The sequence below is a fragment of the Brevibacillus migulae genome (assembly GCF_004521915.1).
In the GTDB taxonomy this organism is placed as follows: Bacteria; Bacillota; Bacilli; order Brevibacillales; family Brevibacillaceae; genus Brevibacillus_F; species Brevibacillus_F migulae.
The window spans coordinates 1-55,745 of the sequence record NZ_SDKD01000011.1 but is presented as its reverse complement, the minus strand read 5'-3'; the positions used below and the strand labels follow the sequence as shown (position 1 = coordinate 55,745).

Annotated in this window: 66 protein-coding genes (1 of these 66 running past the window's edge); 60 read left to right on the top strand and 6 right to left on the bottom strand. The window is 49.7% G+C overall.

Annotated elements, in window-relative coordinates; genetic code table 11:
• The 5 genes from tilS to nadA form a co-directional block, all read left to right on the top strand.
• Positions 1–1,227, top strand: the 3' portion of a protein-coding gene (tilS, locus tag EIZ37_RS14020) for a tRNA lysidine(34) synthetase TilS (RefSeq protein ID WP_134685235.1). It extends 204 nt beyond the left edge of the window; 1,227 of the gene's 1,431 nt are visible here — the last part of the coding sequence; the start codon falls outside the window, past its left edge; it ends in the stop codon at positions 1,225–1,227.
• Complete coding sequence (gene hpt, locus EIZ37_RS14015) at positions 1,220–1,759, top strand: hypoxanthine phosphoribosyltransferase (RefSeq protein ID WP_134685234.1); 540 nt, start codon at positions 1,220–1,222, stop codon at positions 1,757–1,759. Before tilS ends, hpt begins: the two co-directional genes overlap by 8 nt.
• A 101-nt stretch (positions 1,760–1,860) precedes the next feature.
• Positions 1,861–3,786, top strand: a complete 1,926-nt coding sequence (ftsH, locus tag EIZ37_RS14010) for an ATP-dependent zinc metalloprotease FtsH (RefSeq protein ID WP_134685233.1) — start codon at positions 1,861–1,863, stop codon at positions 3,784–3,786.
• Positions 3,787–3,878: 92 nt separating this feature from the next.
• A complete protein-coding gene (locus EIZ37_RS14005) occupies positions 3,879–4,751 on the top strand; it encodes an HAD family hydrolase (RefSeq protein WP_134685232.1) in 873 nt (290 codons plus the stop codon).
• Positions 4,752–4,890: 139 nt separating this feature from the next.
• Positions 4,891–5,835, top strand: a complete 945-nt coding sequence (gene nadA, locus EIZ37_RS14000; RefSeq protein ID WP_134685231.1) for a quinolinate synthase NadA — start codon at positions 4,891–4,893, stop codon at positions 5,833–5,835.
• Positions 5,836–5,960: 125 nt separating this feature from the next.
• Here the strand turns inward: nadA and EIZ37_RS13995 are convergent, their stop codons facing one another.
• Positions 5,961–6,581 (bottom strand): TetR/AcrR family transcriptional regulator, encoded by a 621-nt coding sequence (locus EIZ37_RS13995; RefSeq protein WP_134685230.1) that lies wholly within the window; start codon positions 6,579–6,581, stop codon positions 5,961–5,963.
• Positions 6,582–6,713: 132 nt separating this feature from the next.
• Between EIZ37_RS13995 and EIZ37_RS13990 the strand changes: the two genes are divergently transcribed.
• Together EIZ37_RS13990 and EIZ37_RS13985 are read left to right on the top strand one after the other, a co-directional pair.
• Complete coding sequence (locus tag EIZ37_RS13990) at positions 6,714–7,439, top strand: MBL fold metallo-hydrolase (RefSeq protein WP_134685229.1); 726 nt, start codon at positions 6,714–6,716, stop codon at positions 7,437–7,439.
• Positions 7,440–7,478: 39 nt separating this feature from the next.
• Positions 7,479–8,093, top strand: coding sequence for an HD domain-containing protein (locus EIZ37_RS13985; RefSeq protein ID WP_134685228.1), 615 nt, complete (start codon positions 7,479–7,481; stop codon positions 8,091–8,093).
• Between the two features lie 122 nt (positions 8,094–8,215).
• Here the strand turns inward: EIZ37_RS13985 and EIZ37_RS13980 are convergent, their stop codons facing one another.
• Complete coding sequence (locus EIZ37_RS13980; RefSeq protein ID WP_134685227.1) at positions 8,216–8,728, bottom strand: PCYCGC motif-containing (lipo)protein; 513 nt, start codon at positions 8,726–8,728, stop codon at positions 8,216–8,218.
• Between the two features lie 187 nt (positions 8,729–8,915).
• Between EIZ37_RS13980 and EIZ37_RS13975 the strand changes: the two genes are divergently transcribed.
• The 7 genes from EIZ37_RS13975 (at position 8,916) to EIZ37_RS13945 (ending at position 15,520) form a co-directional block, all read left to right on the top strand.
• Positions 8,916–9,941, top strand: a complete 1,026-nt coding sequence (locus tag EIZ37_RS13975) for a metal ABC transporter substrate-binding protein (RefSeq protein ID WP_235828028.1) — start codon at positions 8,916–8,918, stop codon at positions 9,939–9,941.
• A gap of 113 nt (positions 9,942–10,054) precedes the next feature.
• Complete coding sequence (locus EIZ37_RS13970) at positions 10,055–10,813, top strand: metal ABC transporter ATP-binding protein (RefSeq protein ID WP_134685226.1); 759 nt, start codon at positions 10,055–10,057, stop codon at positions 10,811–10,813.
• A gap of 15 nt (positions 10,814–10,828) precedes the next feature.
• Entirely contained in the window at positions 10,829–11,692 is an 864-nt protein-coding gene (locus tag EIZ37_RS13965) for a metal ABC transporter permease (RefSeq protein ID WP_134685225.1), read from the top strand.
• Positions 11,689–12,108 carry a Fur family transcriptional regulator gene (locus EIZ37_RS13960; RefSeq protein WP_134685224.1) on the top strand — a complete coding sequence of 140 codons (420 nt, stop codon included), beginning with the start codon at positions 11,689–11,691 and terminating at the stop codon, positions 12,106–12,108. Before EIZ37_RS13965 ends, EIZ37_RS13960 begins: the two co-directional genes overlap by 4 nt.
• 173 nt (positions 12,109–12,281) lie before the next feature.
• Entirely contained in the window at positions 12,282–13,904 is a 1,623-nt protein-coding gene (gene nadB / locus EIZ37_RS13955) for an L-aspartate oxidase (protein ID WP_134685223.1), read from the top strand.
• Positions 13,894–14,739: a carboxylating nicotinate-nucleotide diphosphorylase gene (gene nadC, locus EIZ37_RS13950; protein ID WP_134685222.1), complete on the top strand. Its 846-nt coding sequence runs from the start codon at positions 13,894–13,896 to the stop codon at positions 14,737–14,739. The genes nadB and nadC overlap by 11 nt, the downstream gene beginning before the upstream one ends.
• Before the next feature lie 13 nt (positions 14,740–14,752).
• Complete coding sequence (locus EIZ37_RS13945; RefSeq protein WP_134685221.1) at positions 14,753–15,520, top strand: type III pantothenate kinase; 768 nt, start codon at positions 14,753–14,755, stop codon at positions 15,518–15,520.
• A gap of 72 nt (positions 15,521–15,592) precedes the next feature.
• Here the strand turns inward: EIZ37_RS13945 and EIZ37_RS13940 are convergent, their stop codons facing one another.
• Positions 15,593–15,919 carry a hypothetical protein gene (locus EIZ37_RS13940; RefSeq protein WP_134685220.1) on the bottom strand — a complete coding sequence of 109 codons (327 nt, stop codon included), beginning with the start codon at positions 15,917–15,919 and terminating at the stop codon, positions 15,593–15,595.
• A 165-nt stretch (positions 15,920–16,084) separates the two neighbouring features.
• Here EIZ37_RS13940 and EIZ37_RS13935 point away from each other — a divergent pair, with 165 nt between their 5' ends.
• Complete coding sequence (locus tag EIZ37_RS13935) at positions 16,085–16,828, top strand: SDR family oxidoreductase (protein WP_134685219.1); 744 nt, start codon at positions 16,085–16,087, stop codon at positions 16,826–16,828.
• A 14-nt stretch (positions 16,829–16,842) separates the two neighbouring features.
• Here EIZ37_RS13935 and EIZ37_RS25980 read toward each other — a convergent pair whose 3' ends face one another.
• Complete coding sequence (locus tag EIZ37_RS25980) at positions 16,843–17,004, bottom strand: hypothetical protein (RefSeq protein WP_167568871.1); 162 nt, start codon at positions 17,002–17,004, stop codon at positions 16,843–16,845.
• Between the two features lie 4 nt (positions 17,005–17,008).
• Positions 17,009–17,203, bottom strand: a complete 195-nt coding sequence (locus tag EIZ37_RS13930; protein ID WP_205683833.1) for an aspartyl-phosphate phosphatase Spo0E family protein — start codon at positions 17,201–17,203, stop codon at positions 17,009–17,011.
• A 158-nt stretch (positions 17,204–17,361) separates the two neighbouring features.
• Between EIZ37_RS13930 and EIZ37_RS13925 the strand changes: the two genes are divergently transcribed.
• From EIZ37_RS13925 to lysS, 45 genes are all read left to right on the top strand, one after another.
• Positions 17,362–17,697 (top strand): helix-turn-helix domain-containing protein, encoded by a 336-nt coding sequence (locus EIZ37_RS13925; RefSeq protein WP_134685218.1) that lies wholly within the window; start codon positions 17,362–17,364, stop codon positions 17,695–17,697.
• A 104-nt stretch (positions 17,698–17,801) separates the two neighbouring features.
• On the top strand, positions 17,802–18,545 hold the full coding sequence (locus EIZ37_RS13920; RefSeq protein WP_134685217.1) for an RcpC/CpaB family pilus assembly protein: 744 nt from the start codon (positions 17,802–17,804) through the stop codon (positions 18,543–18,545).
• Positions 18,542–19,960, top strand: a complete 1,419-nt coding sequence (locus EIZ37_RS13915; RefSeq protein ID WP_134685216.1) for a nucleotide-binding protein — start codon at positions 18,542–18,544, stop codon at positions 19,958–19,960. Before EIZ37_RS13920 ends, EIZ37_RS13915 begins: the two co-directional genes overlap by 4 nt.
• A 13-nt stretch (positions 19,961–19,973) precedes the next feature.
• Complete coding sequence (locus tag EIZ37_RS13910) at positions 19,974–21,479, top strand: CpaF family protein (protein ID WP_205683832.1); 1,506 nt, start codon at positions 19,974–19,976, stop codon at positions 21,477–21,479.
• A gap of 10 nt (positions 21,480–21,489) precedes the next feature.
• Entirely contained in the window at positions 21,490–22,392 is a 903-nt protein-coding gene (locus EIZ37_RS13905) for a type II secretion system F family protein (RefSeq protein WP_134685215.1), read from the top strand.
• Positions 22,393–22,407: 15 nt separating this feature from the next.
• Positions 22,408–23,313 carry a type II secretion system F family protein gene (locus EIZ37_RS13900; protein ID WP_134685214.1) on the top strand — a complete coding sequence of 302 codons (906 nt, stop codon included), beginning with the start codon at positions 22,408–22,410 and terminating at the stop codon, positions 23,311–23,313.
• Positions 23,314–23,388: 75 nt separating this feature from the next.
• Complete coding sequence (locus EIZ37_RS13895) at positions 23,389–23,565, top strand: pilus assembly protein (protein WP_134685213.1); 177 nt, start codon at positions 23,389–23,391, stop codon at positions 23,563–23,565.
• Positions 23,562–24,041 (top strand): prepilin peptidase, encoded by a 480-nt coding sequence (locus EIZ37_RS13890; protein ID WP_134685212.1) that lies wholly within the window; start codon positions 23,562–23,564, stop codon positions 24,039–24,041. Before EIZ37_RS13895 ends, EIZ37_RS13890 begins: the two co-directional genes overlap by 4 nt.
• 6 nt (positions 24,042–24,047) lie before the next feature.
• Positions 24,048–24,455 carry a TadE/TadG family type IV pilus assembly protein gene (locus EIZ37_RS13885; RefSeq protein WP_134685211.1) on the top strand — a complete coding sequence of 136 codons (408 nt, stop codon included), beginning with the start codon at positions 24,048–24,050 and terminating at the stop codon, positions 24,453–24,455.
• A 29-nt stretch (positions 24,456–24,484) separates the two neighbouring features.
• Complete coding sequence (locus EIZ37_RS13880; protein ID WP_235828027.1) at positions 24,485–24,967, top strand: hypothetical protein; 483 nt, start codon at positions 24,485–24,487, stop codon at positions 24,965–24,967.
• 97 nt (positions 24,968–25,064) lie between these two features.
• Complete coding sequence (locus EIZ37_RS25975) at positions 25,065–25,679, top strand: hypothetical protein (protein ID WP_167568869.1); 615 nt, start codon at positions 25,065–25,067, stop codon at positions 25,677–25,679.
• Positions 25,680–25,801: 122 nt separating this feature from the next.
• Positions 25,802–26,080, top strand: coding sequence for a hypothetical protein (locus EIZ37_RS13870; RefSeq protein ID WP_134685208.1), 279 nt, complete (start codon positions 25,802–25,804; stop codon positions 26,078–26,080).
• Positions 26,081–26,243: 163 nt separating this feature from the next.
• Positions 26,244–27,014, top strand: coding sequence for a hypothetical protein (locus EIZ37_RS13865; protein ID WP_235828026.1), 771 nt, complete (start codon positions 26,244–26,246; stop codon positions 27,012–27,014).
• 17 nt (positions 27,015–27,031) lie between these two features.
• The gene (locus EIZ37_RS13860) at positions 27,032–27,910 is read left to right on the top strand and encodes a hypothetical protein (protein WP_134685207.1); all 879 of its coding nucleotides are present in this window, start codon (positions 27,032–27,034) and stop codon (positions 27,908–27,910) included.
• Positions 27,911–27,941: 31 nt separating this feature from the next.
• Positions 27,942–28,736, top strand: a complete 795-nt coding sequence (locus tag EIZ37_RS13855) for an SAF domain-containing protein (protein ID WP_134685206.1) — start codon at positions 27,942–27,944, stop codon at positions 28,734–28,736.
• Positions 28,733–29,857: a hypothetical protein gene (locus EIZ37_RS13850; protein ID WP_134685205.1), complete on the top strand. Its 1,125-nt coding sequence runs from the start codon at positions 28,733–28,735 to the stop codon at positions 29,855–29,857. The genes EIZ37_RS13855 and EIZ37_RS13850 overlap by 4 nt, the downstream gene beginning before the upstream one ends.
• Position 29,858: 1 nt before the next feature.
• Entirely contained in the window at positions 29,859–31,202 is a 1,344-nt protein-coding gene (locus EIZ37_RS13845; protein WP_235828025.1) for an ATPase, T2SS/T4P/T4SS family, read from the top strand.
• A complete protein-coding gene (locus tag EIZ37_RS13840; RefSeq protein ID WP_134685204.1) occupies positions 31,199–32,104 on the top strand; it encodes a type II secretion system F family protein in 906 nt (301 codons plus the stop codon). The genes EIZ37_RS13845 and EIZ37_RS13840 overlap by 4 nt, the downstream gene beginning before the upstream one ends.
• Positions 32,101–32,943 carry a hypothetical protein gene (locus EIZ37_RS13835; protein ID WP_328591363.1) on the top strand — a complete coding sequence of 281 codons (843 nt, stop codon included), beginning with the start codon at positions 32,101–32,103 and terminating at the stop codon, positions 32,941–32,943. Before EIZ37_RS13840 ends, EIZ37_RS13835 begins: the two co-directional genes overlap by 4 nt.
• Positions 32,944–32,961: 18 nt before the next feature.
• Positions 32,962–33,132: a hypothetical protein gene (locus EIZ37_RS25970; RefSeq protein WP_167568867.1), complete on the top strand. Its 171-nt coding sequence runs from the start codon at positions 32,962–32,964 to the stop codon at positions 33,130–33,132.
• Between the two features lie 218 nt (positions 33,133–33,350).
• Positions 33,351–33,497, top strand: a complete 147-nt coding sequence (locus tag EIZ37_RS25965) for a hypothetical protein (RefSeq protein ID WP_167568865.1) — start codon at positions 33,351–33,353, stop codon at positions 33,495–33,497.
• 21 nt (positions 33,498–33,518) lie between these two features.
• Positions 33,519–33,929 (top strand): hypothetical protein, encoded by a 411-nt coding sequence (locus EIZ37_RS13825; RefSeq protein ID WP_134685202.1) that lies wholly within the window; start codon positions 33,519–33,521, stop codon positions 33,927–33,929.
• Between the two features lies 1 nt (position 33,930).
• On the top strand, positions 33,931–34,083 hold the full coding sequence (locus EIZ37_RS25960; RefSeq protein ID WP_167568863.1) for a hypothetical protein: 153 nt from the start codon (positions 33,931–33,933) through the stop codon (positions 34,081–34,083).
• Positions 34,083–34,499, top strand: coding sequence for a hypothetical protein (locus EIZ37_RS13820; RefSeq protein ID WP_134685201.1), 417 nt, complete (start codon positions 34,083–34,085; stop codon positions 34,497–34,499). The genes EIZ37_RS25960 and EIZ37_RS13820 overlap by 1 nt, the downstream gene beginning before the upstream one ends.
• A 14-nt stretch (positions 34,500–34,513) precedes the next feature.
• Positions 34,514–35,113 (top strand): hypothetical protein, encoded by a 600-nt coding sequence (locus tag EIZ37_RS13815; protein ID WP_235828023.1) that lies wholly within the window; start codon positions 34,514–34,516, stop codon positions 35,111–35,113.
• A 69-nt stretch (positions 35,114–35,182) separates the two neighbouring features.
• Positions 35,183–35,719, top strand: a complete 537-nt coding sequence (locus EIZ37_RS13810; RefSeq protein ID WP_235828022.1) for a Gmad2 immunoglobulin-like domain-containing protein — start codon at positions 35,183–35,185, stop codon at positions 35,717–35,719.
• Positions 35,720–36,001: 282 nt separating this feature from the next.
• Positions 36,002–36,946 carry a sigma-70 family RNA polymerase sigma factor gene (locus tag EIZ37_RS13805; protein ID WP_134685200.1) on the top strand — a complete coding sequence of 315 codons (945 nt, stop codon included), beginning with the start codon at positions 36,002–36,004 and terminating at the stop codon, positions 36,944–36,946.
• A gap of 130 nt (positions 36,947–37,076) precedes the next feature.
• The gene (locus EIZ37_RS13800) at positions 37,077–37,541 is read left to right on the top strand and encodes a GyrI-like domain-containing protein (RefSeq protein ID WP_134685199.1); all 465 of its coding nucleotides are present in this window, start codon (positions 37,077–37,079) and stop codon (positions 37,539–37,541) included.
• Positions 37,542–37,713: 172 nt separating this feature from the next.
• On the top strand, positions 37,714–38,586 hold the full coding sequence (hslO, locus tag EIZ37_RS13795) for an Hsp33 family molecular chaperone HslO (protein WP_134685198.1): 873 nt from the start codon (positions 37,714–37,716) through the stop codon (positions 38,584–38,586).
• A gap of 27 nt (positions 38,587–38,613) precedes the next feature.
• Complete coding sequence (locus tag EIZ37_RS13790) at positions 38,614–39,504, top strand: peptidyl-prolyl cis-trans isomerase (protein ID WP_134685197.1); 891 nt, start codon at positions 38,614–38,616, stop codon at positions 39,502–39,504.
• Positions 39,505–39,582: 78 nt separating this feature from the next.
• Positions 39,583–40,515 carry a cysteine synthase A gene (gene cysK / locus EIZ37_RS13785; protein WP_134685196.1) on the top strand — a complete coding sequence of 311 codons (933 nt, stop codon included), beginning with the start codon at positions 39,583–39,585 and terminating at the stop codon, positions 40,513–40,515.
• Positions 40,516–40,710: 195 nt separating this feature from the next.
• On the top strand, positions 40,711–42,222 hold the full coding sequence (locus tag EIZ37_RS13780; protein WP_407921143.1) for an anthranilate synthase component I family protein: 1,512 nt from the start codon (positions 40,711–40,713) through the stop codon (positions 42,220–42,222).
• On the top strand, positions 42,219–42,803 hold the full coding sequence (pabA, locus tag EIZ37_RS13775) for an aminodeoxychorismate/anthranilate synthase component II (RefSeq protein ID WP_134685194.1): 585 nt from the start codon (positions 42,219–42,221) through the stop codon (positions 42,801–42,803). The genes EIZ37_RS13780 and pabA overlap by 4 nt, the downstream gene beginning before the upstream one ends.
• Positions 42,804–43,101: 298 nt before the next feature.
• A complete protein-coding gene (locus EIZ37_RS13770) occupies positions 43,102–46,290 on the top strand; it encodes an EAL domain-containing protein (protein WP_167568861.1) in 3,189 nt (1,062 codons plus the stop codon).
• 207 nt (positions 46,291–46,497) lie between these two features.
• Entirely contained in the window at positions 46,498–48,138 is a 1,641-nt protein-coding gene (locus EIZ37_RS13765) for a PhoX family protein (protein ID WP_134685192.1), read from the top strand.
• Positions 48,139–48,159: 21 nt separating this feature from the next.
• The gene (gene tatA, locus EIZ37_RS13760) at positions 48,160–48,366 is read left to right on the top strand and encodes a twin-arginine translocase TatA/TatE family subunit (protein ID WP_134685191.1); all 207 of its coding nucleotides are present in this window, start codon (positions 48,160–48,162) and stop codon (positions 48,364–48,366) included.
• 99 nt (positions 48,367–48,465) lie between these two features.
• Entirely contained in the window at positions 48,466–49,188 is a 723-nt protein-coding gene (tatC, locus tag EIZ37_RS13755; RefSeq protein ID WP_205683835.1) for a twin-arginine translocase subunit TatC, read from the top strand.
• A 50-nt stretch (positions 49,189–49,238) separates the two neighbouring features.
• Positions 49,239–50,078, top strand: a complete 840-nt coding sequence (gene pabC, locus EIZ37_RS13750) for an aminodeoxychorismate lyase (RefSeq protein WP_134685383.1) — start codon at positions 49,239–49,241, stop codon at positions 50,076–50,078.
• Between the two features lie 57 nt (positions 50,079–50,135).
• Positions 50,136–50,978, top strand: coding sequence for a dihydropteroate synthase (gene folP / locus EIZ37_RS13745; protein ID WP_134685189.1), 843 nt, complete (start codon positions 50,136–50,138; stop codon positions 50,976–50,978).
• Positions 50,978–51,346 (top strand): dihydroneopterin aldolase, encoded by a 369-nt coding sequence (folB, locus tag EIZ37_RS13740; protein WP_134685188.1) that lies wholly within the window; start codon positions 50,978–50,980, stop codon positions 51,344–51,346. The genes folP and folB overlap by 1 nt, the downstream gene beginning before the upstream one ends.
• Positions 51,347–51,871, top strand: coding sequence for a 2-amino-4-hydroxy-6-hydroxymethyldihydropteridine diphosphokinase (gene folK / locus EIZ37_RS13735; RefSeq protein ID WP_134685187.1), 525 nt, complete (start codon positions 51,347–51,349; stop codon positions 51,869–51,871).
• Entirely contained in the window at positions 51,823–52,035 is a 213-nt protein-coding gene (locus EIZ37_RS13730) for a helix-turn-helix domain-containing protein (RefSeq protein WP_134685186.1), read from the top strand. Before folK ends, EIZ37_RS13730 begins: the two co-directional genes overlap by 49 nt.
• A 46-nt stretch (positions 52,036–52,081) precedes the next feature.
• Positions 52,082–53,110 carry a tRNA dihydrouridine synthase DusB gene (gene dusB / locus EIZ37_RS13725; RefSeq protein WP_134685185.1) on the top strand — a complete coding sequence of 343 codons (1,029 nt, stop codon included), beginning with the start codon at positions 52,082–52,084 and terminating at the stop codon, positions 53,108–53,110.
• A 203-nt stretch (positions 53,111–53,313) separates the two neighbouring features.
• Positions 53,314–53,790 (top strand): transcription elongation factor GreA, encoded by a 477-nt coding sequence (gene greA / locus EIZ37_RS13720; protein ID WP_134685184.1) that lies wholly within the window; start codon positions 53,314–53,316, stop codon positions 53,788–53,790.
• A 93-nt stretch (positions 53,791–53,883) separates the two neighbouring features.
• Complete coding sequence (gene lysS, locus EIZ37_RS13715; RefSeq protein WP_134685183.1) at positions 53,884–55,401, top strand: lysine--tRNA ligase; 1,518 nt, start codon at positions 53,884–53,886, stop codon at positions 55,399–55,401.
• A gap of 159 nt (positions 55,402–55,560) precedes the next feature.
• Here the strand turns inward: lysS and EIZ37_RS26230 are convergent.
• Positions 55,561–55,745: hypothetical protein (locus tag EIZ37_RS26230; RefSeq protein ID WP_205683831.1), on the bottom strand; the 185-nt coding region annotated here is incomplete at its 5' end.

Here is a 55,745-nt window from a genome sequence, read left to right as displayed (position 1 = left end):
GCGGAGTATGTGCAGACTGTCTGTACAGAATGGAGCATCCCGTGTCATTCCTTTAAGCGCAACGTTTCCTTATATATGGAGGAAAGTGGTCTGGGAAGCCAGGAAGCCAGCCGGGAGGTTCGCTATCAGCTGTACCAGCAGGTGGCCGAAGAGGTGGGCGCGCGCAAAGTCGTGCTGGCCCATCATGGGGATGATCAGGTGGAGACCGTTTTGTTTCGGATGCTGCGCGGCACCGGCATTCACGGTCTTGCAGGCATTCCCCTCAGAAGATGGCTGGTGGAAGGGAAGATTGAAGTCGTACGTCCCTTGCTGGGTGTATTTCGCCACGAGCTGGAGGAGTACTGCCGGGAGGCCGGGCTGTCGCCTCGGGAGGACAGCAGCAATGCTTCGCGCAAGTATTTGCGCAACCGGATTCGCCTCGATGTGCTTCCGCTTTTCGAAGGGATCAACGTACGATACCGCGAGCACATTCTGCAGTTGGCCAAGTCGGCGGAGATTGACGAAAAGTATTTGCATGATGCCAGCAAAAAGGCACTGCAACAGGTAATTGTCCAGCAAGAATCGAATAAAATAAGTATGGCTGTGCAACCTTTTCAAAGTTGTGACCTTGCTTTACAAAGAAGAATGATTCCTCTAATATTAAGTTATCTGTCTACAAGGGCAGAGTGGTCTTCGCAGCACGTGGAGGCTGTTTTACGTGTCGTTACAGGAGATCACCCGTCAGCGGAGCTTCATCTTCCCGATGGTGTCTTCGTCCAACGGGTTTATGAGCGAATAAGCTTTACCCGTGGTTTACCAGACTCGAAGTCCTTCCCATACTGTTACGACCTTGTTGTACCAGGGACAACGATGGTGTGGGAAAGCGGAACGATGTTTCATGCCAATGTGCTGCAGTCAGCTCCCGAATTCGACAAGCTGCCAGTAAATGCAGCCGTATTCGACCTGGATCAGCTCACCGGTAAACTGATGGTCCGTAACAGGAGAGCAGGGGATCGCCTGACCTTGTTGGGATCAGCGGGAAGCAAAAAACTGAAGGAACTGATGATCGATTGCAAAGTTCCGAAAGTGCATCGGGATCGCATGCCGCTTCTTGTGGCAGGCGAAGAAATTATGTGGGTGCCGGGTGTGCGCAGGGCAGCTGTTGCCGCCGTCAACCAGCACACAACTCGGTTTTTGTATGTAGCAGCAGAGTACGGAGAAGATTGGCAGGAGGTTAAAAATGAATAACGACATCAAGGAGATTTTGCTATCAGCAGAGGAAATCGCAGCAAAAGTGCAGGAATTGGGCACGACGCTAACAGCAGAATACAAGGACAAAAATCCCTTGGTTATCTGCGTGCTGCGCGGAGCGATTCTGTTTATGGCCGATCTGGTTCGGCACATGAACATTCCTTGCGAGATGGACTTTATGGCTGTATCCAGCTATGGCGCAGGTACGGAATCAACTGGAATGGTCAAGATCTTGAAGGACCTTGATACATCCGTGCAAAATCGCCATGTTCTCATTGTAGAGGACATCATGGATAGCGGGCTGACGCTCAGCAGATTGGTGGAGCTGATGCGCCATCGCGAAGCGGCTTCCGTGAAAGTGGTAACTCTTCTGAACAAGCCTGAACGCCGGAAAGTGGATATCACGCCGGATTTCAGCGGCTTTACCATTCCGGATGAGTTTGTCGTCGGTTACGGATTGGACTATGCGGAGAAGTATCGCAATCTCCCGTTCATCGGCGTATTGAAGCCGGAAGTGTACGCGAAATAACGTCGTTTCTGTCGATAAGGCTCGAGTGGGTCATGTTGTGGAGAAGCAAGGCGTTATGATAAAATGTGAAAAGTGTCTTTTTTCGCGAGAGGAGGTAAGAAATGAATCGCTTTTTTCGTAATACCGGGTTCTATCTACTTATCTTTCTCGTCACGGTTGGGATTGTGAATTTTGTCCTCTCCGGGACTGATAAAGTGGACGAAATCTCTTACCAGGAGTTTCGGGTTCAACTGAAAGCCAACAATATATCGGAAGTGATGCTCCGGCCAGCCGGGGGTACATATCGGGTTGAAGGGAAACTGATCACGGTTCCGGCCGGAAAACAGCAATCCTTTACGACCAACATTCCGCTATCGAGTACCGACATCATCGGCACACTTGACCAGAAGATCGATGATAACCAAGTGAAAAAGGTAGAGTACAAGGAAGCAGAGGGCAACAACATCTGGCTGACCTTTATCACCTCGATCATTCCGTTTGTAATCATCTTTATCCTGTTTTTCTTCCTGTTAAACCAGGCACAGGGTGGCGGCAGCCGGGTGATGAACTTCGGGAAGAGCAAAGCCAAGCTTTATAATGATGAGAAAAAGCGTGTAACCTTCGATGATGTGGCAGGTGCCGACGAAGAAAAAGCCGAGCTGGTGGAGGTCGTCGAGTTCCTGAAGGATCCGCGCAAATTCGCAGCGGTCGGTGCACGCATTCCAAAAGGGGTTCTCCTTGTAGGGCCTCCAGGTACCGGTAAAACCTTGCTTGCTCGTGCAGTCGCAGGGGAAGCAGGCGTTCCATTCTTCAGCATTTCCGGTTCTGACTTTGTGGAGATGTTCGTCGGGGTCGGTGCGTCCCGTGTTCGCGATTTGTTCGAAAATGCGAAGAAGAATGCACCGTGCATTATCTTCATTGACGAGATTGATGCTGTAGGTCGTCAACGCGGCGCAGGTTTGGGCGGCGGACATGACGAGCGCGAGCAAACGCTGAACCAGTTGCTCGTAGAAATGGATGGCTTCGGTGCCAACGAAGGAATCATTATCGTGGCAGCAACCAACCGTCCTGACATTCTCGACCCGGCGCTGTTGCGTCCAGGCCGTTTTGACCGTCAGATCACGGTAGACCGTCCGGATGTGAAAGGCCGCGAAGCTGTACTGAAAGTACATGCGCGCAACAAACCGCTGAGCGATGACGTGAAGCTTGATGTAATCGCCCGTGGAACAACCGGATTTACCGGAGCGGATCTTGAGAATCTGTTGAACGAAGCGGCGCTGTTGACCGCTCGTCGTAACAAAAAGCAGATTGGCGCCAATGAAATTGATGAGGCGATTGACCGGGTAATTGCAGGTCCGGCGAAAAAATCGCGCGTCGTGAGTGAAGATGAAAGACGCCTCGTGGCTTTCCACGAAGCTGGCCATACAATTGTCGGGTACCATTTGAAAAATGCCGACATGGTTCATAAAGTAACGATCATCCCTCGCGGCCAAGCAGGCGGCTACACCGTCATGCTGCCGAAAGAGGACCGCTACTTTGCAACGAAGAATGATTTGCTCGACAAAATCACAGGGTTGTTGGGTGGTCGTGTAGCCGAGGAAATCGTGCTTGGGGACATCAGCACTGGTGCCCATAATGACTTCCAACGCGCTACCGCGATTGCGCGCAGCATGATTACCGAATACGGCATGAGCAAACTGGGTCCGATGCAATTCGGACGTTCCCAAGGACAGGTGTTCCTGGGCCGTGATTTTGGTCATGAGCGCAACTACTCGGAGCAGATTGCTTATGAGATCGACCAGGAAATGCAAAATATCATCAATGAGTGCTATGCACGATGCAAAGAACTTTTGACCACACACCGTGATCAATTGGATCTCATCGCGACAACACTCTTGCGTGTGGAAACATTGGATGCGGAGCAGATCAAAGAATTGATCGAGACCGGTAAAATGTCCAATGATCCGGATGCAAATAAAGAAGTCGTGGTGAATATCCAACCGAAAGCGGAAGGGGAAGTACCACCACAAGACGAAACGAAAGAATAAGGAGCGCCACAGGTGCTCCTTTTTTTCGCAAACAAGACTGCCACAGACCTGACGGGACGATCGTTTTTATCAGATAGGGAGGGTGGAGCAAGATGAGTTTGTCGAACATTCGCTTGGCGGCATTTGACATGGATGGCACGCTGTTAAACCATCAATCACAGATGGCAGAGGTGACGAAGGAAGCCTGTAAACAGCTGCAGCAGTCAGGATGTAAATTAGTATTGGCAACAGGACGTACGTTTTCCTCGGCAAAGCTGCCGATTGACGAGTTTCCGTTTGACGGTTATGTATGCAGCAATGGAGCGACCATCCATGAAAGTGACGGAACATTGGTACATATGGTGGCGCTGCCGGCCGAGATGTTAGTGGACGCGATCCCGCTGATCCGTCAGCATCCTGTCTATTATGAGCTGCATGATGCTGCTGGCACTCGCTGGATGGTACAGGAGGATCGCGAGCGCATCGAGGGGCTGATCAACCAGGATCTTCAGGTCGAAGGGGTTTCCTTGCGCCGGATGTCCTTTTATAAAATCTGCCGGCCAGTCGACTATCAGGAGCTGGTACAATCGATCGCGTCAGGGAAAACTACGATGGTAAAGCTATTTATCTGGCACCATGAAGAAGAAGTGCTGAAACAGTTACGTGCAGAGCTCGCGCAATGGGAAGAGACTACGACCATTACCTCATCGAGTGTGACCAACATTGAGATCCTGGCCAAAGGCGTTTCCAAATGGAAAGGACTGCAGTACTTCCTGGCAAAATGGAGCTTTTCCGCAGAGGAAGCAGCTGCGTTTGGCGATGCGGACAATGACTTGGATATCCTGAGTCATGTCGGACATCCGATTGCCATGGAGAATGCACCAGCACATATTAAAGAGATTGCCAAATATACTGCAGGACACCATGACCAGGATGGGGTCGCCCGCTTTATTTTGGATCACATCCTGACCAAGGCCGACACTTGAAAAATTGCGCAGTTTCGCCAAACTGTGTTGATTGACAAGGTAGAGGGTTGCGATTACAATTACCGTACAAAAACGGAAATACATTGAGATTTTTTTCACAAACCGTCTTGGTGGATGCCATTACGTAGGAGGATCGAACATGGAAGCCTTGGCTCTTGAAAAGAAAGCCCAGCGCAACGCTGAATTGCGTGAACGGCTCATGCAATTGAAAAAGGAAAGAAACGCCATTATTCTTGCGCATTTTTATCAACGTCCGGAAATTCAGGAAGTAGCCGATTTCATTGGCGACTCTTTTGGATTGGCACAAAAAGCAAAAACAACGGATGCAGACGTCATTCTTTTCTGCGGCGTTCATTTTATGGGGGAAAGTGCAAAAATTCTCAATCCCAATAAAACGGTGATCATTCCGGATGAACGCGCTGGCTGTCCCATGGCGGACATGGTCAACGTGGCCGGGCTCCGCAAGCTGAAGGCTCAGCATCCGAATGCGAAGGTTGTCGCTTACATTAATACGACGGCAGATGTGAAAGCGGAAACATATATCTGCTGTACATCGTCCAATGCCAAGCAAGTGATCGAATCCATCGACTCGGATGAGATCATTTGGGTGCCGGACAAAAACCTCGGACATTATGTATCGCAGTTTACCGACAAGAAAATGATCATCTGGGAAGGCTACTGCAATACCCATGATCAATTGTCCGTCGAGGATATCATGAACATGAAGCGTGAACATCCGAATGCGCTGGTCGTGGTGCATCCGGAATGCCGTCCGGAAGTCGTGCAGCTGGCCGACTATGTGGGTTCCACCACAGGTATTTTGAAATACTGCCGCGAATCTTCCCACAAGGAATTCATCATCGGTACCGAAGACGGCACACGCTACATGCTGGAGAAAGAAAGCCCAGACAAGACATTCCACTTCGCTTCCAAGTATCTGGTATGCCCAAATATGAAGGTCAACAACCTGAAGAAGTGTGTGGAAGCGCTGGAAACCATGAAGCCGGAGATTTATGTTCCAAAAGACGTGGCGGATGCTGCCCGCGATTCTTTGGAGCGCATGCTGGCTGTGGCACCGGCTTAATAAACACATGACATGAAAAAGCTATGTCCTTTCCAGATGGAAACGGGCATAGCTTTTTTCATTTCTGCGGTACTAAGGTATCGGCGGTATCCTTATAAAACATGCTACAGGTAATACACCGAGAATCATGAAGAGAACGAGGCCTCTCCTGTTTCTGTTTTTTGATAAGCCGAAAGGGCGATCTTAATCTGCTGAATCACGAACCCGACGTGCTTGTTGTCCCGGGTTAATCGGCTTGCCATGACCCCGCCTTCCAACGAAGAAACCACGAATGACGCGAGTGCTTCCGTGTTGATATCTGAAGACAGCTCCCCAGTGGCGACTCCCTTATCCAATATGCTTTGAATAAACGCTGTGAATTGACCATGCGCAGCTACCGCTTTCTCTCTGAGCGGGAGATATCCGTCATCCGCCTCCACCGCCGTGTTGAGCAAGGGGCAACCACCCTCGATTGGTGGATGGTTGACAGGATCTTCGTACACCGAACATACCGCTATGATTTTTTCGATTGCCGTCTCCGCCTTTTCGACTGCCTTCAAAAAATGCTCCATCATGATGCGGGAGGCATAATCGAATGCTTCGAGCGCGATTTCGTCTTTCCCGGAAAACGTCCGATAGACGCCACCTTTGGTCAATCCGGTAACTTGTATGATGTCTTGTATCGAAGAGCCGGCATACCCTTTTCGATTAAACAGTCCGGCTGATTTCTCGATAATATGCTGGCGTGTCTTCTCGCCTTTGCGCATGAAAGCAGACCCCCGTACTCACGATAATATGATTGTATATATTTTAACATTGCTATGGCATATTCGAGAAATGTTTGTTACTCTATAAAAAACCGAACCGTTCGGTATTTTTTAAATAGGGGTGACACGCTTATGAATAAGGTGAAAATTGTCCGCATTCCCATTCTTCCGCTGCACGTGGTGAACGCTCATTTGCTGATTGGACCGGACGGCTGCGTCTTGGTCGATGCCGGGGTACCGGGATCCGAGCAGAAAATAGGAAGGGCACTGGCGAAAGAGAAGTTGACCTTCAAGGATATCAAGCTCATCATCATCACCCATGCGCATGTCGATCATGCCGGCAGTGCGGCAAGATTACGGGAACTTACGGGAGCTCCCATACTCGCCCATGAGGGGGACGCCACGCATTACAGCAGGGAAGAAGAGATGACGTTCTGCCCGACGGGACGGTTTGCCCGGCTTTTCTACAAAACGGGATTCATTCTGCAGCCCTACGAAGGATTTACGCCGGATTTATTGGTTTCCGGAAAACAGGCCATCGATTTGCAGCAATTTGGCGTACCCGGTACAGTTACCCATACGCCTGGGCATACCTCGGGATCTATATCGGTTGAGCTGGAGTCGAAAGATGCTATGGTGGGTGATCTTTTGGCCTCGGGCATTCTGCTTGGCGGCATCATGAGGAAAAACCACGCCATCCGCCCGCCATTCGAAGACGATCCGCACCAGGTAGCCGAAGAGCTTCTGCGTTTACTCTCATCCGGCCACCACACATTTTATTTGGGGCACGGTGGCCCACTAGGTGTGAATGAGGTTCGCCGGCACGTGGAATATTTGAAAGGTTTACCAGCCGTTTAATCGATGCTCTCTTTTCATGTTTCATAAAGGAGGATGAATATGAGTGATCAGCTAATCATTCCTGATTCGGCAATATGTCGAAAAGCAACCAATCTTGTGAAAGAATTATCTCCTGATTTTCTTTTCAATCATTGTGGTCGTACATTTCACTTTGGTGGGTTGTTAGGTCAGCGTGAACGTATGAAGGTGGATTTGGAATTGTTTTACCTTGGAGCGATCATGCATGATTTGGGACTAACACATTCATGTGATAAAGGATGTTCCTTCGAATTGGATGGTGCCGATGCTGCTGAAGCATTTCTGCTTACCAACAACTATCCTAATGAAAAGATAGAGATTATTCGTGAAGCGATCATGTTGCACACTGCTGTTGAAGCTGAATCAAAAAGTCCGGAAATCGCTTTAGTCCATTTTGGAGCAGGATTTGATGTCGGACATTTCAATATTGAGGACTTGCCGTCTGAACGCGTTCAAGAAATTTTAGAAGCATATCCTCGCTTAGGTTTTAAAAAGGCCTTCATCGAAGTGATTGAAAATGATGCCAAAAGAAAGCCGAATACGCTTTCGGACCGATTGTTAAAATGGGGAATTGATAAAATGATCATAAAATCCAGTGAAAACTTTGATAAGCGAAGAAGCTTGCCAAACGGGTAAGATTTCGGGGTTAAAGAGAATCGAGATAAAGGGGAACATCAACTAAAAAACAGCGGCCAGCCTCAGACATTATTTTCAGGTCTCAGGTAGCCGCTGTTTAATTAATGGGGCTTAATGAACAGTTACATCGGCATCGGTGTAGGGGTCGGTGGAGCATACCCTTCTTTGAAGGCATCATCGATGATCGTGCGAATCTCTTTTGCCGATTTTCCTTCTTGGCTCAATTGGGCTGTCACGACGGCGATCTCCATGCATGTCCCGCAGCGAGTGCCGTGATCATCCCAGACGACGCTGCCATCTTCATGCTCTTCTTTGATGAAGCAGTTGTAATTGCTCTTGTGTCCCGCACTGTCTCCGCATCCACAGTAGCAAGGCATCGATTGGAGCAATTCACGATGCTCCGCGGCGATCTGATAAGCTTGCGTGATGCGCGGATCAAGCGAAGACAAAAATTTTGGCAGAGTCTGAATAGAAGCGGTCAACTCTTGCAAATCTCCATTCTCCGCGTGTTGGACAGCTGTATGTTCATGCTGTTGGTGTGTAGGTTCAGCAGCAGGGGAAGCGCTGTTCGAGGAGCATCCGGTGATGAGCGCCATCGAAAACAGACTGGCGACCACTAGCGATTTCGGTTTCATTCGTTACCTCCTTTTTGCACATACGTGTCCATTATACCACATAAGGATGAAAAGGGAGTTTGGCGCAAAAGTGACATACTTGTCTCGTAAATCGGAGTGAATCCTATTTACATTTAGGCAAGTACCGTATATAATGACCAAGGAAGGTAAATCGGAATGATTATGAAATAAGTGAGGGGAAACGAAAATGACACATCGAAAGAAGCTTGTCTGGGCTGTCATGACGCTGGTCACCGTCTTGCTGCTGACCGCATGCTCGGGAGGAGCGGCACCGGCTGCTACGGGGAATCAATCTGCTGAAGATGGAAAGCTTACCATATATACGACGATTTATCCATTGCAATATGTAGCCAGTCGCATCGGAGGACAATGGGCGGACGTGAAGAGCATCGTTCCTGCTGGCATTGAACCGCATGATTTTGAGCCGTCCGCGCAGGAAATGGTCGCTTTGTCCAATGCCGATCTGTTTGTATTTAACGGTGCGGGTCTGGAGAGCTGGGCAGAGAAGGCTGCGGAAGGCTTCGACCCGAATCAGGTGAAGGTGGTCAATGCGACGGAAGGGCTTACGCTGTTGAAGCCGGAGGAAGGCCATGCCGCAGGGGAAACGCATGAAGGAGAGGCACACACCGACGAATCCGCAGCGAGTGAACCAGCCGGGGAAGCGGCTCACGAGCATGAGCACGAACACGGTGATTTTGACCCGCATGTGTGGCTGGACCCAGCGATGCTGAAAGATCAAGCGGCTAAAGTGAAAGACGCGATGGTCGCTGCCGATCAGGCGCATAAAGCCGATTACGAAAAAAATTACGAACAGCTCGCGTCAGACTTGGATGCGTTGGATAAAGACTTCAAAGCGATGGTGGAAAAAGCCGCGCGCAAAGAGTTTGTCGTATCTCATAGCGCCTTTAGCTACCTGGCGCATAAATACGGTCTGGAGCAGATCGGTATCGCGGGGGTAAATCCGTCCGATGAGCCATCCCCGTCCGAGATGAAAGCGTTGATTGAAGAAGTGAAAGAGCATCAAATCCAAGTGATCTTTTTCGAAACGCTGGTATCTCCAAAAGTAGCGGAAGTCATCGCCCGTGAAGCAGGGGTCAAGACCGCGACGCTCAATCCGCTGGAAGGGTTGACGGAGGAAGAAGCCAAGGCAGGCAAGGATTATCTGATCATTATGAGAGAAAACTTGGAAGCGCTGCGTGCCGCTTTGCAATAACTGGAAAGGGTCAGAACCGCCTTGTGCGGTTCTTTCTCCTTGTATCAGGGCATAAAACGTAGTAGGATGAATGTAGTAAATCAGAACGTATCCGATTTAAAAGGAAGATGGCTATGAAAGAATCGGTTGTGCGGCTGTCGTCGCTCTCCTTTCAATATGAAGATGGCAAAAAAATATTGGATCACATCAATTTCAACATGGAGAAAGGTGATTTCGTCGGGCTAGTCGGGCCGAATGGGTCCGGTAAATCGACGCTGATGAAATTGATTCTGGGACTTCTCCCGCCGAAGGAAGGCACGGTCGAGCTTTTTGGAACACCGGTGCAAAAATTCCGTGACTGGACGAAGATCGGTTATGTGGCCCAGCAGGCTGCGCATGGCACCGGGGGCTTTCCGGCAACGGTCAAAGAGGTGGTCGCCTCCGGTCTGGTCGGAAAAGTCGGGTTGTTTCGCCGTCTGAAACGCGAGCATTACGAAAAGGTCGCGGAAGTGGTGAAGCGCGTCGGCTTGGGAGAAAAGCTGAATGATCGGATTGGCAAACTGTCCGGCGGTCAGCTGCAGCGGGTATTCATCGCCCGAGCGCTGGTGGCTGATCCGGAGCTCTTGATCCTGGATGAGCCGACGGTGGGGGTGGACCAGGAATCCATCGAGCAATTTTATGGATTGCTGCGCTCTCTGAAGGAAGAAAACGAATTGACGATGATGATTGTGAGCCACGATGTAGGTGTCATGACCCAGTGGGTGAACAAGGTGGCCTGTCTCCAGCGCGGCCTTCATTTCCACGGCACCGCCGATGAATTTGCGCACAATCAGGATAAAATCTTGCAGTCGATGTATGGGGACGCCATTCGGGTATTGGCGCACCATCATTAAAGAAGGAGTAAAGCGATGCTAGCGGATTGGTGGCAGTATGATTTTTTGCGGTATACCCTGTTTTCCGGGATCTTGATCGGCTTGATTTGCCCGATTCTGGGGACGTTTTTGATCGTGAGGCGCTTGTCCATGATGGCGGATGGTCTGTCCCATGTGACCTTGTCCGGAGTGGCGGCGGGCATGCTTTTGTCCAAAAAGATCGCGTTTTTCGGCGCGGTGAACCCATTGTTTTTCGGCATGCTGTTTTCGGTAGTCGGCTCACTTTTCATTGAACGGCTGCGTAAGGTGTATAAAGCCTATCAGGACTTGGCGATTCCGATTATTTTATCGGCAGGTCTGGGCTTGTTTACGGTCCTGGTGAGCATCGCGGACGGATTCAACACCGACCTGTATTCCTATCTGTTTGGGAAAATCGTGACGGTCAGTCGAGAAGACCTCTATGCATTGATCGGAGTGGGAGCAGTCGTGCTGGGGACGGTGTTCTTCCTCTATAAGGAGCTGTTTGCCGTTTCCTTTGATGAAGAGCATGCGCGAGTCTCCGGGGTCGCGCGCAAGACGATCAATCTCTGGTTTATGGTGCTGGTGGCATTGACGATTGCCGCCTCGATGCGGATCGTCGGGGTATTGTTGATCTCGGCGATGATTACGATTCCGGTAGCGGCCAGCCTGCAGATTGCCGGAAGCTTTCGCCAAGCGATTTTGTATGCGACGATCTTTGCGGAAATCTCCGTATTAAGCGGGTTGTATTTTGCCTATTTGCTTGATTGGGCATCTGGCGGTACCATTGTGTTAATGGCGGTGCTGGTGCTTATGGTGGTGTTGGCATCGAAAAAAACGGGTGCCTGGATCAGGCGCATGAGGGAGGAGAACCGGGCATGACGGTGGAAGAAGCTCTTCAGATGTTGAAGGAAAAGGGTTATAAATATACGGGAAAACGGGAAGAGATTATCCGGATCTGTGCGGAAGAAAAACGCTATCTGTCGGCAAAAGAGATCATGGAGCGAATCAAGGATCAATATCCCAACCTCAGCTTTGACACGGTGTACCGCAACATCTCGACGTTTGTCGATCTCGGCATTTTGGAGCAGACAGAGCTGGAGGGGGAAGGACGTTTTCGCCTGGCCTGCTCGGTCGGCCATCACCATCATCATCTGATTTGTACGGAGTGCGGCAAGACCTCTTCGCTGTCGGCTTGTCCGATGAATCTGCTGTCGGTGATGCCGGACGATTTCCAAGTGACCGGACACAAATTCGAAGTGTACGGAACTTGCAAAGAATGCATTTCCCATGCCTAAGACAAGCTGTATGCAAAGGAATAGAAGACAAGCATGAGACCCCCGGCATCATCGAGATGGATGACGGGGGTTTTTGCGTAGGGGAATCTGTGATCGGAATGGTTTCTCCCCATGTGCGGATTTGCTATAATTGGCTGGAATCGATACATCAGTGGAAGAGAGAAGGGACTTGGATGATCCCCCGTTATACGATTGATTTTGACCTGGAAACGATCGAACGTGAAAAAACGGATGTCGTGGTAGTCGGAGCAGGTATCGCCGGACTGTATACGGCGCTGCAAATCAGTCATTTTGCAAAGGTGACCTTGATCAGCAAAAAGGGACTGGATGAGAGCAACACGCGCTGGGCACAGGGAGGCATTGCTGCCGTGACCTTAAAATCCGACTCGCCGGCGCTGCATCGCCAGGATACGCTGGTGGCGGGCGCGGGACTTTGCTCCACGGAAGCGGTCGAGGTGCTGGTGCATGAGGGACCGGACCGGCTTAAAGAATTAATTGCTTATGGAACCCAATTCGATAGAGATGAAAAAGGACGTTATGAATTAACCCAGGAAGGCGCGCACAGTCAGCGCCGCATTTTGCATGCCCAAGGAGATGCGACCGGAGCGGAGATCGTCCGGGCCTTATCGGAGCGCGTCTTGGAAAATCCCCATATTCGCGTGCTGGAAAACCATTTCGCCATCGATGTCGTCACGCATCAGGATGAATGCGTCGGAGTGCTCGTCCTGGATCCGGAGGAACGCGTATTTTTCCTGCAGTCAAATGCGACGGTGCTGGCGACAGGCGGTGCCGGGCAGCTATATCGCTACACGACCAACCCGGATGTGGCGACGGCAGATGGGATTGCGATGGCGTACCGCGCAGGGGCAGATATCAAGGATGTGGAGTTCATCCAGTTTCACCCGACAGCACTGTACTATCCGGGAGCGCCACGCTTCCTGATCTCAGAGGCCGTGCGTGGAGAGGGTGCGGTGCTGCGCAATATCAATGGCGAGCGCTTCATGGAAAAATACCATCCGCAAAAAGAGCTGGCGCCGCGCGATATCGTGGCCCGGGCGATCGTGTCGGAGATGGAGGCGACCAACTCCACACACGTGTATCTGGATATCACCCACGAGTCGGAGGAGCTGATCAAGCATCGCTTCCCGACCATCTATAAAGAATGCTTGCATTACGGCCTGGACATGGTGACCGATTGGATTCCGGTATCGCCCGCCTGTCACTACATCATGGGCGGGGTGAAGACCGATCTGCACGGGGAGACCTCGACAAGACGGCTGTTTGCCTGCGGCGAAGTGTCCTGCACCGGGGTACACGGGGCTAATCGTCTGGCGAGCAACTCCTTGTCGGAAGCGGTGGTTTTCGGCAATCGGATCTCGCGCAAAATCGCCGAGCTGCGACCCGTCGGAGAGCTGCCGCCGCTGTCTTTCCAAGATGAAACCAGGACGGAGAAAGGCAATGGCACCAAGGCACTGCGCGTGAAGCTGCAGAAGCTGATGCTGCGTCATGTCGGCTTGAAGCGCACGGAAAAGACGCTGCAAAAAGCGCTGGATGAGATGGAAAAGATGACACGAACCTTTACACTGCAGCACCAGACGCGTGAATCGTTTGAGTTTTTAAATCTGCTGACAGCGGCGACATTGACCACGCGTGCCGCTTTGCTGCGGGAAGAAAGCAGGGGCGGCCATTACCGCATCGATTTCCCGAACAAAGATGATTTAATTTGGCGCAAGCACATTATTCAATCGATCAATCGAGGAGTGCGAGAGGAGAGAAACAGCACGGATGTGGAATAATCGAGAGCTTCAACGCAAAATCGAAGAATGGCTGCACGAGGATATCGGCTTCGGCGATGTCACCACCATGAGCACGATTCCGGAGAGCGAGCAAGGCGTCGGGATCTTGTATGCCAAGGAAGCGGGGATCATCGCGGGCTTGCCTGTGGCGGCGCAAGTGTTTGCCACGGTGGATGCAGCACTCGCATTCAAGACGGTGGTAGAAGAAGGGGCTCGCGTCGAAAAGGGGCAGGCCGTGGCGGAAGTATCCGGCTCTGTGCGTTCGATCCTGAGCGGTGAGCGCTTGGCACTGAATCTGCTGCAGCGGATGTCGGGGATCGCGACCCGTACGAGCGAATATGCGCAAGCGGTGGCCGGAACCAAGGCGAGAGTGGTTGATACGCGCAAAACGACGCCTGGTCTGCGCATGCTGGAAAAGTATGCGGTGCGTGTTGGCGGCGGCCACAACCATCGCTATGCGCTCTACGATGCGGTCATGATCAAGGATAATCACATCAAAGGGGCGGGCGGGATCACACAAGCGGTCGCAGCGGCCCGCAAAGCCATTCCCCATACGATGAAGATCGAGGTCGAGGCGGAAACAATGGCCCAGGTAGAAGAAGCCCTGCAGGCAGTTGCCGACATCATCATGCTGGACAACATGCCGAATGAGCTGATGAAGCAAGCCGTTGCTCTGATCGGCGGGCGAGCGGTCGTGGAAGCATCGGGCGGCGTGACGCTTGAGACCATCGGGGCGATCGCGCAGACCGGTGTCGATGTGATTTCCGTAGGTGCTCTGACGCACTCGGTGAAAGCCCTGGATATCAGTCTTGATCTCAACCAAAGGAAACGGTAAGGGAGAGACAAGCATGCTATTGGTCATCGATATCGGGAACAGCAATATTGTGTTTGGATTATACAAGGGAGACGACCTGGCCCATCATTGGCGGGTCGCGACGGATCGCAACAAGACCGAGGACGAATACGGCATGCTGCTCTACAGCTTGTTTTCCAGCGTCGGCCTGAGTTTTTCACGGATTGCCGGCGTGATCATCTCCTCGGTCGTGCCGCCGTTGAATTTACCGTTGGAGCGAATGTGCCTGAAGTATTTTCAGAAAAAACCGCTGGTCATTGGCCCGGGGATCAAGACCGGGCTGAATATCAAAGCGGATTTTCCCCGCGAGATTGGAGCCGACCGGATTGTGAATGCGGTCGCGGCAATCCATTATTACGGCACACCTGCGATTGTGGTGGACTTTGGAACCGCTACGACCATCAGCTATATCGACGAAAAAGGACAGTATTGGGGCGGGGCGATTGCGCCGGGGATCAACGTCTCGGCGGAAGCATTGGTCAGCCGCGCAGCCAAGCTGCCGCGGATCGAGCTGGCCAAGCCATCCAGCGTCATCGGGCGCAATACGATCGCCTCGATGCAGGCAGGGATCTTTTACGGGTATATCGGCATGGTCGATGGCATCGTGAATCGCATGATGCAGGAGCAGCAGGTGAAAGCCAAGGTCGTCGCGACAGGCGGCCTCTCCTCCCTGATTGCCAATGAGACGGAAAGCATCGATGTGGTCGATCCGGAATTGACCTTAAAAGGACTGAAGCTCATCTACGAGCGCAATCATAGCTGAATACAACACAAAAGCCGCAGCGTACACAATAGGGGACGCTGCGGCTTCTTTCATGATGTGTAGCTTGCTGGATCAGGAGCACTCGCGCAGGAACGTAGACAGCCGCTCATCGGCCAAAGTGACATCGCCTTTTAACTGAAACAGCATGTAAAGCGGATTGTTTCGTGGGATGGCCAGACGAGTCGCATGATACAGCTTCGGCTTGGTCGCTTCCAGCTTCACCATGATTTCCGATGTGGGAGGCACCACGACGCGCACGCGCAGCAGCTGGTTCAATCCTGAAAGCAATTGCTTGATGTGGCGTTGATCGTCCGAATCCGGTGTATTTAAAATGGAGGAAATAACCTCCCGACATTCTCTGCGTTTTTCTGCCAGTGGATTGACAGCCATATTGGACATGAAGATTCCCGCCCCTCTCATGATGTTCTAATGATATATAGCCGGAAATGGGATGAGGTAAACCCTCAAAAGGGGCAAAGCAGAAAAATTTGTTATATAATCACTTCCAACAGCATGAGCGGTAACGTCATAGAGAACAGAGCGAAAACAAGGAGGCTGGAGCAAATGGGAACCAAGCTAAGCGGAAAAGTAGCGCTGGTAACGGGTGCGTCGAGAGGAATTGGCCGCAAAATCGCAGAGGAGCTGGCTCAAAATGGTGCGAAGGTAGTCATTAACTACGCCAGCAGCCCCGAAAAAGCCGAAGAAGTCGTAGCGGGAATCAAAAGCAACGGCGGAGAAGCGGTCGCGATCCAGGCCGACATCAGCAAAGTGTCCGAAGTGGAGCGGCTCTTTCGGGAGACGCTGCAAGCCTATGGGAAAATCGATATCCTCGTCAACAATGCAGGGATCATGGTCACGAAAACACTCGAAAACGTCACGGAAGAAGACTTTGACAAGCTGTTTGCGATCAATGTGAAGGGCACCTATTTCGCTTGCCAGCAAGCCGCCAAGCATCTGGAGAGAAACGGACGGATCATTAATTTTTCGACCTCGGTGACCGGTCAGATGTTCCCCGGCTACAGCATCTACGCGGGGACAAAAGGAGCCGTCGAGCAGTTTACCCGTCAGCTGGCAAAAGAGTTGGGGCCAAGAGGCATTACGATCAATGCGATCGCCCCGGGCCCGATCAACACCGAGCTGTTTAAAGAAGGAAAAACACCGGAGCAGATCGCGGCTGTGGGCAGCGCGAATGCATTTGGACGCTTAGGCGAGCCGGAGGATGTCGCGAGTGTCCTGCTGTTTTTAGCCAGTGAGGAATCGCGTTGGATTACCGGGCAGACGCTCCGTGTGAACGGTGGGTTTATTTAAAGAGCGGTTGTGGCTCACTCCAAAACAGCGACAATCAAGCTGATCAGAAAGGCTCCCAATAATGCCGTAATCATGGCTGGCGGGATGTAGCGGGTTGGCTTGTGAACGATGTGATAAATCGTCGCAATCAGCATGAAGATAAACATGGCAGCAAAGAAACCAATAACAAACAGCATCGTATCATCCTTTCCCATATCGATGGACACTAGTGCCTTTCACAGCAAGCTGCCCTTTCGTGTAACGTACGATGAGATCGTCTAATTGTTGCGACAGGGCGAGTACGGCAGGGTCGTTCATGCCCCTTTTCTTGCCCAGCTCATTCAATTCGCGGCGGAGGGACTCAATATCGTCGATGGATACGGTTTTTCGTTTCAATAAGGAATCCACCTTTTACTTTTCAAGGTAATTACTGACAAACAATTCCAAGCAAATTATAGCCGATTGTCACTATAAGGTAAACAGGAAAAAACTTATCCGATAGTACCCTGCATACTTTGACACAGTTTGTCTACACTTCTAGTTGAGGTGTGGATATGGAAAAATCAACCTTGAAGTTGATTGGCGCAAAAATACGCCAGATTCGGAAGGAAAAAGGCATCACGCAGGAGCAGCTCGCGGAGAGGGCGAATACGACCAACTCGTACATCGCCGGGGTGGAACGCGGCACACGCAATGTGACGATCGGCTCGCTGGAGAAGATCGCGGATGCGCTCGGGGTAAATGTGTTCGAGTTTTTCGAGTATGGGCAGTTCGCCCAGACGCAGGATCAAGAGTATGTCTACAAGATTAATGAAATGCTGTTGACGAGAGATGCTTCCGATCAACGCAAAGCGTTTGCGATCTTGAAGGAAGTGTTTCGGGATAAATAAAAGGAAAGACCTTGCTTAGGCTTCGTGCCTGGCGAGGTCTTTTTTTTGTCCCTTTCTCCTCCGCTAAGCTAGGAAGACAAATGCATACCAAAGGAGGAAATGCCATGTCTTTCAAGCTGCCGGCCATCCATCCTCTGCGCATGATCGCAGGATTGCTGTTGGCGATCGCGATCGGGTTTGGCGCGTATCCGATCTTTAAACCAACCACCTTCTCGTATGTGATGCTGCAAGAAGACGTCGTGATTGAAGGCGGGGAGACGCTAAAGGAGGAGCATATCACGGAAGGCGTCATTACGCTTGGCAAGGTATTTGGCGAAGTCTCCTCACCGGTTCCGGGCTTGATTCCTTGGTCGCAGGCGGCTGATTATCTGGGGCTTCCCTTGGCGAGACGGGTGCAGGGCGGACAGCCTCTGCTGGCGACAGATCTCGACCCAGAAGGGGGAGGGAGCTGGGACCTGGCGTTGAAGGACGCTAAAACGGGGATGAGCATACCGGTTGATGACATCCTCGGGGTCACCCCGCATTTAGCCGTAGGTGATCGGGTGCATGTGTATGCATCCTTTGAAGATGAGGACGGCGCGCACACAGGATTGTTATTGAAAGAAATGCCTGTCGTCTTTTTGCAGCGGGAAATGGATCAGGAGACACCCCACTTGAGTGCAGTGACGATCGCCTTAAGCAATCGGGAGGCCGTCTTGCTCACACACGCATTGCATTATGGAAAAATCCGCTTGGGAAAGGTTGCAGTAACCGAGGGGAGTCAACCAGGTGTCGGGGATAGTGCCTTTGCTGCCGCCTTGATGAAAACAAAAAAACGGTGGACAGATGGAGGAGATGAGGGACCATGAACGGTAAACGAAAACGGCTTTTTTTAATTGATGATGATGTGTTGGCCATGAATGAATTGAAACAAAAACTTGATTCCAGTACATATGTCCAAGTCTGCGGTGAGGCCACAAAAATAGATGAAGTGTGGCCACGCATCCAAGCAACTCAGCCTGATATTGTGGTGGTCGGCAGTGTGAAGCAGACGGAGGTTGGCGTGCTTTGCCAGCAGATCCGGTTTCAATTTCCACAAATCATGTTCATTGCGGCGTGCTCCGCACGAGAGCTGCATTGGGAGCCTTTTTTTCGCAACTTGGGAATCTGGGTATTAACCAAGCCTGTCGAGGTATCCCAATTGGAAATTCTCTCTTGTCAGAGCGGGCTGGGGGGAATGCACCCGATGAATGGGATCGCCGCAACGGCAAGCACCGTATTTCCGCCACCGCTTCCCGCGGCGCTCACCATCTCCGAGACACGAAATGAACCTGCTTACCCATCTACTCCTCACGAGGACAAGCATTTGATTACCGTGTACGGACCAAAAGGCGGGGTAGGCAAAACCTTTCTCTCCCGTGAATTGGCCATCTATTTTACCCAGCAGAAAAAAGAGGGGCGTCCATTAAAGGTACTAGCGGTCGATTTCAATCTGGATTTAGGGACGATCGCGACATCACTCAATCTGCCACGCACCCCGAATTTGTTTACTTGGGTCAAGGAGATTGACGATCAGCTCGCTCAAATTGTTCGCAATGAAGGAAAGGAGCCAGAGTCGCTCACCCATCAGGAATGGCAGGAGTATACGATGGCCGCCAGAATCTCCCCGCAGGATATCCAGAAGTATGTAGTGATTCATCCTGATACAAATTTGCACGTGCTGACCTCCCCGCGAGATATCCGGCAAAGCTTCGAAATAAAGGATTACCATCTTTATTTGATATTGGAAACATTGAAGCGAAGTGATTACGATGTGGTGTTTATCGATACCGCCCCCGATACGACGGATGCTACGATCCAGGCATTGTTCTTTGCCCAAAAGGTTGTCATGGTCGGCAATCCGGTGGTCGATGCCATTGAAAACATTCAGCGCATGCTCAAGCTGCTCCGGGAAGCGGAATATCCGGAGGAACGGATACAGATCTGCATCAATCGGGTGCAGCGACGGGAGATGTTTACCGTGGAAGAGATTCGCGCCTATTTCCAATTGCATCCTGGAAAAGTACTGTACACCATCCCTGATGATCAAGAGGTGAAACGTTCGATTAACACAGGTGTGCCGCTGATGCTTTATCCCGGAAAGTCGGCCGCAAAAGACTCAATCGAAGCATTGGGCAATTCGTTGGTGATGACTGACAAGGGCGGTACTGTTGAAGCGCAAGGGAATAACGGAAAGGAAAAGAAAAAACGACAGCCGCTCTTTAGCTGGTTGCGAAAATCGTAGAGGGGGAGTAATCGTGACTTTTGACCGCAAAAGCCTGCTGGGCCTCAACCATCCAAAGCAAACTACAAACTTCTATGAGCAGCGCTCCGCGTTGAAGCAAAATCAAAGAACGGCGCCTATAGTCGGGGAAAGATGGCATGATGCGGAACCCATGGCCCCAGTCCTCAATCAAGCACGAGTCATTCCCGATGAAGTAGAGGCTCATGTGAAAATGTTGGTGATCGAAAAGCACGGAAAACGGTTGTGGGAGGAAAAGGAGAATCCTGCATATTTGATTGAGCTTGCTCAAGATATTCGTCTGTTATTGGAAATGAAGGCGCCGCTCACCAACAGCCAATTGGACGCTGAAGTCGAACGATTGATCCATGCCCTGGTTGGTTGGGGACCGCTCGATGCTTTGCTGGACGATTCAGATGTGACGGAAATCCTATTTCATCGCTATGATTACCTCGTCTTGGAACGGAAGAGCTCCGGTCGCCTGGAACCGGCTCCCGTTCAGGTATTTCAGGAGGAAGATGAGCTGCTGCGTCTGATCGAGCATATCGCAGCTTCCATGGGCAGGGAGTTCAACGAGACAAAGGCGGAGCTCAATACCCAGCTGCCGGATGGCTCCCGGATCGCAGCTACGCATAGGGCCATTTCTCCGGACGGCCACATGCTAACGATTCGCAAACACCGTGAGCTATTGTCGGAGAAAGAATATCTGAAATATGGCTCGATTTGTGAGCCGATGCTGCAATTTCTCAAGTATGCTGTCGGCTTGTCACGTGCCTCAGGGATCGTAAGCGGGGGGACGGGCTCGGGAAAGACCCACATGTTGAATTTGATTTCCCAGTTCATTCCGGATCATTTAAGCGTGATAACGATTGAGGACGTATTGGAAATGAAGCTGCAGCATCCGTTTGTGCGCCGGTTTCTGGCCAAGCCTGCCAATCATGAGGGCAAAGGTGGATTTAGTATTCGGGATTGTGTGCGGCTCTCTCTGCGCAAACGCCCGGATGTGATCATTGTGGGTGAGACAAGGGGCGGGGAAATCATCGATATTTTATGGGCGATGAATACGGACCATCCCGGATCCTGGAGTACCGCGCATGCCAACTCGCCGCGAGGATTAATAGATTCAACGCTGCCGATTCTTTTCGGCAAAGCTGAAGAAAAATACAGCAGTACCGAGCGCAATCTCATGGTCGGTTCCGCCCTTGATCTGATTGTTCAAGTAAAACGCTTCGAGGAGGATGGCAGTCGGAAGGTGGTGGCGATTACGGAGGTGATTGGCACCGGAGAATCCCAGGAGGAACGGATTCGGCGTACATGCAATGTGAAAAATGTAGTTCCGGAGCGAGTTTATTTACAGGATATCTATGTCTATGAGCCAACCGGCACGGTGAATGGCAAAGTGGTAGGACATTTTAAATGGACCGGATACAAGCCAGAGCGCTTGGTTCGCACATGGCAGGCAAAAGGGTTGGATGCGCAGGAGATTGAGCGAATATTCTTTTCTACACCGATCATGATGTAGGAGGGAGGGCATGCAGGAAATTATTATCGGCGTTTTATTGTCTGTCCTTGTTGGATTTAGCTTGGCTGTTTTCTTTTTACCCACAAAGCTGGTGCATCAAGTTCAAGTTGGCGATGGGCACCATTCGTTGGCTCGACAGCTACGTCAGCAGAGGGTCACACTTTTAACTGCTCTGGAGGAACGTCTGGCGAAAGCAAACATAGGGATTACCACTGTTCATTATCTGCTGATTAGTGTGACGAGCGGCTCCATTGCCTTTTTGCTTTGTGCGTTTGTACTCAAGTCATGGTGGCTGGCGACCCCTGCTTTACTGGCGGGTGTGTTGTTGACGGAACGGGTTATCCATCTGCTTGCCATCCGCAAGAAGGAGCGTTTTGAACAAGGAAATGTAAAAGCGATCCGCATTATGGCGAGTGCCCTGCGTACGTCGCCTTCTTATCTGCACGCGTTCGAGGAGGCTGCTGAAAGTTCATTTGTCGATAAAGAAGTTGCCGGAGAGTATCAGCGAGTCGTCAAACTATTGCGTGGGCAGGTTCCGATTGAGCGAGTGCTGAAAGAATTTCATGAACGCTCCCAATCCGACGATATTGCTTATTTGGCGACCATCATACAAGTGCAGCGGGAGCTGGGAGGAGACATGGGCAAAACGATGGAGCTGGCTGCCTTGTCCATATTGCGCAGAAAACAGATGCAACGCAGACAAAAGGCGGTAATGTCACAACTGCTGGCTCAGGTAAATCTGCTGAGTGTCATGCCGTATGTATTTGTGGTTTCTTTATATTTCAATAATCCGCACCATTTTGATCCGCTGACCGCTACGTTATCGGGGCGGCTTACCATTTTGGGTGCGTTGGCTATGATCCTAGTGGGGGGAGAAGTCATCCGTCATATGGCGCTTCAGAAGAAAAAGTAAAGCGAGGTGAGCAGCATGGGGATTTCTGTGATGATTGCAGCTGCTGTATTGCTCTATCTGTATCCATCCTTTCTTAGTGCGAAAAATAATGGACAAGCAGCCTTGTTTGGGAGAATCGAAGTTGAGCAGCAGGGACATTACAAGCATGCTTTTCGAAAGAACGAACGCAACTGGCCGGGGTTAGAAAGATTGCGGCAGGATCCCTCCTTGTCCAATAAGCTGGCTGGCTATGTCGGGTTGAATATGAAAAAAACAGAAGAAATGCTGCAACGATTACGCTGGCAGATCTGTGTGGAGGAATTGCTGTTGGCGAAGCTTGTGGGAGGTATTGTTCTACTTTTGACACTGGGGTTTTCCATCTTTTTCGTTCACAGCGATGGAGGATTGGGCATCAAACAATTGTCTCCGGCAGGGATCGCACTGGTGCTGTTCCTTTTACCGACATGGCTGATCGAATCCGCGGACAAACAGGCGAAAGAAGAAATCCGGCAGCAAGTTCCCATCTTTTTTGGCATCGTTCAAGCATTGGTGGAAGCGGGATTGCCCGTTCATACGGCGGTTCGTTCAGCTGCTCGCAGATTCAGTGGAAGACTGGGGCAGGAGCTTGTGCAGCTGGAAGTGGAGGAAAAGCGGTATGGAAATTGGAGAAAAGCACTGGAGGAAATGGCGTATCGCTGGGAAATCGATTCGCTTGTATCGATTGTCCTGGAGATCAATGGAGCAATCACAAAAGGGGTAAGCATCGCTGCAGCACTGGCGACCCAAGTGGAAGAATTACTAAAGCAACAAGAGGATGAGGCGGCAGATCGGATGAACAGGATGAGCGTTCGTCTCCTGCCGCTTTTAATTGTGTTTATGGGTGTACCGCTGCTATTTTTGGTCCTTGGGCCAGCATTTATTGGAATGAAAGAAGCTTTTTAAGATATCCAAATATATTTGCAACCATGCTCTTTCTTTTTGCAAATTAGGGTTAGAAAGGAAAAAGGAGGATGAAAAATGGAGTTGATCAAACATTATGCAGCACGCTTTTACCGGGAAGAGGATGGCGTCACGATTGTGGAGATGGTCATTATAGTGGCTGTTATCCTGATTTTGATCATTCCGGCACTGGCAGATTTGGGAACAGCGGAAGATGAAAAGCTGAAGGAACTGACTGAGAAGATCAACAAATGATTGAGGCTGTCATCTCACTTTTCCTCGGTTTGGCAGCATGGAGCGATTGGCAGACAAGGAGGATCCCTAATTTGCTGGTATTTCCCTTCTTGTTAGGGGGACTCCTCTACCAGATCATCCAAGGGCAAGGCATGACAGCATTGGGGGGAATGTTCGCGGCCTTCCTGATTACTTTACTCCCTGTTATATGCAAGGGCATGGGGATGGGCGATCAAAAGCTGTTGATGGCGTTCGGGGCATGGACAAGCTATGTGTGCGTATATCAGCTTGTCCTCGGATCGCTTGTCAGTTGTCTTGTTCTATTCATGTTATCTCCCCGCACATGGCGTAAGCTGCTGAAAAACATGAGATTGGTTGTGGCAGGATGGTACGGTCATCGGGAAGTTTGGCTCCCAGCCCCCTCCGAATCGGCCTTGGCCCTTCCATATGGACTTCATCTATTTCTGGCATATCTGGTTCTCTATTTGATGGGGTGAAAAAAGATGATGAAGAACATACGGAAATATTTGCGCGAGGAGCGGGGCAGTCAAATACTCGAGTTTATCCTTGTGATGCCTCTATTGCTCATCCTGGTCACCTTTGTATTTGATCAGTTTACGATTCTGTACAACAAGCAGAGAGCCTTGTCGGCAGCCTATAAAGCAGGCAGAATTGCGGCTGTCCAGCCGAATCAAGGATTGGCTGAATATCACGGCAAGGAGAGGGGCATGGAAGAATTAAAGCAATGTATCGCTCTACAGAAGGCAACAGTCAGTATTTCAAATCCAACCACTTGGTCAAAAGGGAAGCATTTTGAAGCGCGTGCGAAAATACAATTTCGGCTTCTCTGGTCTGATGAGCCTTATGAGCTGCGTGAATCCTATCACATGATGATTGAAAATGGTGAGTAAAAATGAAGCGTTTGATCAAAGAGGCTTGCTTGGAGGAACGCGGTTCAGCAGTCATTCACGCCATCTACTTGATTGGTTGCTTTGGTGGTTTGCTGTCGATTCTGTTGTTTGTTGAACAGGTCAGCTACTTGGACATGAGAGTCCAGCACACTGCTGATTTGACAACAAAAGCGGCACGAGTTGCTGGAGAGTGGCAATATTACGACCAAGATACAGGGAGTATGAAAAAAAGATTATTCGAGACGACAAAAGAAGCAAAAGAGCACCATGCAGAAATCATTCGGGGGGCTAAAGAAGAGGCTGTCATTTTACTAGGTTTGAACGCAGATGGGTTAGAGAAACGGACGGAAGAGATAACAATTATACACCAAAAGGGGAATCAAAAAAGCTTATACAAGCAGGGGATCTATCACGTACGCATCTGGGTCAAAAGCAAGCTGCCATTATTTTTGAAGAATCGCACGGTAACGCTGGAAAGAGTATCCCAATCGGAGGTTAGATCAACAAAATAGATCAGAAATCAGTAGGGCAATCGAACTATTATTTTTGTCCCATATTCACATGGTAATTTAAGGATAAAACCATGCTGTAGTACGGGAGGAATAGGGAATGCCCACAACTATTCTGGAACGGTACCAACGCATCCTAAATGGACAGCAAAAGCGATTTTCCCCCTATGAGTTTGAAGATGTGCAGTACCGAAAACAAAAAATTCAATTAGTGATTCGCTATGCGATTGAGAAAGTAAAAAATTGGACACCAGAGCAGGCTAGAGCAGAGCTTAGTTTGCAGGACGTAAAGGATCTGAGGCTTCACCTGATCAGGGAATTTATCGAACCGCCTATAGAAGCAAAGCCGGACGATGTTTACTATCTGGTGGAGTACGCCTACCCATATTTGCCAAGATACAGTGAAGAAGAAAAAGTGTTATGGGTTTACAAAGAAGTACTGGAAGGAAAGAGAAGACATTTCCCCGCTCATTATTTTCAAACGCTCAAAGGAGAAGAACGAGCAAAGATTTGCTTTGATTATATGTGCAAAGAATTGCTAAAGATCGACAGCATACACGATATTCCTGCCATCTTTGCAAAAACAGAAACGGCTTATGCCATTTTGAGGAAATATAAATTAAAAATTTTGGTCGACACGTTGTTTTTTTCTCCATTTGACCTGGTTACGGAAATATATCCGCAACTCGCAGATCCGCATTACTGGGAAGTCTAACTTTAATCGCTAAAAATATTTGCGAGCTCCTCTGTCTTTTTTTACGGTAGAAGTAGTTTCAAATGCTTATAAGCAATTGAAACGGCCGTTAAGCAAGTTGGTGAGAAAAGGAGGAGTTGCGCATGGCAACAGTTGAGGCTCACCAAGAACCAGCCACTTTTGTGGAGCAGCTTTTGGGAAAGCAGGTCAGATACCAAAAGCACAAGCCGGGCAAGAATCTCTTATTGGAGAGAGTGCCCAAAGGGGTTTTCCAAATTGAAAAGATTCATCAATTTGGAAATCGTATTATTTTGAACGACGGTGATATTGTTATGGAGACTGCTCCCACCGTCATGGAGCGGGGAGGCCGAATGGCTCTGCTGCTGCCAACCGGAGAGGAACTCTACTTCTACACAGAGTAGAACTCTCCTGGCGTCCGTCTTGTACTATTGAGTACAGGGCGGACCTATATCATTAATAATTGTATTTATTTAACTTAATATACAAAAAATGGTTGACGATTGTATAATCATGTAGCATGATGTCGTTAAATGGATAAATATGAGAGAAAAGGGGGTAGTTTGGATGGTGCTGGCACAAAGCTCAAGAGAATTGGTGTCTCGCTGTTACGAACAAATCAATGGTTTTGTTGAAGTGGAAGAGTTGAAGAAAGCGTTTCTCACCTATGTGTTTAAAGACTATCAAGAAGAAGTAGTTCAGCTTTACGGATTGGATGCTTTTCACGAGCATTTAGAAACACTTCAATTAATCAATTGTCGAAAAGATTTTGATGCTGCCGTAGAAGAATGGTATCGATCGGAATGTGGAGATGAACAGGATGGCAAATACTATCACGACATACTGTTTTCATTGGTAAGAGAAACGATCGTTACCTACCAGCCTTCCTCGAGAGAAGAACTTCTTCGTGATCTTACCAAGCTTTTGACAACCCCAAACGGACTTGTATGCAGATGGAAACACGAGCTGCAACGATCGCTACCCTCCTATTATCAATATCTCATGAAGCTTGGAATCCGTTCCTATCATGATATTGAAGCCCTTGTCGATATGTGGCTCATAGAATATCCGAATTCGTTTGATAAGACACAGCAACGTTTATTTGCAAAACCAGTTAGGCGAGGCAGACCTAATAACGCGGAGCTTTCATTACTTTTGGAGAAAGCCTATGAATGGAAACCTAGCTTAACCGCTTTAGAGAAAGAGCGTATCCGCAAGATTTACTATTACCACAGAAAGTCTATGTCGACCCTGGATATGATCGAAAAATTTAAGCATTACGTAATGGCAAAAAATGAGCAGAAGGTAGAGCGTAAATCAAGTAGACTGGCTAATTGAAATCGGGTGGTTTGCCTATGTTTCAACAAGTAAGGCAGTTCATGACGACATTCCGCGATCTAGAAAATCAAGATCAGCCTATGAATCGAGAGGATAGAGAGAGGAGGGAACGTCTAAGACAGATACTATCTGCACCTGTAGAATCCGTTTCAAACATACAACCACCTAACCGCTACGTCGTGGTGGTAGCAAGCTTCTACTCACAGGCGGGAGCGAGCTTTATCGCAGGAAACCTAGCATATCATCAAGCTGGGAAAGGCATATCTGTTATTTTATGTGAATTGCCTACTGGAACTCCTTACTATTACTTTGCGCTAGACTGTGAGGAAAGAGCTGAAGCAAACACCAAGCCAGTGGATCAGTACGATGAAAAGATCATCAAGATGCAAGCCGGTTATCTGCAAATAAAAGCAAATACTCCTTATAGGAAAAGGAATGTGTCTTATCCAGAGGTAACAAATTGGCTGCTTGGAAACAGCAAGAACGCTTCCTTGCTCATTATTGATATCTCGTCAGGCTGGAAAGAAGAGGCGGCCTCCTGGATCATGGATATGTCCGATGAGATCTGGTTTGTTCTGGATTCTGACATTCCGCGGTTTGCTCGCACGATTTTGACAAATGATGTACCGAAGGTATGGAATGCGAGTGGAAAAAAGTTGCGGCTAATCGCAAATAAATGGGATCAAGCACATACAAGGGAACCATTGAAGAAGAGGATGGAAGGAACACTATCCTTTTGGGCCCCTCATCAAAAACAAAGACATATTGATATGCTTGTCCCGCCCTATATAAATCAGAAGGTCATGAATGCTCACAGCAAAGCGAAGTTTTTATTAGAAGAACATCCAGAGGAGGAAGAGGCTTTCGCCAGGCTTGCCGCTCTATTAGAAGAATAGTCGCAACATTGATAATAAAAGGAAGGATCCTATGAAAAAACGGACTCTGATTGCCGTTGGTTTTTTCTCACTATTACTAGCTATCGGAAGCTTTTATCTGGCTACTAACTATATTGATTCGCTTGCCCATGAGAAGTTATTTGCCCCTGTAGTAAAAGTGGCCAGTCAAACGGAAATAGCTCCCTATGAACCGATTACTTCTGAGGATGTTGTTCTAGTGCAAGAAGAAGCGGACGAGATTATGGATGATGCAGCCACCACGCTGGAACAAGTCATCGGAAAGCGGGCGATGCAGCCACTGTATCCCGGTGAGCAGGTTCTCCAACAGAAGCTAAAGGACGGACATTTGCTTCCGGAAAAAGGGTTCGCGCGTTATGAGTTTCCGCTGACCGCCATTATGCCTGTCACAGAATTAAGGAAGGGTGATTATGTGAAGGTATGGATAAAATATCGTCCGCAAACGGAACTAGAAACCTTGCCGACACCAACAACCTTCAAAAAAACCAATTCTTCCGCAGAACTGTTGTTCCAAAGTCAATTAGTCACGGTAAAGGATAACAATGGGATCGAAATCTACACCTTGAAACCAAGACTTATCCCCCAAGGTGATCAAATAAGTGACTCCTTGTTCAATGGTTCGGAAGCTCAAAAATATACAGATGGAGAAAGAAGGTACCGAGACTATCGGGCACAACCATCCTCCCTCGCAGCATATATAGGTTTTAATCTAACAGATCAACAATACATGATGCTTACTGAAGCTATGAATTATGGAACCATTCAAATTGGACATATAACGGTCACCAAGGAAGGTGGAACCCAGTGAGGATTGTCGTTTGTTACCCAATGAGATCATTAGTCGCTTCATTTGTCCCGGAAGGCTTCGAGACATTAGTGGCTGAGAATGAAGAAGAATGTGCACGACAACTATCTATCCATAGGCCAGATGCAGCCATTCTTTTTTCAGAGACGTTTTCCAGACCGATATGGGAGTGGGTACCGGCTATCAGAAGTGTGATGCAAGCCGAGATACCGATGATCATTGTTCCCTTACATAGGGACGAAGCGTTGATAAAGCGAATCGTCGAGGAGCTAAGTCTGCAACGTATCTATATTCTGGCTGGGGCCCTGACTTACAAAGAAATCTCTTTACAGATCAGCCAGATCTTACAGATAAGCAAAGAGCGTGAACATGGTGAGATTTTGAACCCAAGAGGTGGAATGGTATATACCTTGTTGAGTTATGGTGGAGCAGGTATTACGACATTTTGCATCAATTACCCGGTATTGTTGGCGAAGCGCCATCCGGACAAACGAATAGCTGTCATCGATATGAACCAAGAGAAACCGGATCTATCCCGTTTTTTCGGGTTAAGAGAATATCAATTGTCCCTTTATCGTCCAGATTTGCTTAGCTTCGAGCTTGCGGATAAACGAAATTGGCTGCAGGCGTTTAAAAAGAGCGAGAGTCAGAAAAATTTATTTTATTCCTCGGCAACTTCCAATTGGAGGAATTATGAGATCTCGACGCTATTGGCGATATTGAAGAAGAATTTCGATTTTATTTACCTGGACTACGGCTACTGTTTTCCTGAAAACGATGCTATGGAACGTCTCTTGTTGGAATCCGACCGTAACATCTTCTTCATACGAGCAGATCCGTTTAGCATTGAGGGTGCAAAAAATTGGATGAAGAGATGGGAGAAAAAAGATGTGTCTGTGGAATTGATGGTCAGTCATTTTGATCGATCACAGATCAGCACGAGAAGAATACGCGAGGGGGTTCCTCTTTACGGTATCGTACCTAGAATTTCTGATGACCGTGTAATCCAATCACATGAAAGCAGAAGCGTCTTGGTGGAAGAGATATTCCCACCGAAGTCTTACATCAGTTGTTTGAACGCGTTGGCCGAAGCTGAACAAAGCAGGGAGGGGGCAGCAATCTAAAATGGGTGCAGTCGTACCATCTGCAAAATATACGCAAAACTTTGAAGAGCTTAAACAAATTGCCAGAGAGTATTTGAACCATTATGGAGCATCAAAAGAAGAGCGCCTGGAAATGCAATGGATCTTGATGCAAGCAGAACAAGGAAATAGAGAAAGTCATCGACACATTATTTTACGATTAAAGCATTACTTCGAGGAAGTATTGCAAAGGCCAATCACAGAGGAATTTCTTCCGCAAGTAAATGGGTATGAAGCTGTAACATACGCTACTTATGGTTGGGGTATTTTAGATGCAGTTCTTCAGATCTCGCCATGGATAGAAGAGGTACGTATTTCTGCAGGAAAGTCTGTTAGCTATTTGGAACAAGGAGTTAAAAAATTCCTGGATTATCGACCGACGTGGAAAGAAGTAGAGATTCTCCAACAAAAACTAACCAACGCCGCTGGAATGACATTCAACGAAAAGAAGCCAAGACTAAGCGGGTATCTGGAGCAGATCAAAGCGAGACTTACCATGTTTACATTTCCGTACTCTCGGGTGCCTACCGTTATCGTCAGGAGATTCACGACCAGTGCTTTTTCTCTGGACAGACTGCGAACACAAACACTACCCACCTTTGACGAAAAAGTCCAGTTGCTTATCGAGCAACAAGTCTTGGGCAGAAGCAATGTGTTAGTCATCGGACCGATGGCTGCCGGAAAAACAACACTCATGATTAGTATGCTTGGCCTTAAAAATCCGCTCACGGACTATATCACGATTTATGAAAGTGAGCATGAGATGAGGTTAGGGGACTTTTGGCCCGGAGAAGTCATTGAACTGCAAAACGTTGAGGAGATTGGAATCGAGCTGGGGCATTGCTTTAAAGACATGTACAGAACAACAGCAAATACGATTCTCATTGGAGAAATCAGAGAACCTATTGAAGCCTACCATTTCGTTAATGCGGGTATACGGGGGACGGATGCAACGATTGCAGCCTTGCATGAAAGGTTTCCTCAGCAGGCACTAAATGACTTGACAGATCTCGTCTATCAATACGGGGGAAGAAGCATTGAACTGACACAGGAGAGAATCAGTCGAGCTGTTAATTTTATCAACTCTCTTAAATTCCGGAATAATGGTCACCGGTATATTGATGCGATCCAGACCACCAGATGGAATGAGACCATGCAGCGAGTGGAGTCCGTTCCCTTAGTCATTAAAAATATGGCAAGCGGAGAGTATGAGTGGACAGGACAGCAAATATCCTGCGAGGTGGCGGAATATATGTGTCATATGGGACAGGCTGATCTCCATGTTTTGCGTGAGCTGGGTATTACGAACCTAGGGAGACAAATATGAGCTACTATCTGCTGCTACCGATGGCGTTATGCCTGTTCCTAGGTTTTCTGAGCATCGGCATCCTGCTGGAGCGGGTTCGAATTGAGCCCAAAGTATTTTATCCGAAAACACTCGGCATCCTCCGCGAAAAGCTTATGGCTGACAAGAATGGCCGTTACGTATATGGCCGGTTTGCCATATGGTGCAGTGTAGCGGGCAGTAAGCTCTCCCCGGAAGGTTATTTCATCCTTTCATTATTAGGTGCAGTAGCGGGATTTTGGATCGGATTTTTTACAGGAAATATCATTTCTTCGATCTCTTTGTTCGTACTGCTGTTGCTAACACCTACACTTCTGCTATTTGCCCGTTATACGGTTAGAATCAACCGAATGATAAAATCTTTTTGCCACTTTGTCGATTTGTTTACGCGTTACTACAGCAGTCGAAGGAGTGTTGTGCTTGCCTTTCGGGAGATGATGGGCGAGTGCCCGAAAGATATGCTGGGAGAGCTGATACTACTTAACAACCGGATGTCTGACGGTGGCGACCCAGTTGAAGCGATTGAGTCCTTTGCAGAACGCATCAACCACCATTGGGCATATGATTTTGCAACCTACATCACCAGCGGATTACAAGGAGAAACAGAAGACATTCAATCCTCCCTGAATCGGCTAACGAATGAAATGTTTATCCAACAGGATGAAAAGGAGGAACGGAATAGCGAAATCTACTCAATTTGGATTAGTTTGGTCATTGTCATCATTATCTGTCTCGCATTTATCCCCTACAATCAAACACTTTTAAAAGAATCATATCGTCTTTACTTCTTTACTGCAGATGGACAAGCTTTGTTGTCAATCGCACTATCCGTGTGGTGCCTGTCGATCTTACTGGCATTTATATGGGGGAGGAGGCACGGATGATGGATTACGCTTTAATGATGACGCTGATCACAATCGCGTCTATGGGGGTTTTTCTTTCCGGATTTACCCTATCGCTTTATCTATTAAAGCTGCCAAGCAAGAAACGGGTACTTTCTTACTCTGTTTGGCGCTTTTGGGTCAACAGGGTTGTTAAGGAGGATGGGGAAGAGTGGGATTCTCTTCTACGAAAGGCGGGACGGCCTTTTGGCTGGGGGAGAGCAGAGTGGACCTTTTTGCAAATGTCGGTGGGAGTTTCACTTTTAGTCTTGATCATCATTTGGATCTTGTTTCAAAAAGATGAGGGCTTCCCATTTTTCACCTTCTGTATTGTTCCAAGTGTAGGGTTTCTTCTGCCTTACCTATTGTTAAAGGGTTGGGCCAATTATCGGGAAGAATTACTGAGTATCGACATTGCCAGATTCGTTAACAGGTATCTCAATCTGTTGGAAAATCAAGTTCCTCCCTACACTGCACTGGTAAAGGCAGCGCGTCCTACACGCTTGTTGAAACAATACATCCCCAGTCTTTCCGAGTGGAATAAGGATCGGTTTGAGGCTTTGGAGCAGTTTAAAAAGCAATTGGGTGTCGATGACGGCATTATGCTAGTTTCAAACTTGCGAACGATTGAGCAATTATCCGCTCATCAAATAGCATTGACCATGCACCGGCTCGAGTGGGCGGTAGACAACCGTCGTGTTTTTCGCCATCGGAAAAAAATCAAGTCGCTGGGGATCGGATATAGCATCATCGTTTATCCAGCATTTTATATTGGGTTAATTGTTGCGATGTTCCCTTGGTACAAGCTGTTAACAGAAATCCTACATAAATATCTTGTCTAGGGAGGTGGCACCGAAGAAATGACCAAACTATTTTCCGTGTTTCTGTGCATCATCTTTACGCTAGGGATTATCGTTGCCAGCATGAGCAAAATCAACGATGCCATTGTGAAAGATAATGGTCTGAGAGATAAAAGCGTGTCCTGGATTGATCAAGCAATTCCTACTTTACAAGAAAATGAAACGGAGTGAAGCGGAATGTCAAAAATGTTCTTTATCTTCCTGGCGTGTGTCATGGTTTTGGGTATTGGAGTCAGCTCCTACGGTAATGAACTGTCCCCATCGGCCAACCAATCGGCCGATCGCATTCATAATTCAGTAGGCTCTCTGAATTACGATATTTCCAGCGAGAAGGTAAAATTTACAATGCAAAACGGCAACTCTTATTCCAGTTCAGGAGAGTAAAGCGGATGCTGCATCAGATCTCGCTTCTCATGATATTGCTAATGGTTGGATTTCTCTGCTCAAGCTTTTGGGCTACTGACCCGGGAGAATCGCTCAGCCAATCACAAGCATTACGAATCAAGAAAGTAGTGATTTTACCGTTTCATGAATGAACGATTGATGGGAGTATTGCAATGGTTAAGACGAAAGTTTTCCTCCTGTGTCTGACAGTCATAGTCACTCTTTTTTCCATGATTTTATGCATGGAATTGTATGCGCTAGAGCGATCCATAGCACGAGGCATTTACACGGATGTTCTCGATGAAATGCAAGATATCGGCTATCTGCACAGCGGTCTGGCAGAATACTATACAGGTGAGATGATATCTTTGGGGTGGGAAACGGTACAGGAGGACTTCTTCGCAGGCTCTTCGCCAAGGGATGAGGTAGGAAGGGCACGCAAAGAACGAAACGAAATGGTCTCCCTGACCATGACAATACGTCCCTCTCGGCTTTCACAGTGGATTCATTATGTAATCGAGGGAGAGACGGACTTTCATTTTGCAGGAAGCCGTCCTTCCGAATACTTCGACCCGGGGTGGTAGGATGACGAAGCTCATCTCCGTATTGGCACTCATAGTGATGGTTGTGCCGATTTCATACAACTTGTTAATGAATGGCCCTGACAGCATTTATGGAGCATCGGCGCGCTTCTTCAACAAACTGTTTGCAGAAGTCGTGCGATTCGGAACCAATTAATGGGCCAATTGATAGCAACGATCATGAATGTCATGCTTCTGCTCATGGTACCTCTAGGCATCCTTCAGGCCCATACCGTCCTGCAGATGAAAAGCGAACTGATGGAAATTAGCTTTGCTGCGACCAAGTATGTTACCAACCACGGCGGAAGAAGTGACGCGGACATTTTATCTGCAGTACGAAACTTTATCCATGAAGAGGCGGAGGGGAAGGCTTACCAACTGCGGGAGGATCAGATCGGCATTGAAATCATCCGTACCAAGTCTGCCGACCCAACTCTATGGAGTCATGAAGATGAATTTGTATTGCGCATGTCAATGCCCTATCCTAAGCTGACCACTCTTTTTCCGGAATGGGAAAGGAAGATTACCACGGAGCGTACCGGTACGATCAATGTCATGGATTACGACTTGTAAGGACGGGAATAAACATGGGAATTAACGTACTATCCGTATCGACTCTGCTTCTTTTTCTGTTAGTTGGACTGGTAGTGGTGGATACAGATATTGCGATGCAAAAGAAAGCTGAAATGAAAACGTTGATAGAGCTGGCTAACCACCATGCAACTTTCGCAATCGACGAGGCGTTAAAAACAGAAGGCATCATTGACATGGTAGAGGCGGATGCCATGAACCGTTTTGATCAACGCATGGGGCAAAACGGAAACTATACCCGAGAAGGTAACTTCTATCAGCCCTCAGCAGAAAGTGTCACAACCGATCCAGTGGCAATCATCAACCATTACATAGACTTTCAACAATGGCGATACAATACGAAGATGTTCCTTCATTATGATGGGGAAAGTCTCCAAATGGAGAAATTAGAAAGGGAAGCAGATCCAAAACCCACAGTAGGAGGAGAGCTGCGCATCGCGATCACCATGCAGGATAACCAGACCGTCAACCTTCCACCCAAAATGATGATAGGACCCTCCCACGTCGTTGTGGCCTATGTCGATGAGCGCCCATTGGTACCGCTGCTGCCAGCCCACGCCTTTCCGGTCGCCAGCGTAGAAGAGCTGAAGTGGTAAAAGTAAGAAACAAGAAACATCTCTCCGGGTACACACGTCTTAACAGTCAAACAGGATGGAGGGATATCCATGCGTCGTACATTACTCACGCTCACTGTGCTCATCGGTCTCGTCCCCGCACTCTCGGGATGCATGTCTGACCAAAACGCAGCACCTCCGACACCACCGCCAACGACAGAGCCGGCACCTTCCGCACAGCCACAGCAGCCTGAGACACCGGCGCCTTCTGCGGAGCAGCCGGATCAAGTCCAGCAGCCGTCAGAGCAGCCAACCGAACAGCCTCCCCAGCCGCCGACTGATAACGCCAACAAAAATGATATCTTCCAAGATGTCACCGTGACCAAAACAGGCGAGGACACTTATCAGGTAAAAGGAAAGGCGAAAATTTTTGAGGCGGTTGTCGAATATGTCGTCGAGGATGGCCACAATGAATTGGCCTCTGGCACCGCCCACGCTTCCAAGGGCGCGCCTGAGTGGGGCGATTTTACGATCGACCTCCACGTCAAAAAAGATGAACCCAATTCCACGCTGATGCTGATCCTCTTTGAAACGAGCGCTAAAGACGGAAGCCGACAAAATGAGCTTGCTCTGGCTTTGCCCCAGTAACCCGTACCAACACCATTCGACATGGTTCTATCTGACATGTTTCGACACCATTCGCTATCGGTTACGAAGCTTTTCGACACATGTCATCACAGCCAACAAAAGTCTCACATCCATCCAGCCGCGTCATGTAAAGCCTGGATGGATTTTTTTCATCCCAGCATCTGTATGTTTTCCCAGTATTAATTTCAGTTAATATTCTGTAAATGTGCAGGAATCCGGTCCCCCTTGTCGAAATACGCATTAGTACCGAATACCCTATTCCTAAAGAAGTGAGGGTTGCACATGACACTTAGTCACTCCACTTTCCAGACAAGCCCCCGTCGTTGGCGCGAGGTTGAGAAGCAATTGGGGATTGTGATTCCGAAATCGTTGCGTTCGGACACATCCGCTATGATGTTCCTGGAAGATGTCGCTGCAACACCCATGTTGACCAAAGAGGAAGAGATGGAATGCCTGCTCCGCTATCAGCAGCTGGGCGATATGGAGGCCCGCGAGAAGCTGGTCCGTGCCTATCTGCGTTACGTCGTCAGCACCGCATTGCGTCATTTGCGTAAAGGGATGCCTTTTCTTGATCTCATCCAAGAGGGCACGATCGGGCTCTTCACGGCGATCGACAAGTTTGATGTGAACCGTGGCGTTCGCCTCTACCACTATTCTCACTGGTGGATTTCGCAGGCGATCACCCGGGCGATTAGCGACAAAGGCAATTTAATCCGGATTCCGGTGCATATGCATGAACAGATTCGCCTCTACCAAAAGCAAGTCATGCAGCTCGCCCATCTTTTGCATCGCCATCCCGACCGTCAGGAGATCGCGGATTATTTACAGATCTCGACGGATAAGGTCGAAGCGATCGAATACGCCTTGGCGATGAAGCTGGAATCGATCGATGATGAGCTTTTCGGTGAGCTCGGCGACTACCGCATGGATGAGGAGTTTCTCAGCTATGCCGAGATCGTCGAGGACGGGGAAGAGAACCTCGATGATTGGATCGAAAAAATCGACCTGCAGGATCAGGTGAAAGCCGCCTTGGGGCGTCTGAACCCGCGTGCGCAGGAAATCATCGCCATGCGCTACGGGCTCTATGACAACCAGATCTATACGCTGGAAGAAGTCGGCCGTATGTTTGGCCTCACGCGCGAGCGGATTCGCCAGATCGAAGCGACCACGATCGACCGTCTCCGTACCCAAAAAGGGTCGCGTGTCTTAATGGAATATCTCTCGTAGTCACTCACAACCCACCCGAACTTCGATCGTGTGGGTTTTTCTGCGTCATGCTGTCGATTGGATCGAATTGACTTCGCCACCCTCCTTTTCATATAATTTTCCAAATGGTTCGAATTGAAGGAGGAAGAGCATGAAGTTCTCACTCGTTACCCAAGATGCGTTTCACGTCGTGGGCATTCCTTGGACAGGGACGTATGCCCAGGCCGGAGCGGGCGAAATCCGCCACGTTCTGGCGGAAGTGAAACGCCGATACCGCGAAATCCCCCACAATGCGGAGCCTCAGCACATCCTCGGATTGTCCCATGAGCATCATGCCGACGGTTTTTCCTATTTGCTGGGTGCACGCGTCCACGACGTCACGGAGGTGCCTGCGGGTATGGTGAGCCGTTTGATCCCCCGTCAAACCTATGCGACCGCGCACGTGGCCAAGGGATCGAATATTCAAGAAGCATACCGTGCCATGTTTGCGTGGATGGAGGAGAACGGATACAAGGAAAAGCACGACGTTGTCACCCATCTCGAGGTATACGCTGCAGACGGTGACGCCTATGACCCTGAGCCGGAGCTTACGATCATGACTGCCATCCAGGACTGATTCTTTTTCGCATCCAATCCCATAAGCGCGTGATACAAGCTCACCTCGCTGCTTTTGCCTTGCGACTGGTGGGCTTTTCTTGGTGCTGCACTTGGGATTTCATTCCGATCCGACTCTTGTGTTACACTATCTTCTAGTCAAGGATTGCCTGAAAGGATAAAGGAGGAACAACATGAGCGACTATTTGGTGAGAGCGTTAGGATATGGAGGACATGTCCGGGCATTTGCGGCACGGACTACGAATATTGTCGAGGAAATCCGCCGTCGACATGATATGTGGAATACCGCCACAGCGGCAATGGGACGAACCCTTACGGCGACGACCATGATGGGCGCGATGCTAAAAGGAGATGAGCGCATCGCTGTCAAAATTAAAGGGGGAGGCCCCATCGGTCAAATCATTGCCGAGGCGAATGCCGATGGCGAAGCGCGGGCTTATGTGACCAATCCGCATGTTCATTTTGAATTGAATGAAAAAGGCAAGCTGGATGTGCGCCGGGCGGTAGGGACCGAAGGCTATCTGCAGGTGGTCAAGGATCTGGGCATGCGTGAGCCGTACGAAGGAAGCTCCCCGATCGTATCCGGAGAGATCGGCGAGGACTTTACCTACTACTTCGTATCTTCCGAGCAGACCCCTTCCGCAGTAGGGGTGGGCGTACTGGTTCATCCGGATGAACGATATGTGCTGGCAGCGGGCGGCTTTATCCTGCAGCTGATGCCGGCCACACCGGAGCATGTGATCGAGGAAATTGAAAAGCAAATGGCCAATCTGCCGCAGGTCTCCCGCATGATCGGCGAAGGACTGACTCCGGAAGAGATTATCGGGAAAGTGTTAAAGGACCCGCAAATCCTGTCCCGCACTGAAATCCATTTCGTCTGCACGTGTTCCGAGGAAAAAGTCGGCGACGCTCTGGTCAGCCTAGGCAAAGAGGAGCTTTCCAGCATGATCGAAGAGCAGGGGGAAGCCGAGATTCATTGCCATTTTTGCAACGAGCGGTACCATTTTGACAAAGAAAGCTTGGTCAAAATGAGAGAAGAGATGTAATCCCGCACACAAGGGGGAGGGGAAGTCTTGAAGAATACCAAAATGTTGTGGAGCCTCATCGGCGCTTTGACGCTTCTGCTCGCAGTCGTGACATGGTCCTGGTACAAGCAGGATGCCGAGCTGCAAGCGGCAGCGGTGGTGGGCTCCACGACCATCACGCAGGCGGACTATATTCAGCAGCTCAAGCAGAAATACGGCAAGGAAGTATTGGATGACATGATTGATCGGGCCACCGTCTTCCAGGAAGCGGAGCGGCTGGGGCTGACCATCGATCCGAAGCGTATTGATGCCGAAGTGGACAAGATCAAGGAGAGCTACGGACCGGATCAAGACTTCCAGACCGCCCTCAAGCAGCAGGCGGGCACCAGTGTGGAGGCGCTTCGCCAGGAAATCACCTACCAGCTGCTGCTGCAGGAGCTGGCCACCCGGGATGTGGTGATCAGCGAAGAGGACATGCTCGCCCAGTACAACAACCACAAGGACCGCTATGCCAAGCCGATGCAGGCGCATGTCCTGCAAATCGTCGTCAGCTCGCGGGCAGAGGCCAATCAGGTGCTTCGTGAGCTGCAAGCAGGGGCGAATTTTTCCACGCTTGCCAAAGAGCGCTCGATCGACAATGTAACCGCGGCAAACGGCGGGGATCTGGGCTGGATCAGTTCTGTGGATCGGGATCTGCCGGATAATGTCAAAGAGACGATCGCCTCCGTAAAGATCGGAGAAAGCAGCAACCCGATCCCGGTAGACGGACAGTATGTGATCATCCGCGTACTGGAGCGAAAGGATGCCGTGCAGCTGTCGTATGAGGAGGTCAAAGACCAGATCCGCCGGGAGTTGGCGATGGCGCAGGTGGAATCATTGGATGAGGTATTGGATCGCTTGAAGAAAACCGTCGGTGTCACAATTGTTGGAAAACAATAAATTGCGGATTTTCACTGGCTCTGTTATAATACCCTTAAAAACCGAGTATTTTACTCGGTTATACAGGAGGCGGAATAGATGGCACGTGTAGCGAATTCCATTGCAGAATTGATCGGTTCGACGCCATTGGTGAAATTGAACCGCGTAACAGACGAAAACAGTGCGGACATTTATCTGAAGCTGGAGTTCTTTAACCCCGGCAGCAGCGTGAAAGACCGGATTGCACTGTCCATGATCGAAGCCGCAGAAAAAGAAGGCAAGCTGAAGGCAGGCGATACGATCATCGAGCCAACCAGCGGTAACACAGGGATTGGTCTGGCAATGGTGGCGGCAGCAAAAGGCTATCGTGCCATTTTGGTAATGCCGGAGACGATGAGTATCGAGCGCCGCAATCTGCTTCGCGCTTATGGAGCAGAGCTGGTATTGACTCCGGGTACGGAAGGCATGAAAGGTGCGATTCGCCGTGCGGAAGAGCTCGCGAGCGAACACGGCTACTTCCTGCCGCAGCAATTCCAAAACCCGGCCAACCCGCAAATTCACCGGGAAACAACCGGAAAAGAGCTGCTCGAGCAAGCAAAAGAACTGGGCGGCATCGATGCGTTCATCGCAGGTGTCGGTACAGGCGGTACCATCACAGGAGCGGGTCAGGTATTGAAAGAAGCCTATCCAAACATCTCCATTGTAGCGGTTGAACCTGCCTCCTCGCCTGTATTGTCCGGCGGAAAACCGGGTCCAAACCGTATCCAAGGAATTGGCGCGGGCTTTGTTCCGGATATTTTGGATACGCAAATTTATGACAAAATCATTCAGGTGGAAGTGGAAGACGCGTTTGCGGTAGCTCGTCGCGTCGCCCGTGAAGAAGGCATCCTCGGCGGCATTTCTTCCGGAGCCGCAGTTCACGCGGCATTGCAGGTGGCGAAAGAGCTTGGCAAAGGCAAGAAGGTCGTTGCGGTCATTCCAAGTAATGGCGAACGCTACCTGTCCACACCGCTTTACCAATTCGAAGACTAATGGAAAAAGAGACAGGGCCATGAAGCCGTACAAGACGGGCTTCATGGCCTTTTCTTGGTGAACAGGAATGTATAAAATTCTTATCCGCATAAGTGCGACTAATGCTCGGCAAAAAGCTTGGCGAAGCAAAGTTTTCTAATGGTATACTGGAGCAGCATATGAATTTGCGAAGTAACGACGGAGTGTGAGAACTTGATCCTATATTCTTATGAACAATTGCTGTCCTTTTCGTCGGGATATCCGTATGTGCCAGCAGCGATCCGTTTCCCTTGGGGGGAGGGGATCGACCCGTTTGTGGTATTGCAGGAGCTTCACCCGTCTTTGGAGGGGGCTGTCATCCTGGAGAGCGGACGGGCTGGCCGTTTTACATTTATCGGACTCACGCCTTTGGCTTGGATCAAAAGCAAACAAGGCGTGACCCAAATTCGCCGTACCCATCAGGACGAGGTGACGTTCCAGGGAGAAAACCCTCTGCACGTGCTGCGAAGCTTTATGGCGGCCTATCGTACCCCGCATATTCCGGACTTGCCCGATTTTTACGGCGGTGCTGTCGGATATCTAAGCTACGATATGAATCGATTTTTTGAGCCGACGCTTCCGGATCTTTCCAGGGACGACTTACAGCTCCCAGATTTGTATGTTATGATGATGCAAGACGTGATTGCGTTTGATCATGTGTCCCGAGAATGTTACTGTCTTACCCTGATTCCAGCGGCTGAGTTATCGCCGTCTGCTTACCAGCAGGCATTGGAGCGTCTTGGCAACTATGCTGCGTCGATTCAGAACAGCAAGGCTCCTGTCGATCCGGTTGACTGGGAGGAGCTTCGTCACAGGCCGCTTGAAGCAGCCGTACCAGCGGATGTATCGTTTGCCCAAGCAGAGTTTGAGCAGGCTGTACGCCAGGTGCAGCGCTATATCGCGCAGGGGGACGTGTTCCAGGTCAATCTGTCGGTCCGGCAGAGCAAACCGCTGCAAGTGCCCGCACACGAGATTTACACGGTGCTGCGCAAGCTGAATCCATCTCCGTATATGGGTTACCTGCACTTTCCCGAGTTCCAGCTGGTCAGCGCCTCACCCGAGCTGCTGATCAAGGTGAAGGACGGAGAAGTGAGCACTCGTCCGATCGCGGGCACCAGACCACGTGGGCGGGATGAAGCGGAGGATGCGCGACTGGCCCAGGAGCTGATCGACAATGAGAAGGAGCGGGCCGAGCATGTCATGCTGGTCGACCTGGAGCGCAATGATCTTGGCCGCGTATGCCGTCCTGGCAGCGTCGAGGTCAGTGAATTCATGGTGGTGGAGAAATACTCCCATGTGATGCACATCGTCTCCCATGTCAGAGGTCAGCTGGCGGAGGACAAGGATGCTTTTGATGCCGTGGAAGCTGCGTTTCCCGGTGGAACGATCACCGGGGCGCCAAAAGTGCGGACGATGGAGATCATCGAAGAGCTGGAGCCCGTCAAACGCGGCGTCTATACCGGATCGATCGGCTGGTTCGGCAGTAATGGCGAGCTGGAGTTGAATATCGCCATCCGTACGCTGGTGGCAAAAGACGGGGTCGCTCACGTGCAGGCAGGAGCAGGGATCGTGATTGATTCACAGCCTGAGGCAGAATACCTCGAGTCGCTGAAAAAAGCGGAAGCGTTGTGGAAAGCATTAGAGTTGAGTGAGAAGAGGAAGAAGAGCAGAGAGGAGATTAGTACATGATTATCATGATCGACAATTATGACTCGTTTACGTACAATCTGGTTCAATATGTGGGGGAATTGGGCGAAGAGCTGCAGGTCTATCGGAATGACAAGATTACCATCGCGCAGATCGAGCAGCTGGCTCCCGATTATCTGATGATTTCGCCGGGACCATGCACGCCAAATGAAGCGGGGATCAGCATGGAAGTCATCCGCTATTTTGCCGGCAAGATTCCGATTCTGGGCGTATGCTTGGGACATCAATCCATCGGCCAAGTATTCGGCGGAAAGGTGATCCGTGCAGAGCGATTGATGCACGGGAAGACATCGCCGGTCTATCACGATGGACGAACCATTTTTCAGGATATCCCTTCGCCTTTTACAGCAGCGCGTTATCATTCGCTGCTTGTGGAAGAAAGCTCGCTGCCGGACGAATTGGAAATCACGGCAAGGACGGCGGAAGGAGAAATCATGGCGGTGCGGCACCGTCAGTACGCCGTCGAAGGAGTGCAGTTCCACCCCGAGTCGATCATTACCCAGCATGGCAAGCAGCTGCTGCGTAATTTTCTGTCCTACTATGCGAAAACCGGAACGGCATAAGCGTGTCAATGACAGAGGCCACTCATTTCAAATGGGTGGCTTTTTTAGTCGATCAGAATTTATAAAATTCTCATCGACATAAGAATAACTAAGCTCAGCCAAAGACTTGGCGTAGCCAAGTTTTTTTAAATCTGTTTGACGTTAGGTAGCCGCCTACCGCCATGTATGCACAATATTTTATAAATTGAAGCAGGATCAGATTTTCTTCATCTTTTTCTTGTCTAGTTGTCAATTTTTCCATATATTACTTTGTGGAACGATTATGATTTTGACCTTTTGGCGGAAGGGGCAAAAAACTTTGGATATTTCTTTGGGAGTGGTCAAACTCCCTTTGATCGCGCTTTCTCTTTTTCTCATTGTGTTGACGATCTATACGGTCATTGATATAAGCGGTCGATTGCTCGGGACAAATTCCAGATCGGCGAGATTCCTGTGGTATATCGGCGGTACCTTGACCGGGGGGACGGGCATCGCGACCCATCATTTTATCGGTTTTCTTGCCTATCATACGGGATCTCCCCAACAGTACGATCTCAAGATGGTCGCAGGGTCACTGTTCATTTCCTACCTCACCACGAGCTCGATTCTACTGAGTGTGTTATTGCCGCTCTCGCGAACAAAAAGAATACTCCTGGGGAGCAGTGCTGCAGCTTTGGGATACACATTTGCCCATATTCTCGCCATGAAGACGGTAGACGCTGCCATGCGAGTGACTTCCCTTCATTTGGCGCTATGGCTGGGGAGCTGTGTTGCCATTGCGTTTGTATGCTTGCATTTTATGCTGTATCAGACGAATGAAACGCTTTATGTCAGTGTGCGAAAAAAGGCGTTGGGATCATTGCTCGTTGGCATTGCGATCACCGTCCAGCAATTCATCGAGTGGGAAACGGGTATGCTGCCCACATCTCATGGCCAGCTGGAAGCCAATGCTGCCGGTACGATTGGGCAAAACGAATTTCTCGAAGTAGCGAGCGGCATTACGGTCATGATCCTTATTCTGAATTTACTGTCAGCCTACATGGATCGCCGGCGTGCAGTCCGGATTGCGCGGTATAAAAATACGCAGTATGAATCGTTATTCCAGCATAATCCCAATCTTGTCAGCCTGTTCGATTTGGAGGGACGCTTGCTCAGCGCCAATCCGGCTCTGGAGGCGATCACAGGGTTCCGTCTGGAAGAATTGCAATACCGCTCTTACAAAGAGATGATCTTTTCCGAATATGCAGATCTGATTGAAGACAAGCTTCACCAGATCAAGAGCGGGGACACGATCCGGTTTGAATTGTCCACCCGTCATAAGCAGGGGCATCGCCTCGAGCTCGATGTGACCAGCGTGCCAGTCATTATTGATGAACAAGTATCCGCGATATATGCCATCGCGGAGGATATCACGGTTCGCAAACAGATCGAGGAAGCGCTGCGGCAAAGCGAAGCGAAGTATAAATTCATCGCCGAAAATATGAGCGATTTGATCTGCATTTATGGAATCAATGGAGGCATTCAATATGCATCTCCGTCCCATATGAGCATTTTGCAGTTGCCTGTTGAAGCCTATATTGATAACAATGTGAAACAATTCATTCATCCCGACGATTTGGGCGTGGTCCTCGAATCACATCAACTGCTGGTCCAGACAAAAAAGCCGCAGCAATATGAATTTCGCATCAAGCGGGGCGATGGGGAATGGATCCTGCTGGAGGCAAAAGCCATTCCGATCTTGGAAGCGAATGATCAGATAGCAAATGTCGCGGTCATCGCGCGTGACGTCACCAAGCGCAAGCAGGCGGAGCGGCAGCTGGAGGAGAGCGAGCAGCGCTATCGGTCGCTGTTTGCCCATAATCCGGATGCGGTCTTCTCCATCGATGCCCGCGGGATGGTGACCAGTATCAATCCCGCCGTGCAAACCATCCTCGGATACAATCCCGGCGATATCATAGACAAGCCTTTCTATTCCTTTATCAGCGAGGAGGAGCAGCTCAAGACCCTGCGTTACCTGAGATGGGTACGAAAGGGCGCGACGCAGAACTTTGAGGTAAAGGTCACGCACAAAGATGGGCATCTGGTCATGCTCCATGTGAATCTCGTACCAATCATCATTGATGAAGCGACCGTCGGCTATTTTGGTATCGCCAAGGATGTGACGGAGCGCAGACGGGCAGAAGAAACCATTCATCATCTGGCCTTCCACGATGCTTTAACGGATTTGCCCAATCGCCGGCTGTTCAAAGAGCGGCTTGCGGCACAGCTGCAAAAGGGACAATCCACCGGAAAGCAGCTGTGTGTCATGTTTCTGGATCTGGACCGATTCAAAATCATGAATGATACGCTCGGCCATGATGTGGGCGACCGGCTGCTCGTCCGGGTAGCGCAAGACCTGCAGGAAATCTTGCGCAGCGAGGATACACTGGCCCGGATGGGGGGAGATGAATTCACCATCCTGCTCCCCGAGATCGATGGCGAAGAGACGGCTGTGAAAGTCGCGGAGGATATCCTGCAAGTGTTCGCCAAGCCTTTTGCCATTGGGGAGCATCATCTGCATATCACGACCAGTATCGGGATCGCCATTACCCCCAAAGACGGGACGGACGTCGATACACTCATGAAAAATGCCGATATGGCAATGTATCGTGCAAAGGAACAGGGGAAAAACAGGTATCAGCTGTTTGCGGATGTGGGACAGGCAGGCGGCATATCGGCGTTGATGCTGGAAAATCAGCTTCATCAAGCGCTCGAGCACGATCAATTTGTCCTTCACTATCAACCGCAAGTGGATACGAAGACAGGAAGCATCATCGGGATGGAAGCGTTGATTCGCTGGGAGCATCCGGAGCTCGGTCTGCTGACGCCAAAAGCTTTCATCCAATTGGCCGAGGAGACAGGCATGATCCTGGACATCAACAAATGGGCTTTGCGTGAGGCCTGTCGGCAATGCAGCGTCTGGCGTAAATCGTTTCATCCGGCTTTACGCATTGCAGTGAATCTGGCTACGCGGAATTTCCAGCAGAATGATTTTGAAAAACAAGTCGAAGAGATTCTCCAGGAGACGGAGCTCCCGGCGGAGGCGCTTGTACTGGAAATCAAAGAGAGCACGGCGATGGTCGATGCCAAATTGGTGATGCAAAAGCTGAAGACGTTAAAACGACTGGGCGTCCAGATCTCCATCGATGACTTTGGGACGGGCTTCTCCTCGTTGAGCTTGCTGCGCAAATACCCGATTGATCTGTTAAAGATCGACGCATCGTTTGTGCGAGAGCTCACGGTCAGCCCAGACAGCGAGGCGATCGTGCAGGCCATTATCAGCTTGGCCAACAGCCTGAAGCGCGAGGTCATGGCGGAAGGAGTGGAGACCAGCAAGCAGCTGGAACTGCTGGAGGAGCTGGGGTGCTCACAGGCACAGGGCTATTTGTTCAGCCATCCATTACCGGGTGAAGCGGCAGAGCAATTATTAAGCGAGGTCCCATCAGGTTGGGGACGCATACACATCTGAAAAAGCAGTGGGCAGGGAGCCAAGCAGGTAAGCGCGGCCACCCTGCTCTTTTTTTGCATTTACACAGTGTTTACAAACGATGGGAACCATTTACAAACTCTTAAACCTGTGTTAACCATGACGAAACCGGGCTCACCTACAATAAGACTGAGCGGACTTGTCCGTATATTTCCATTCTTCCATCAATTTTAAGGAGCGATGTCAATCATGGAAGTAAATCGTCGACAGTTTTTGACGTATTTGGGAGCGGGTACAGCAGCCCTTGCTTCTTTGGCTACCGGTATTCCAGCTTTGGCAAAAGGGGAAACGATCTCCGGGAAGACAGCCGATCATCTGTTTGGTTTGGATACCACTCCGAAAAAATTCAACCCGAAGTTTTCTCCGATTCAACCAAGCACAAAAGACGATGTAATCTTGCCGGACGGATACCGCTATGATGTAGTCGCGGTCTATGGTGACAAAATCAACTCCGCAGGGGATACATTCGGCTTCAATGCCGACTTTAACTGCTTCCTGCCGATTGATGGAAATCCGAATCATGGCCTGCTCTGGACCAACCATGAATATCTCGGTGAACTGGAATATTACGTTACCGGGTATGACGTGCTCAACGCCGCAGAAGAAAATAAACGTACGCCTGAACAAATCGAGAAATATTTGTACGCGTTGGGCGGATCGGTTATCGAGATCAAAAAGGAAAACGGCAAATGGAAGCTGGTGTCCGATTCCAAATACGGCCGCCGTGTAAGCGGACTGACCAAGCATGAATTGACAGGACCCGCCAAATCGATTGCCAAAGAAGTCATCGGTACATTCGCCAATTGCTCAGGCGGTGTCACGATGTGGAATACGATCCTTTCCTGTGAAGAAAACTATATGGATGTAGTAGAAGATTGCAAGCTGCAAGAAGCGAATCACTATGGTTGGGTCATTGAGGTGGATCCATTCGATCCGAAATCGACACCGAAAAAACATACCGCGCTAGGGCGTTTTTCCCATGAAAACACAGCGATGGTCATCGCTTCCACCGGACAGCTGGTCGTGTATATGGGTGACGACGCCAACGACCAGTATGTGTACAAATACGTGTCCAACGGCAAGTATGATCCAAGCGCTGGAAAAGCAAACAGCAAGCTTTTGGAAGAAGGCACGCTGTATGTAGCCAACTTTAGCAAAGGCAAGTGGGTAGCCCTTGATTTGGCGAAAAACGAAGCGTTGCAAAAGGCTGTCGATGCAGACAAAAAGCCGCTGTTCCAAACACAGGCAGATGTGCTGGTGAACTGCCGTGAAGCTGCAAAAGCAGCAGGTGCGACCGCGATGGACCGTCCGGAAGACGTAGAGGTTCATCCGATCGATGGCTCTATCTTCATCTCCATGACCAACAACTCCAAGCATGGCAACTTCTACGGACAGATTGTGCGTATGTTTGAAAGCAATGACAACCATGCAGGCACTGATTTTACCTTTGAAATTTTTGCGACAGGCGGACCGCAAAGCGGATTTGCTGCTCCGGACAATATGGCTTTTGACAGCGCGGGGAACCTCTGGGTGGTTACCGATATTTCCTCCAGCTCGATGAACACGGGCATCTACAAAAGCTTCGGTAACAATGGGGTGTTCTTTGTTCCGACCAGCGGCTCTAACAAAGGACAAGTGGAGCAGTTTGCCTCTGCCCCTGTTGGCGCGGAGATGACTGGCCCTTGGTTTACGCCGGATGAGACCACGCTTTTCCTGTCGGTACAGCATCCCGGTGAAAACCTGCAGGCTTATGACAAGCCAACCAGCCACTGGCCAAAAGGCGGAAGCTCGGTCGCATTGCCTGGCGTCATTGCAGTAACAGGCTTCTAATCGTAAGGGAGTGTAGGCAGCATGCTATCGAGCATCGGGATTCCAGGATTGATTCTAATCTTGATTATTGCGCTGGTCATTTTTGGACCAAGCAAATTGCCGGAGATTGGGCGGGCATTTGGTCGAACCTTGACGGAGTTTAAAACGGCTGCGAAAGAGTTGACCAAAGACGATGAGGAGTCTCCAGCTCCTTCGGCTCCTTCTGCACCGGCAAAGAAAGAGACATAAGGTAGTGCGACTTCGCACTGCCTTTTTTCACGACGGCATGCCAGGTATGGAGAGCCATGATTTAAAGAAACAGGAGTTGTTCTGGGTGTGAAACAAAAAATGAATGTGCTGGACCATCTCGCGGATATGCGCAAGCGTTTGCTGATTACCTTCTTTACGTTTGTCATCAGTCTGATTCTCTGTTTTTTATATGTCGACAAGATTCATGACTTTCTGGCAAATGATGCAGACGAAGCGCTAACGATCCTGGGACCTACGGATATTTTGTCGATTTATATGAAGCTATCCGGTATCGGGGCGATTACGTTGACGATTCCTGTAGCTGCTTATCAGATCTGGCGGTTTGTCGAGCCGGCTTTGACCGAGCGTGAACGGCGCATCACCCTGATGTATATTCCCGCCACCTTTTTTCTGTTTATCTTGGGGATCTGCTTCTCTTACTTTGTCTTGTTTCCCATGATGTATGATTTTGTGCTGGGCCTTTCGCACGGGAATTTCAACATCCAAATCACGGCGAATGACTATTTTACCTTTATGCTTAATATGTGTCTGCCCTTTGGGCTGCTCTTTGAGCTTCCGGTGGCGGTCCTGTTTCTCAGTCACCTGGGTATTGTCAATCCGCAGCGTTTAGCCAAAATGCGCAAGCCTGCCTACTTTCTGCTGGCCCTGATTTCCATCACGATTACCCCGCCGGATCTGGTCTCGGACATTGTGGTGATCATTCCGCTGCTCGCTCTGTATGAAATCAGCATCACCATTTCCAGAGTGGTGCACCGCAAGCGCATTGCGAAGGAGGAAGCGGGGACTGCCATGATTGGATAACGGTATGGTATCATCTTTCTCATGAAGACGTGAGAAGTCGGGTGAGCGAGATGTTACTCTATATCAATGGAGAAATTGTTTCTGAAGAAAACGCAGTGGTATCCGTCATGGATCATGGCTTTCTTTACGGTGTGGGCCTCTTTGAGACGGTCCGTATCTATGACGGTAAGCTGTTTTTATGGAAGGAGCACGTTGCCCGGCTAATGGCCGGGCTTTCGGCGTTGCATATCACCCACGATTGGACTGCTGATTTTTTGGCGGAAGCGGTCTTACATACCGTGCAGGCGAATGGGCTTCAGGATGCGTATGTCAGGCTCAATGTGACAGGGGGTGCAGAAGGGGTCGGGTTGATCGCTGGCCCCTACACAAAGCCATCCCTCTTTATTTTTGTAAAGCCGGTTGCTCCGATCCCCGCACACCCATCCGCCAAGCGGCTACAAACGGTAAGCATCCCGCGCCAGACGCCAGAAGGACAGCGACGCTACAAGTCCCATAATTTCCTGAATAATGTCCTCGCCAAGCAGGAAGCGGGACCCGATTTGCAGGTGGAGGGGCTTTTGCTGACACGGGAAGGATATGTAGCGGAAGGGGTGGTCAGCAATGTGTTTTGGGTGCGTGATCACATCTTGTATACACCATCCACAGCAGCGGGCATTTTGGAGGGTGTGACAAGAGGCTTTGTCCTCACGCTGGCACGGCAGCTGGGCATCCCATGGCAGGAGGGGCTGTATCCATTGGATCAGCTGTATGGCGCAGACGAGGTCTTTGTGACGAACTCCATCCAGGAGATTGTCCCTGTCTCGCAAATCGATGGAAACATGCTGCCGACCGCTTATGGAGCAGTAACCAAGAGGCTGCGCGAAGCATATCGCGATGCAGTCGCCCTGTAGAATTTCCGGCAAAAAATATGGTATGCTATCGACAATATGCAATGGGGAACGGAGACGATGGAAGTGGCCATAACAACAAGACGACAGCTCGTCTGTCGGGATCTGACGCTGCCGATTGGTGAACGCACCCTGATCATGGGGATTTTGAATGTTACACCGGATTCCTTCTCGGACGGTGGCCGTTACGTCGATCTCGATCAGGCAGTGGCACATGCACGGGAGCTGGTCGCCGCAGGAGCGGATATCCTGGACATCGGCGGGGAGTCGACACGGCCAGGTTCTGCACCCGTCGAGGCAGCGGAGGAGCTGGATCGGGTGATTCCGGTCATCCGCGCCCTGGCAGGGGAGTGCAAGGTGCCTTTGTCGATTGACACATACAAAGCAGAGGTGGCGGATCGGGCAATCGAGGCTGGCGCCCATATCATCAATGACGTGTGGGGGGCGAAAAAAGATCCCCGCATGGCAGAGGTAGCAGCCAAATGGGACGTTCCGATCATCCTGATGCACAATCGGGACAATATGGACTATGCCGATTTTTACACGGACTTCTTGCATGACCTGCACGAATCGGTGAAGATCGCACAGGATGCCGGTGTGAAGGAAGACAAGATCATTCTGGATCCAGGCATCGGATTTGCAAAAACGTTGGATCAAAATCTGGAGACGATGCGCCGGTTGGACGAACTGGTCGCCCTCGGCTATCCGGTGCTGCTTGCGACCTCACGCAAGTCGATGATCGGCAAAGTATTGGATCTGCCGGTTGATCAGCGCGTAGAAGGGACTGCAGCGACAGTCGCGCTTGGCATCGAACGCGGCTGTCATATGGTGCGGGTCCATGATGTGAAGGAAATGAAACGGGTTGCCAAAATGATGGATGCGATGCTGAGGGGGACGTATTGATGGACAAGATTTATTTTCAGCGGATGTCCTTCTATGGCTACCATGGGGTTTTTCCGGCAGAGGCACAGCTCGGTCAGCGGTTTTATGTTGATCTGGAGCTGTCTCTCGATCTGTCGCGGGCGGCACGGTCCGACGATCTCCACGATACCGTCAATTATGCCGACGTGTACGCATTGGTGAAAGAGATCGTCGAGGGAGAGCGGTTCAAACTGGTGGAAGCCTTGACCGGTCGGATCGCGGAGCAATTGTTGAGCCAATTTCCTTTTGCCGAAGTCAAGGTGAAGGTAACCAAACCAGATCCGCCGATTCATGGCCATTATGACGGCGTCGCTATTGAGATGGTTAGAAAAAGAGAGGGACATGCGTAAATGACGGTGCTTTGCTACCTGGCTCTGGGCTCTAATGTCGGAGCGAGAGAACAATATTTGCGAGAGGCCATCCAAGCTCTCACGGCAACACCTGGCATCAGATTGATCGCCGTATCCAAGGTATACGAGACCGATCCGGTTGGGTATGTGGACCAGGATGCCTTTTTGAACATGGCCATCGCGATTGAGACCGAGCTATCGCCCACGGAGCTGCTTGAGCACGCGCTGTCGGTTGAGCAAACGTTGGGACGGGTCCGCCTGATTCGCTGGGGCCCTCGTGTGATCGACATCGACATTATTTTGTATGGCAATGAACAGATCGATTTGCCAAATTTGCAGATCCCACATCCGGCCATGAAGGAGCGGGCTTTTGTGCTTGTGCCTCTCCGTGATGTGTGGCAAGGCGGTACGTTTCTCGATACAGAGAGTATGGAAGAATATATCCATCGGACGGGAGACGAAAAGGGGGTACGTATATGGGGGACACTCGACTTGGATACCGGATCCGCTCCTACCGAAAGCTAAAGGGACACACCCAACAGTCTCTCGCGGATGAGATGGGGGTATCGCTGAACTTCGTTGGTTCGCTGGAGCGGGGGACAAAAACGCCGACCGAGTCGGTGCTGCGCAAGATCGCCAGCACTTTACAGGTTGATTATGAGGAATTATGTGCTATAACTAATAAGTGATTTTTTAAGAATAACTTCACGGCCTCGCAAAGGAGGGTAACAATAGATGAAAATCGGTAACATTGAATTGAAGAACAACGTGGTCCTGGCTCCGATGGCGGGCGTGTGCAACCCTGCTTTTCGCCTGATTGCCAAAGAGTTTGGGACTGGTCTGGTCTGTGCGGAAATGGTAAGCGACAAAGGTATTGTGCACGGGAATAAAAAGACGATGGATATGCTGTTTGTCGACGAGCGTGAAAAGCCGTTGAGCCTGCAGATTTTTGGCGGTGACAAGGAGACGCTTGTCGAAGCGGCGAAACACGTCGACAAATATACCAATGCGGATATTATCGATATCAACATGGGCTGCCCGGTTCCGAAAATTACGAGCTGTGATGCAGGGGCGCGTCTGCTGCTTGATCCCGACAAAATCTATGAAGTGGTGTCAAGCGTAGTGGATGCTGTCGATAAGCCGGTTACGGTTAAAATGCGTTTGGGTTGGGACGAGGAGCATCTGTATGCCATCGAAAATGCCCAAGCGGTCGAACGTGCAGGTGCAAAAGCCATTGCCGTTCACGGTCGTACCCGTGTGCAAATGTACAAGGGCAAAGCAGACTGGAACTGGATTGGCAAAGTGAAACAAGCGGTCAACATTCCGGTCATCGGAAATGGTGACGTTGCTTCGCCGGAAGACGCGCGCCGCATGCTGGATATGACAGGCTGCGATGGTGTCATGATCGGCCGTGCTGCTTTGGGCAATCCTTGGATGCTTTACCGTACCGTGCAATACCTTACAAAGGGTGAGCTGGCGCCTGAACCGTCCGCTCGCGAAAAAATGGAGATCTGCCAGCTGCACGCAGAACGCCTGGTGTCGCTCAAAGGCGAAAGAGTGGGCGTATTGGAAATGCGCAAACATGCGGCTTGGTACCTGAAAGGACTGCCAGGCTCCACCTATACGAAAAATCTGATCAACAGCGTGGAAACAATGGATGGCTTGCGCCGTGCGTTGATTGAATACGTGGATTGGGTGGAAAATCGTCCTGAGGATGCCGAAGACATGCCTGATACAGATCAGCTGGAAGCGGTCAGCTACTAGTTGTATCCAGACATTGACAACTATATCTTCATATCCTATAATGCTCAGTATTATCGCAATGAAGCTGCCAGGTTTTCTGGCAGCTTTACCTATGATTCATGCTGACACCGTACGCACCTATTGTATAATAAGACCAAAAACTACATATAATCCTTTGTACTTTTGTACGGGTTAGGAATTTATTGTAACGGGGGAATTAAGCGATGTCCGAAAAAGAGGTTATTCTCACACCAGAAGGTCTTGCGAAACTGGAGCAAGAGCTTGAAGATTTGAAAACGGTTAAACGCAAAGAAGTAGCCGCTCGCATTAAAGAAGCGATCAGCTATGGCGATATCAGCGAGAACTCCGAATACGAAGAAGCGAAAAATGAGCAGGCTTTCATTGAAGGCCGCATTCTTACACTCGAAAAAATGCTGCGCAATGCGCGGATCATCACCAACGAGGACGTAGATACCGGCGTAGTAAGCGTTGGCTCCACAGTTCGACTGAAAGATTTGGAGTTTGGGGATATCGTCGATTACACGATCGTAGGTTCAGCGGAATCCGATCCGATGAACAACAAGATCTCCAACGAATCTCCTGTAGGCCAGGCATTGCTCGGCAAGGCAAAAGGTGCTACTGTAGACGTACATGTACCTGCAGGTGTGATTCAATACGAAATTCTCGAGATCAAACTCTAAGCGAAACAATCAAGGCGTACCTGCTCACAAGGTACGCCATATCGTTATTTTGAATCCGATTATTGCAGGCAGTTGCAAGGAGTGGAAAAGCAGATGACAAGAGAAGAAGATCTTCAAGTGGAAGAACAACAGCAGGGACTCCACGAGCTATTGCAGGTTCGTCATGACAAAATGGACCAGCTGCGTGAATGGAGCATCGATCCATTCGGGCAGAAGTTCGAACAGACTCATTTTGCGCAACAATTGATCGACCTGTATGCGGAAAAATCGAAAGAAGAGCTGGAAGCTGGCGAGCATGTAGTCACGCTGGCAGGCCGGATCATGGCAAAGCGGGAAATGGGTAAAGCCAGTTTTGCGCAATTGCTGGATCGTACCGCGCAAATTCAGATATACGTTCGTCAGGATGCAGTGGGCGAAGAAAAATACAAGGTATTTGAGTTGAGCGATATCGGGGACATCATTGGGGTTACCGGTGTCATGTTCAAAACCAAAACCGGCGAATTGAGCGTAAAAGTGAAGGAGTTTACCTTCCTGACCAAGTCGCTCCGTCCGCTGCCGGAAAAATATCATGGCCTGAAAGACGTGGAAACGCGTTACCGCAAGCGCTATGTAGACCTGATCGTGAACCCGGAAGTGCGCAACACCTTTATCACGCGCAGCCGGATTTTGACCTCGATGCGTCGCTACTTTGACAGCCTCGGCTTCCTCGAAGTAGAGACACCAACCATGCATACGATTGCTGGTGGAGCTTCTGCCCGCCCGTTCATTACGCATCACAATGCGTTGGACATGCAGTTGTATATGCGGATCGCCATCGAGCTTCACCTGAAACGCCTGATTGTCGGCGGTTTGGAGAAAGTGTACGAAATTGGCCGCGTATATCGCAATGAAGGGATTTCTACGCGTCACAACCCTGAGTTCACCATGCTTGAATTGTATCAGGCATACGCTGACTTTGAAGATATCATGAAACTGACGGAGAACGTGGTTGCTCATATTGCCCAAGAGGTACTGGGTACGACGAAAATCAAGTATCAAGGTCATGATGTCGATCTGACTCCTGCGTGGAGACGAGTACACATGGTTGATCTGGTGAAAGAGCATGTGGGCGTAGACTTCTGGAAAGAGATGAGCGACGACGAGGCTCGTGCGCTTGCGAAAGAGCATGGTGTTTCTGTAGAGCCTCATCATACGTATGGACATGTAGTGAACGAATTCTTCGAGCAAAAAATCGAACATCTGCTGATTCAGCCTACTTTTGTGTACGGCCATCCAGTAGCGATTTCTCCGCTTGCGAAGAAAAACGAGAAAGATCCTCGATTTACGGATCGCTTCGAACTGTTCATCGTGGCTCGTGAGCATGCAAACGCATTTACGGAGCTGAACGATCCAATTGATCAGCGCCAACGCTTTGAGGCGCAATTGTTGGAAAAAGCAGCCGGAAATGATGAGGCGCATGAGATGGATGAAGACTTTATCGAAGCGCTTGAATACGGTATGCCTCCAACAGGTGGCTTGGGTATCGGTATTGACCGTTTGGTTATGCTGCTGACAGATGCTCCTTCGATTCGTGATGTATTGCTGTTCCCGCATATGCGTGAGCGTTCCTAATAAGTGAAGGGAAGGTGCCGATCTTGGCGCCTTCTTTTTTCTTCTTGAAACGATCTGATGACAGTGTTATAGTAATGAACGTTGATCTTATTCAACGGTTTAATCAGAAATTACCTGTTGCCAAGATTCTTGGTATGTGGTAGATTAATAAAGTCGCTGTTAACCAAATAAAATGTGTTGACAGCCACGAAGCTCTTTGTTATTATATAAGAGTTGTTGAAAAGAAGCTCCTTGAAAACTGAACAGCGAAAGCGTTGAAACGAACCAATCAATTCTTTGTTTCAAATAAGCCAAGCTTAAAGATTGAGCAACGATTAAACACCAATTTATTGGAGAGTTTGATC

What these genes read in the sequence shown, in the direction of transcription:
- folB (WP_134685188.1), top strand. Translation starts at nt 50,978, where the DNA reads ATGGACAAGATTTATTTTCAGCGGATGTCCTTCTATGGCTACCATGGG.
- dusB (WP_134685185.1), top strand. Translation starts at nt 52,082, where the DNA reads ATGAAAATCGGTAACATTGAATTGAAGAACAACGTGGTCCTGGCTCCG.
- cysK (WP_134685196.1), top strand. Translation starts at nt 39,583, where the DNA reads ATGGCACGTGTAGCGAATTCCATTGCAGAATTGATCGGTTCGACGCCA.
- EIZ37_RS13990 (WP_134685229.1), top strand. Translation starts at nt 6,714, where the DNA reads ATGAATAAGGTGAAAATTGTCCGCATTCCCATTCTTCCGCTGCACGTG.
- EIZ37_RS14005 (WP_134685232.1), top strand. Translation starts at nt 3,879, where the DNA reads ATGAGTTTGTCGAACATTCGCTTGGCGGCATTTGACATGGATGGCACG.
- EIZ37_RS13985 (WP_134685228.1), top strand. Translation starts at nt 7,479, where the DNA reads ATGAGTGATCAGCTAATCATTCCTGATTCGGCAATATGTCGAAAAGCA.
- EIZ37_RS13895 (WP_134685213.1), top strand. Translation starts at nt 23,389, where the DNA reads ATGGAGTTGATCAAACATTATGCAGCACGCTTTTACCGGGAAGAGGAT.
- ftsH (WP_134685233.1), top strand. Translation starts at nt 1,861, where the DNA reads ATGAATCGCTTTTTTCGTAATACCGGGTTCTATCTACTTATCTTTCTC.
- EIZ37_RS13835 (WP_328591363.1), top strand. Translation starts at nt 32,101, where the DNA reads ATGATGGATTACGCTTTAATGATGACGCTGATCACAATCGCGTCTATG.
- EIZ37_RS13975 (WP_235828028.1), top strand. Translation starts at nt 8,916, where the DNA reads ATGACACATCGAAAGAAGCTTGTCTGGGCTGTCATGACGCTGGTCACC.
- folP (WP_134685189.1), top strand. Translation starts at nt 50,136, where the DNA reads ATGGAAGTGGCCATAACAACAAGACGACAGCTCGTCTGTCGGGATCTG.
- EIZ37_RS13885 (WP_134685211.1), top strand. Translation starts at nt 24,048, where the DNA reads ATGATGAAGAACATACGGAAATATTTGCGCGAGGAGCGGGGCAGTCAA.
- EIZ37_RS13820 (WP_134685201.1), top strand. Translation starts at nt 34,083, where the DNA reads ATGGGCCAATTGATAGCAACGATCATGAATGTCATGCTTCTGCTCATG.
- EIZ37_RS13815 (WP_235828023.1), top strand. Translation starts at nt 34,514, where the DNA reads ATGGGAATTAACGTACTATCCGTATCGACTCTGCTTCTTTTTCTGTTA.
- pabA (WP_134685194.1), top strand. Translation starts at nt 42,219, where the DNA reads ATGATTATCATGATCGACAATTATGACTCGTTTACGTACAATCTGGTT.
- EIZ37_RS13800 (WP_134685199.1), top strand. Translation starts at nt 37,077, where the DNA reads ATGAAGTTCTCACTCGTTACCCAAGATGCGTTTCACGTCGTGGGCATT.
- hslO (WP_134685198.1), top strand. Translation starts at nt 37,714, where the DNA reads ATGAGCGACTATTTGGTGAGAGCGTTAGGATATGGAGGACATGTCCGG.
- EIZ37_RS13945 (WP_134685221.1), top strand. Translation starts at nt 14,753, where the DNA reads ATGCTATTGGTCATCGATATCGGGAACAGCAATATTGTGTTTGGATTA.
- tatA (WP_134685191.1), top strand. Translation starts at nt 48,160, where the DNA reads ATGCTATCGAGCATCGGGATTCCAGGATTGATTCTAATCTTGATTATT.
- EIZ37_RS25970 (WP_167568867.1), top strand. Translation starts at nt 32,962, where the DNA reads ATGACCAAACTATTTTCCGTGTTTCTGTGCATCATCTTTACGCTAGGG.
- EIZ37_RS13805 (WP_134685200.1), top strand. Translation starts at nt 36,002, where the DNA reads ATGACACTTAGTCACTCCACTTTCCAGACAAGCCCCCGTCGTTGGCGC.
- folK (WP_134685187.1), top strand. Translation starts at nt 51,347, where the DNA reads ATGACGGTGCTTTGCTACCTGGCTCTGGGCTCTAATGTCGGAGCGAGA.
- EIZ37_RS13980 (WP_134685227.1), bottom strand. Translation starts at nt 8,728, where the DNA reads ATGAAACCGAAATCGCTAGTGGTCGCCAGTCTGTTTTCGATGGCGCTC.
- EIZ37_RS13935 (WP_134685219.1), top strand. Translation starts at nt 16,085, where the DNA reads ATGGGAACCAAGCTAAGCGGAAAAGTAGCGCTGGTAACGGGTGCGTCG.
- nadB (WP_134685223.1), top strand. Translation starts at nt 12,282, where the DNA reads ATGATCCCCCGTTATACGATTGATTTTGACCTGGAAACGATCGAACGT.
- EIZ37_RS25980 (WP_167568871.1), bottom strand. Translation starts at nt 17,004, where the DNA reads ATGCTGTTTGTTATTGGTTTCTTTGCTGCCATGTTTATCTTCATGCTG.
- EIZ37_RS13995 (WP_134685230.1), bottom strand. Translation starts at nt 6,581, where the DNA reads ATGCGCAAAGGCGAGAAGACACGCCAGCATATTATCGAGAAATCAGCC.
- EIZ37_RS13730 (WP_134685186.1), top strand. Translation starts at nt 51,823, where the DNA reads ATGGGGGACACTCGACTTGGATACCGGATCCGCTCCTACCGAAAGCTA.
- EIZ37_RS13870 (WP_134685208.1), top strand. Translation starts at nt 25,802, where the DNA reads ATGGCAACAGTTGAGGCTCACCAAGAACCAGCCACTTTTGTGGAGCAG.
- lysS (WP_134685183.1), top strand. Translation starts at nt 53,884, where the DNA reads ATGACAAGAGAAGAAGATCTTCAAGTGGAAGAACAACAGCAGGGACTC.
- EIZ37_RS13960 (WP_134685224.1), top strand. Translation starts at nt 11,689, where the DNA reads ATGACGGTGGAAGAAGCTCTTCAGATGTTGAAGGAAAAGGGTTATAAA.
- EIZ37_RS13940 (WP_134685220.1), bottom strand. Translation starts at nt 15,919, where the DNA reads ATGTCCAATATGGCTGTCAATCCACTGGCAGAAAAACGCAGAGAATGT.
- hpt (WP_134685234.1), top strand. Translation starts at nt 1,220, where the DNA reads ATGAATAACGACATCAAGGAGATTTTGCTATCAGCAGAGGAAATCGCA.
- EIZ37_RS13840 (WP_134685204.1), top strand. Translation starts at nt 31,199, where the DNA reads ATGAGCTACTATCTGCTGCTACCGATGGCGTTATGCCTGTTCCTAGGT.
- EIZ37_RS13970 (WP_134685226.1), top strand. Translation starts at nt 10,055, where the DNA reads ATGAAAGAATCGGTTGTGCGGCTGTCGTCGCTCTCCTTTCAATATGAA.
- EIZ37_RS13965 (WP_134685225.1), top strand. Translation starts at nt 10,829, where the DNA reads ATGCTAGCGGATTGGTGGCAGTATGATTTTTTGCGGTATACCCTGTTT.
- EIZ37_RS25960 (WP_167568863.1), top strand. Translation starts at nt 33,931, where the DNA reads ATGACGAAGCTCATCTCCGTATTGGCACTCATAGTGATGGTTGTGCCG.
- EIZ37_RS13890 (WP_134685212.1), top strand. Translation starts at nt 23,562, where the DNA reads ATGATTGAGGCTGTCATCTCACTTTTCCTCGGTTTGGCAGCATGGAGC.
- tatC (WP_205683835.1), top strand. Translation starts at nt 48,466, where the DNA reads ATGAATGTGCTGGACCATCTCGCGGATATGCGCAAGCGTTTGCTGATT.
- greA (WP_134685184.1), top strand. Translation starts at nt 53,314, where the DNA reads ATGTCCGAAAAAGAGGTTATTCTCACACCAGAAGGTCTTGCGAAACTG.
- EIZ37_RS13920 (WP_134685217.1), top strand. Translation starts at nt 17,802, where the DNA reads ATGTCTTTCAAGCTGCCGGCCATCCATCCTCTGCGCATGATCGCAGGA.
- EIZ37_RS13900 (WP_134685214.1), top strand. Translation starts at nt 22,408, where the DNA reads ATGGGGATTTCTGTGATGATTGCAGCTGCTGTATTGCTCTATCTGTAT.
- EIZ37_RS25975 (WP_167568869.1), top strand. Translation starts at nt 25,065, where the DNA reads ATGCCCACAACTATTCTGGAACGGTACCAACGCATCCTAAATGGACAG.
- EIZ37_RS13810 (WP_235828022.1), top strand. Translation starts at nt 35,183, where the DNA reads ATGCGTCGTACATTACTCACGCTCACTGTGCTCATCGGTCTCGTCCCC.
- EIZ37_RS13825 (WP_134685202.1), top strand. Translation starts at nt 33,519, where the DNA reads ATGGTTAAGACGAAAGTTTTCCTCCTGTGTCTGACAGTCATAGTCACT.
- EIZ37_RS25965 (WP_167568865.1), top strand. Translation starts at nt 33,351, where the DNA reads ATGCTGCATCAGATCTCGCTTCTCATGATATTGCTAATGGTTGGATTT.
- EIZ37_RS13915 (WP_134685216.1), top strand. Translation starts at nt 18,542, where the DNA reads ATGAACGGTAAACGAAAACGGCTTTTTTTAATTGATGATGATGTGTTG.
- EIZ37_RS13905 (WP_134685215.1), top strand. Translation starts at nt 21,490, where the DNA reads ATGCAGGAAATTATTATCGGCGTTTTATTGTCTGTCCTTGTTGGATTT.
- EIZ37_RS13855 (WP_134685206.1), top strand. Translation starts at nt 27,942, where the DNA reads ATGAAAAAACGGACTCTGATTGCCGTTGGTTTTTTCTCACTATTACTA.
- EIZ37_RS13765 (WP_134685192.1), top strand. Translation starts at nt 46,498, where the DNA reads ATGGAAGTAAATCGTCGACAGTTTTTGACGTATTTGGGAGCGGGTACA.
- EIZ37_RS13865 (WP_235828026.1), top strand. Translation starts at nt 26,244, where the DNA reads ATGGTGCTGGCACAAAGCTCAAGAGAATTGGTGTCTCGCTGTTACGAA.
- EIZ37_RS13845 (WP_235828025.1), top strand. Translation starts at nt 29,859, where the DNA reads ATGGGTGCAGTCGTACCATCTGCAAAATATACGCAAAACTTTGAAGAG.
- nadC (WP_134685222.1), top strand. Translation starts at nt 13,894, where the DNA reads ATGTGGAATAATCGAGAGCTTCAACGCAAAATCGAAGAATGGCTGCAC.
- EIZ37_RS13925 (WP_134685218.1), top strand. Translation starts at nt 17,362, where the DNA reads ATGGAAAAATCAACCTTGAAGTTGATTGGCGCAAAAATACGCCAGATT.
- EIZ37_RS13860 (WP_134685207.1), top strand. Translation starts at nt 27,032, where the DNA reads ATGTTTCAACAAGTAAGGCAGTTCATGACGACATTCCGCGATCTAGAA.
- nadA (WP_134685231.1), top strand. Translation starts at nt 4,891, where the DNA reads ATGGAAGCCTTGGCTCTTGAAAAGAAAGCCCAGCGCAACGCTGAATTG.
- pabC (WP_134685383.1), top strand. Translation starts at nt 49,239, where the DNA reads ATGTTACTCTATATCAATGGAGAAATTGTTTCTGAAGAAAACGCAGTG.